Annotated in this window: 40 protein-coding genes and 2 pseudogenes (2 of these 42 cut by a window edge); 22 read left to right on the top strand and 20 right to left on the bottom strand. The window is 60.4% G+C overall.

The window, feature by feature from the left end; all coding sequences use genetic code 11:
* Together E1573_RS26105 and E1573_RS26100 are read right to left on the bottom strand one after the other, a co-directional pair.
* A protein-coding gene (locus E1573_RS26105; protein WP_133217420.1) for an FAD-binding oxidoreductase crosses the window boundary here: on the bottom strand, positions 1–838 show its 5' portion. Its footprint begins 470 nt before the window's first position; the window shows 838 of its 1,308 coding nt (coding positions 1–838); the start codon lies at positions 836–838; the stop codon falls past the left edge of the window.
* Positions 839–869: 31 nt separating this feature from the next.
* Positions 870–2,234 (bottom strand): glutamine synthetase family protein, encoded by a 1,365-nt coding sequence (locus tag E1573_RS26100; RefSeq protein ID WP_133217419.1) that lies wholly within the window; start codon positions 2,232–2,234, stop codon positions 870–872.
* Positions 2,235–3,341: 1,107 nt separating this feature from the next.
* On the opposite strand from E1573_RS26100, the gene hrpA reads away from it, so the two are divergent.
* The 6 genes from hrpA (at position 3,342) to E1573_RS26070 (ending at position 12,311) form a co-directional block, all read left to right on the top strand.
* Entirely contained in the window at positions 3,342–7,247 is a 3,906-nt protein-coding gene (gene hrpA, locus E1573_RS26095) for an ATP-dependent RNA helicase HrpA (RefSeq protein ID WP_133217418.1), read from the top strand.
* Positions 7,248–7,449: 202 nt separating this feature from the next.
* Entirely contained in the window at positions 7,450–8,571 is a 1,122-nt protein-coding gene (locus tag E1573_RS26090; protein ID WP_133217417.1) for a beta-ketoacyl-ACP synthase III, read from the top strand.
* A 61-nt stretch (positions 8,572–8,632) separates the two neighbouring features.
* Positions 8,633–9,244 carry an RNA polymerase sigma factor gene (locus tag E1573_RS26085; protein ID WP_133217416.1) on the top strand — a complete coding sequence of 204 codons (612 nt, stop codon included), beginning with the start codon at positions 8,633–8,635 and terminating at the stop codon, positions 9,242–9,244.
* Entirely contained in the window at positions 9,238–9,477 is a 240-nt protein-coding gene (locus E1573_RS26080) for an anti-sigma factor (protein WP_133217415.1), read from the top strand. Before E1573_RS26085 ends, E1573_RS26080 begins: the two co-directional genes overlap by 7 nt.
* Positions 9,478–9,675: 198 nt before the next feature.
* Positions 9,676–10,989, top strand: coding sequence for an OprO/OprP family phosphate-selective porin (locus E1573_RS26075; protein WP_133217414.1), 1,314 nt, complete (start codon positions 9,676–9,678; stop codon positions 10,987–10,989).
* A 197-nt stretch (positions 10,990–11,186) separates the two neighbouring features.
* The gene (locus E1573_RS26070; protein ID WP_133217413.1) at positions 11,187–12,311 is read left to right on the top strand and encodes a GNAT family N-acetyltransferase; all 1,125 of its coding nucleotides are present in this window, start codon (positions 11,187–11,189) and stop codon (positions 12,309–12,311) included.
* A gap of 84 nt (positions 12,312–12,395) precedes the next feature.
* On the opposite strand, the gene E1573_RS26065 is transcribed toward E1573_RS26070, so the two are convergent.
* The 4 genes from E1573_RS26065 to E1573_RS26050 all read right to left on the bottom strand — a co-directional run bounded on the left by E1573_RS26065 (position 12,396) and on the right by E1573_RS26050 (position 16,594).
* Positions 12,396–14,228 (bottom strand): ABC transporter ATP-binding protein, encoded by a 1,833-nt coding sequence (locus E1573_RS26065; protein ID WP_133217412.1) that lies wholly within the window; start codon positions 14,226–14,228, stop codon positions 12,396–12,398.
* 64 nt (positions 14,229–14,292) lie between these two features.
* Complete coding sequence (locus E1573_RS26060; RefSeq protein WP_133217411.1) at positions 14,293–14,850, bottom strand: peptidylprolyl isomerase; 558 nt, start codon at positions 14,848–14,850, stop codon at positions 14,293–14,295.
* Positions 14,844–15,656 carry an alpha/beta fold hydrolase gene (locus tag E1573_RS26055; protein WP_133217410.1) on the bottom strand — a complete coding sequence of 271 codons (813 nt, stop codon included), beginning with the start codon at positions 15,654–15,656 and terminating at the stop codon, positions 14,844–14,846. The genes E1573_RS26060 and E1573_RS26055 overlap by 7 nt, the downstream gene beginning before the upstream one ends.
* Positions 15,657–15,670: 14 nt before the next feature.
* On the bottom strand, positions 15,671–16,594 hold the full coding sequence (locus E1573_RS26050; RefSeq protein ID WP_133217409.1) for a LysR family transcriptional regulator: 924 nt from the start codon (positions 16,592–16,594) through the stop codon (positions 15,671–15,673).
* Between the two features lie 49 nt (positions 16,595–16,643).
* Between E1573_RS26050 and E1573_RS26045 the strand changes: the two genes are divergently transcribed.
* From E1573_RS26045 to E1573_RS26035, 3 genes are all read left to right on the top strand, one after another.
* Entirely contained in the window at positions 16,644–16,958 is a 315-nt protein-coding gene (locus E1573_RS26045) for a 3-phosphoglycerate kinase (RefSeq protein ID WP_133217408.1), read from the top strand.
* A 149-nt stretch (positions 16,959–17,107) separates the two neighbouring features.
* Positions 17,108–17,707 (top strand): FMN-dependent NADH-azoreductase, encoded by a 600-nt coding sequence (locus tag E1573_RS26040; RefSeq protein WP_133217407.1) that lies wholly within the window; start codon positions 17,108–17,110, stop codon positions 17,705–17,707.
* Between the two features lie 429 nt (positions 17,708–18,136).
* On the top strand, positions 18,137–19,015 hold the full coding sequence (locus E1573_RS26035) for a carboxylate/amino acid/amine transporter (protein ID WP_133217406.1): 879 nt from the start codon (positions 18,137–18,139) through the stop codon (positions 19,013–19,015).
* On the opposite strand, the gene E1573_RS26030 is transcribed toward E1573_RS26035, so the two are convergent.
* A complete protein-coding gene (locus tag E1573_RS26030; RefSeq protein WP_133217405.1) occupies positions 18,956–20,257 on the bottom strand; it encodes a mechanosensitive ion channel family protein in 1,302 nt (433 codons plus the stop codon). The two genes, E1573_RS26035 and E1573_RS26030, sit on opposite strands and share 60 nt — an antisense overlap.
* A gap of 141 nt (positions 20,258–20,398) precedes the next feature.
* On the opposite strand from E1573_RS26030, the gene E1573_RS26025 reads away from it, so the two are divergent.
* Positions 20,399–21,718, top strand: a complete 1,320-nt coding sequence (locus E1573_RS26025; RefSeq protein WP_133217404.1) for a DEAD/DEAH box helicase — start codon at positions 20,399–20,401, stop codon at positions 21,716–21,718.
* Between the two features lie 67 nt (positions 21,719–21,785).
* On the opposite strand, the gene E1573_RS26020 is transcribed toward E1573_RS26025, so the two are convergent.
* Entirely contained in the window at positions 21,786–22,055 is a 270-nt protein-coding gene (locus E1573_RS26020) for a hypothetical protein (RefSeq protein WP_133217521.1), read from the bottom strand.
* A gap of 166 nt (positions 22,056–22,221) precedes the next feature.
* Between E1573_RS26020 and E1573_RS26015 the strand changes: the two genes are divergently transcribed.
* Positions 22,222–23,148, top strand: coding sequence for a DMT family transporter (locus tag E1573_RS26015; protein ID WP_133217403.1), 927 nt, complete (start codon positions 22,222–22,224; stop codon positions 23,146–23,148).
* Here E1573_RS26015 and E1573_RS26010 read toward each other — a convergent pair.
* Positions 23,099–24,280: an MFS transporter gene (locus E1573_RS26010; RefSeq protein ID WP_133217402.1), complete on the bottom strand. Its 1,182-nt coding sequence runs from the start codon at positions 24,278–24,280 to the stop codon at positions 23,099–23,101. The two genes, E1573_RS26015 and E1573_RS26010, sit on opposite strands and share 50 nt — an antisense overlap.
* Positions 24,281–24,385: 105 nt before the next feature.
* Here E1573_RS26010 and E1573_RS26005 point away from each other — a divergent pair, with 105 nt between their 5' ends.
* Entirely contained in the window at positions 24,386–25,279 is an 894-nt protein-coding gene (locus E1573_RS26005) for a LysR family transcriptional regulator (protein WP_133217401.1), read from the top strand.
* Between the two features lie 123 nt (positions 25,280–25,402).
* Positions 25,403–25,534, top strand: coding sequence for a PA1414 family protein (locus E1573_RS27095; protein WP_256659627.1), 132 nt, complete (start codon positions 25,403–25,405; stop codon positions 25,532–25,534).
* 53 nt (positions 25,535–25,587) lie between these two features.
* Here E1573_RS27095 and E1573_RS26000 read toward each other — a convergent pair whose 3' ends face one another.
* Together E1573_RS26000 and speB are read right to left on the bottom strand one after the other, a co-directional pair.
* On the bottom strand, positions 25,588–26,967 hold the full coding sequence (locus tag E1573_RS26000; RefSeq protein ID WP_133217400.1) for a sodium:solute symporter: 1,380 nt from the start codon (positions 26,965–26,967) through the stop codon (positions 25,588–25,590).
* 144 nt (positions 26,968–27,111) lie between these two features.
* Positions 27,112–28,062: an agmatinase gene (gene speB, locus E1573_RS25995; RefSeq protein ID WP_133217399.1), complete on the bottom strand. Its 951-nt coding sequence runs from the start codon at positions 28,060–28,062 to the stop codon at positions 27,112–27,114.
* Positions 28,063–28,286: 224 nt separating this feature from the next.
* Here speB and E1573_RS25990 point away from each other — a divergent pair, with 224 nt between their 5' ends.
* The 4 genes and pseudogenes from E1573_RS25990 to E1573_RS25980 all read left to right on the top strand — a co-directional run bounded on the left by E1573_RS25990 (position 28,287) and on the right by E1573_RS25980 (position 32,165).
* Positions 28,287–29,180, top strand: coding sequence for a LysR family transcriptional regulator (locus E1573_RS25990; protein WP_038613562.1), 894 nt, complete (start codon positions 28,287–28,289; stop codon positions 29,178–29,180).
* A 96-nt stretch (positions 29,181–29,276) separates the two neighbouring features.
* A pseudogene (locus tag E1573_RS27375) lies at positions 29,277–29,597 on the top strand (PAS domain-containing protein); the annotation flags it as partial.
* Positions 29,598–29,906: 309 nt separating this feature from the next.
* Positions 29,907–30,881 (top strand): annotated as a pseudogene (locus E1573_RS27370) (methyl-accepting chemotaxis protein); the annotation flags it as partial.
* Positions 30,882–31,565: 684 nt separating this feature from the next.
* Positions 31,566–32,165 (top strand): tRNA-uridine aminocarboxypropyltransferase, encoded by a 600-nt coding sequence (locus E1573_RS25980; protein ID WP_133217397.1) that lies wholly within the window; start codon positions 31,566–31,568, stop codon positions 32,163–32,165.
* Positions 32,166–32,269: 104 nt separating this feature from the next.
* Here E1573_RS25980 and E1573_RS25975 read toward each other — a convergent pair whose 3' ends face one another.
* Genes E1573_RS25975 through E1573_RS25965 form a run of 3 tightly spaced genes read right to left on the bottom strand, consistent with a single transcriptional unit; the run spans position 32,270 to position 37,196 of the window.
* A complete protein-coding gene (locus E1573_RS25975; RefSeq protein ID WP_133217396.1) occupies positions 32,270–33,625 on the bottom strand; it encodes an HlyD family type I secretion periplasmic adaptor subunit in 1,356 nt (451 codons plus the stop codon).
* Positions 33,626–33,636: 11 nt separating this feature from the next.
* A complete protein-coding gene (locus E1573_RS25970) occupies positions 33,637–35,793 on the bottom strand; it encodes a type I secretion system permease/ATPase (RefSeq protein ID WP_133217395.1) in 2,157 nt (718 codons plus the stop codon).
* Between the two features lie 29 nt (positions 35,794–35,822).
* Positions 35,823–37,196, bottom strand: a complete 1,374-nt coding sequence (locus E1573_RS25965) for a TolC family outer membrane protein (RefSeq protein WP_133217394.1) — start codon at positions 37,194–37,196, stop codon at positions 35,823–35,825.
* Positions 37,197–37,712: 516 nt separating this feature from the next.
* On the opposite strand from E1573_RS25965, the gene E1573_RS25960 reads away from it, so the two are divergent.
* Positions 37,713–47,813, top strand: a complete 10,101-nt coding sequence (locus tag E1573_RS25960; RefSeq protein WP_133217393.1) for a retention module-containing protein — start codon at positions 37,713–37,715, stop codon at positions 47,811–47,813.
* A gap of 82 nt (positions 47,814–47,895) precedes the next feature.
* Here E1573_RS25960 and E1573_RS25955 read toward each other — a convergent pair whose 3' ends face one another.
* Both E1573_RS25955 and E1573_RS25950 read right to left on the bottom strand, forming a co-directional pair.
* Entirely contained in the window at positions 47,896–48,261 is a 366-nt protein-coding gene (locus tag E1573_RS25955; protein WP_133217392.1) for a YbaN family protein, read from the bottom strand.
* Positions 48,262–48,271: 10 nt separating this feature from the next.
* Positions 48,272–48,865: a UPF0149 family protein gene (locus E1573_RS25950; protein ID WP_133217391.1), complete on the bottom strand. Its 594-nt coding sequence runs from the start codon at positions 48,863–48,865 to the stop codon at positions 48,272–48,274.
* Positions 48,866–49,110: 245 nt separating this feature from the next.
* Here E1573_RS25950 and recQ point away from each other — a divergent pair, with 245 nt between their 5' ends.
* Together recQ and E1573_RS25940 are read left to right on the top strand one after the other, a co-directional pair.
* A complete protein-coding gene (gene recQ, locus E1573_RS25945; RefSeq protein ID WP_133217390.1) occupies positions 49,111–51,246 on the top strand; it encodes a DNA helicase RecQ in 2,136 nt (711 codons plus the stop codon).
* A 117-nt stretch (positions 51,247–51,363) separates the two neighbouring features.
* The gene (locus tag E1573_RS25940; RefSeq protein ID WP_133217389.1) at positions 51,364–51,798 is read left to right on the top strand and encodes a MarR family transcriptional regulator; all 435 of its coding nucleotides are present in this window, start codon (positions 51,364–51,366) and stop codon (positions 51,796–51,798) included.
* Positions 51,799–51,804: 6 nt separating this feature from the next.
* On the opposite strand, the gene E1573_RS25935 is transcribed toward E1573_RS25940, so the two are convergent.
* Positions 51,805–53,994: a patatin-like phospholipase family protein gene (locus E1573_RS25935; protein ID WP_133217388.1), complete on the bottom strand. Its 2,190-nt coding sequence runs from the start codon at positions 53,992–53,994 to the stop codon at positions 51,805–51,807.
* 69 nt (positions 53,995–54,063) lie between these two features.
* On the opposite strand from E1573_RS25935, the gene E1573_RS25930 reads away from it, so the two are divergent.
* The gene (locus E1573_RS25930) at positions 54,064–54,348 is read left to right on the top strand and encodes a SelT/SelW/SelH family protein (RefSeq protein ID WP_133217387.1); all 285 of its coding nucleotides are present in this window, start codon (positions 54,064–54,066) and stop codon (positions 54,346–54,348) included.
* A gap of 12 nt (positions 54,349–54,360) precedes the next feature.
* Here the strand turns inward: E1573_RS25930 and E1573_RS25925 are convergent, their stop codons facing one another.
* The 3 genes from E1573_RS25925 to E1573_RS25915 form a co-directional block, all read right to left on the bottom strand.
* Positions 54,361–55,239, bottom strand: coding sequence for a DMT family transporter (locus E1573_RS25925; RefSeq protein ID WP_133217386.1), 879 nt, complete (start codon positions 55,237–55,239; stop codon positions 54,361–54,363).
* A gap of 149 nt (positions 55,240–55,388) precedes the next feature.
* On the bottom strand, positions 55,389–56,153 hold the full coding sequence (locus E1573_RS25920) for an AraC family transcriptional regulator (protein WP_133217385.1): 765 nt from the start codon (positions 56,151–56,153) through the stop codon (positions 55,389–55,391).
* Positions 56,154–56,199: 46 nt separating this feature from the next.
* Positions 56,200–56,511: a DUF962 domain-containing protein gene (locus E1573_RS25915; RefSeq protein ID WP_133217384.1), complete on the bottom strand. Its 312-nt coding sequence runs from the start codon at positions 56,509–56,511 to the stop codon at positions 56,200–56,202.
* A gap of 160 nt (positions 56,512–56,671) precedes the next feature.
* Between E1573_RS25915 and E1573_RS25910 the strand changes: the two genes are divergently transcribed.
* Positions 56,672–57,671 carry the 5' portion of an AraC family transcriptional regulator gene (locus E1573_RS25910; protein WP_133217383.1) on the top strand. 92 nt of this gene lie beyond the right edge of the window, so the window shows 1,000 of its 1,092 coding nt (coding positions 1–1,000); the start codon lies at positions 56,672–56,674; its stop codon lies off the right edge, out of view.

The raw sequence follows: 57,671 nt of genomic DNA, 5'->3' as shown, positions 1-57,671 counted from the left end.
GCGCGGCCAGGTCACCCAACGGCGCCGTGGTGACGATACCGCCCATGGCCGGGAAGATCTTGCCCTTGAGTTGGCGCTTTTCCAGCTTGTGGTACACATCGCCGGCCAGCAGGATCTGTTTGGCTTCGACCCGCCCCTGGGCGGTGACCACGGCCGGTTGCGGGCCATGGACAATGTCCAGCACTTCAGAGTTTTCGAAAATCAGCGCGCCTAGGCTATGGGCAGCACGAGCCTCGCCCAGGCACAGGTTGAGCGGATGCAGGTGCAGGTTGCGCAGGTTTTTCAGCGCGCCCATGTACAGCGGGCTTTGCAGGTGTTCGGCTACAGCCTTACGGTCGAGCAACTGCACCTGTTCACCCATTCCGCGGCGCTGAGCTTCGGCTTCGAACGCCTGCAGCTCCTGCATGTGCGAGGCCTTCATGGCCGCATGCAAGTGCCCGCGTTTGAGGTCACAGGCAATGCCGTAGCGTTCGACGCGCTGCTCGATGATCTGGTGGCCGCGCCAGCGCAGGTGCCAGATGAAGTCATCGACATCGTCGCCAAGCTTTTCGCGCATCTGCTTGCGCATCGCCTCATCGCCAGACAGGCTGCCGGTCACCTGACCGCCGTTGCGCCCGCTGGCGCCCCAGCCGATGCGGTTGGTTTCGACAATGGCGACTTTCAGGCCGCGCTCGGCCAGCTCGACCGCGCTGGCTACGCCAGTAAATCCGCCACCGATGATGGCCACATCGACCTTCACTGTGCCTTTGAGTGTCGGGTACTCGGTGGTGTCGTTGAGGCTGGCGGTGTAGTAGGAGGCACTGCGTTGAGCAGTGCCGGTGTTCACGGCTGCGTTCATAACAAATCCTTGGCGCAAAAATAGAAAGGGATCAGGCCTGGGTCAGATACCAGCGCCAGTCCTGCTCGCCGACTTCGGCCATGAACTGCCGGTACTCAGCGCGTTTGACCGCCAGGTAAACACCGAGGAAGGCCTCACCGAACGCTTCGCGCGCCCACTCCGAAGATTCCAGCGCTTTGAGTGAGGTGAGCCAGTCGGTGGGCAGCAGTTCCTTGGCCTGGGCATAGCCATTGCCTTCGACTGGTGCGCCGGGGTCGAGCTGCTGACGGATACCGTGGTGCAAGCTGGCGAGGATCGCGGCGGCAGCCAGGTAGGGGTTGGCGTCGGCGCCACAGATGCGGTGTTCAACATGGCGGCTATTGGCTGGGCCGCCGGGCACTCGCAGGCTCACGGTGCGGTTATCGACGCCCCAGGTCGGGGCCAGCGGTGCATAGCTGTTGGCCTGGAAACGGCGATAAGAGTTGGCGTTGGGGCAGAACAGCAGCAACGAGTCGAGCAAATACTTGAGCATGCCTCCCACCGATTGGCGCAGCAGCGGCGTACCGGCTTTGTCTTCACTGGCGTAGAGGTTGTTGCCTTGGGCGTCGGCCAGGCTGACGTGCATGTGCATGCCAGTACCGGCCAGGTGATCGAAAGGCTTAGCCATAAAGCAGGCTTGCATGCCGTGCTTGTTGGCCACGCCTTTGACCAGGCGCTTGTAACGCACGGCCTGGTCCATGGCTAGCAGTGCATCGCCGTGCTCCAGGGTGATTTCGACCTGGCCGGGGGCGTACTCGGAAATCGCGGTGCGTGCCGGAATGCCCTGGGCCTTGCAGGCGCTGTAGAGGTCAGCGAGAAACGGCTCGATCTGCTCTAGCTCGCGCAGGCCATACACCTGAGTGCTTCGTGGTCGACCACCATCGCCATCGAGTGCGGCCTGAGGGCGGCCGTGACTGTCGCGTTTCTGGTCGAGCAGGTAGAACTCCAATTCGCACGCCATGACCGGATGGTAACCGTCGGCTTTGAGCGCATCGATGACCCTGACCAGCAGGTGACGCGGATCTGCGATGGTCGCCGGCATGCCTTCGGTGGGGTGCATGCTCACCTGGACTGCAGCGGTTGGGATCTGCCGCCAAGGCAGACGTACCAGGCTGTTTTCCAACGGATAGGCGCGGCAGTCGATGTCGCCGACATCCCACACCAGTCCGGAATTTTCCACGTCGTCGCCGTTGAGCGTCAGGCCAAGAATGGTGCTGGGCAACGGTCGGCCGCTTTCATACACCGCCAACAGTTCTTCGCGGTGCAACAGCTTGCCGCGCGGTACGCCATTGGCATCGAGAATGAACAGCTCGATCATGTCGATATCAGGGTTGTTGGCCAGGAACGTTCGGGCGTGCTCAATGGAGGCAAATTGCATGGTGTTCTCGCTCGCGCCATCAGGCGCACAGGACTGTGCTCGCCTGAGGGCGACAGTCATGACAAATAGGTTGGCCGGGAGGTGGCCGTACGGATCAGTCTAGTGCGAGAAAAAGTCTGGTGGGCGGGCATGGCGGCAGTGCCACAAGGCCCAGAAGGCGAGAATGATATGAACGAGAGGGTTTTCCCCGGAGCGAGCCCGTACCTTCGGGAACGAAGGGCGTGAGCGCAGGTGAAGTAAGCATCGGGGCGAAGTCATGCCCGGATACTCCCATGCCGTTGAAGGTTCATTAAATCAGCCTTTGTATACCTTTAGGTTGTTATTGGCTAAACAATGGGGCTTCGTAGATTGGCTTTGGCTTTGGCTTTGGCTTTGGCTTTGAGGGTTGTGGGCTTATCCGTTCGGTGTGGCGGCCTCGCTGGCCCCTTCCGCCCTTACGGCGGCTTACTTTCCTCTTGGGGAAAGTAAGCAAAGCCGCTGGCTCCTACATCCGGCCCTGCGCTGCGCTCCGGGTTCCCTGCGTTCCGGCACCCTCCAGGCCCGCGCGGCCTACGACTTGCTTCGCCAAGTCTACGTCTCGCGCCTTCGGCTCAGCCGAAGGGTGCTGCGCACCTGGCCCTCCAGGTACCTCCTCTCCGGCCTCCTGAAGTCGCGAAGTTACGGGCGGCGCCTGCACTGGCGTTATCTTCGATAGTGAAGGATGTGGTGATCTTGCTTGTTGCTTGTTGCTTGTTGCTTGTTGCTTGTTGCTTGTTGCTTTTTCGTGCGCGATGGATCAAGCGCTTCGGGCCATGGATGGCCAGTTAGTGCGGTCCTCGCGGGAGCAATGCCGGAGGGAAGGAATCCGGAGCGAGCGGTTTTGCTGACTTTTTCCAAGAGGAAAGTCAGCCGCCGTAAAGGCGGAAGGGGCCAGTGCAGCCACCACATCAATTGGATAAGCCCTCAGCGCTCTAAGCCAAAGCCAATCCACCCCAGAAAACATACAAAGAACCAACCAATTGCGCGTTATTGGCAGCCGTGCCGAGCGGGGGCAAATCTGCGACAATCGCAGCCCTTCCTATGCCGATCATGAAAAAGCAGGCTCACCTGCACGATTAAAAAGCCCCCATGACTGACCACGCTATCGATCAACTGCTGAAAAACCTCGATCACGCCATGATTGCCGAGCGCCATCGCCTGCGCCGCCAGTTGCATGAACTGCGCAAGCGCCCGGACGAGGCCAAGCTGGCCCAGTGGGTCGAAAAGGTCCAGGCCTCCTGCGCCCAGGCCACGGCGCGCAAGGCCAGTGTGCCGAGCATTCGTTACGATGACAGTCTGCCGATTGCGGCCAAGCGTGACGAAATCAAAAAGGTGCTGGCCGAGCATCAGGTGCTGATCATCGCTGGCGAAACCGGTTCGGGTAAAACCACCCAGTTGCCGAAGATCTGCCTGGAGTTGGGGCGCGGCCAGCATGGTCTGATTGCCCATACGCAGCCTCGGCGGATCGCCGCCCGTAGCGTTGCCACCCGGGTGGCCGAAGAGATCGGCACACCGCTGGGCGCGTTGGTTGGTTACCAGGTTCGCTTCGAAGACCAGAGCGATGCCAATACCCTGGTCAAGCTGATGACCGACGGTATTCTCCTCGCCGAAACCCAGCACGACCGTTTTCTTGAGCGCTACGACACGATCATCGTCGACGAAGCCCACGAACGCAGCCTGAATATCGATTTTTTGCTCGGCTACCTGAAAACCCTGCTGCCGCGCCGTCCCGACCTCAAGGTGATCATCACCTCGGCGACCATTGACCTGGAGCGCTTCTCCAAGCACTTCAACGATGCACCGATCATTGAAGTTTCGGGTCGCACCTACCCGGTGGAAACCTGGTACCGACCGCTTACCAGCGAGCAGGACGAGGAGGGCAATCAGGTCGAAGACGACTTGACGGTGGACCAGGCGATACTGGCAACCCTTGATGAAATTGCCGCTTTCGAACGCAGCCACGGCAAGAGCCTGGGCGATGTACTGGTGTTCCTGCCTGGTGAACGCGAGATTCGCGATGCCGCCGAGATGCTGCGCAAGGCGCAGTTGCGCCATACCGAAATCCTGCCGTTGTATGCGCGCTTGTCACCGGCAGAGCAGCAGAAGATTTTCCAGTCCCACCCCGGTCGGCGTGTGGTGCTGGCCACTAACGTGGCCGAAACTTCGTTGACGGTGCCGGGCATTCGCTACGTGATCGACAGCGGTACTGCGCGGATCAGCCGCTATAGCTACCGAGCCAAGGTGCAGCGCTTGCCGATCGAAGCGGTGTCCCAGGCCAGCGCTAATCAGCGTAAAGGCCGTTGCGGCCGGGTTGAGCCGGGTATCTGCGTGCGCCTGTACAGCGAAGAAGACTTCAACGCACGCCCTGAGTTCACCGACCCCGAGATCCTGCGGACCAACCTGGCAGCAGTGATCCTGCAGATGCTGCACCTGCGCTTGGGTGCAATCGATGCCTTCCCGTTTATTGAGCCGCCGGATGGTAAGGCCATCAGCGACGGTTTCAACCTGTTGCAGGAGCTGTCGGCGGTCAACCGTGAGAACCAGCTCACGCCGCTGGGGCGACAACTGGCGCGTCTGCCGGTTGATCCGCGCTTGGGGCGCATGCTGCTGGAAGGTGCCAAGCAGGGCAGCCTCAATGAACTGCTGATCGTCGCCAGTGCCTTGTCGGTACAAGACCCTCGTGAGCGGCCGCCGGAGCGTCAGCAGGCAGCCGACCAGGCCCATGCCCAGTGGAAAGATACCGATTCGGATTTCGCCGCCTTGGTCAATCTATGGCGCGGTTTTGAGGAACAGCGTCAGGCCTTGACCGCCAGCCCGCTGCGCAACTGGTGTCGGAAGAACTTCCTCAACTACCTGCGCCTGCGTGAATGGCGCGATGCCCACCGGCAGTTGAGCCTGATCTGCCGTGACTTGCACTTGAGCCTCAACAAAGAGCCGGCAGACTACCCAAAACTGCACAAAGCGATTCTCTCCGGCCTGCTCAGTCAGATCGGCCAGAAGACCGAAGAAGGCGATTACCTCGGTGCGCGTCAACGGCGTTTCTGGGTGCATCCGTCGTCGGGTCTGGGCAAGAAGCGCCCGCAGTGGATCATGACCGCCGAGCTGGTGGAAACCACCAAACTCTATGCGCGCATGGTGGCGAAAATCGAGCCGGACTGGATCGAACCGCTGGCGACGCACCTGATCAAAAAGAACCATTTCGAGCCGCACTGGGAGAAGAAGCGCGGCCAGGTAGTGGCCTACGAACAGGTCACCCTTTACGGCCTGATCGTGGTCGGTCGCCGCCCGGTGCACTTCGGTCCGGTCGATCCGGTGATGTCCCGCGAGCTGTTTATCCGTGAGGCGTTGGTGGGCGGTGAAATCCAGTCGAAAGCCAAGTGCCTGACGGCCAACCGCCGCCTGCTTGAACAGCTTGACGAGCTGGAGGCCAAAGCCCGCCGTCGTGACATTCTGGCCGATGACGAAACCCTGTACGGCTTCTATGAAGCACGCTTGCCGGCCGAGATTCACCAGACTGCGACGTTCGACAGCTGGTACCGGGTAAACAGCCAGAAAGACCCGCAATTGCTGATCATGCGCGAGGAAGACGTACTGGCACGTGAGGCAAGTGAAGTCACCGCCGCGCAGTATCCCGACACCTTGCGCCTGGGTGACTTGAGCCTGCCGCTGAGCTATCACTTTGAGCCCAACCACCCGCGCGACGGTGTCACCGTGCGCGTGCCGGCGCCGTTATTGCCGAGCTTGCCGGGTGAGCGCCTGGAGTGGCTGGTGCCTGGCTTGCTCGAAGCCAAGTGCATTGCCCTGGTGCGCAACCTGCCCAAGGCCTTGCGCAAGAACTTCGTCCCGGTACCAGACTTCGTCAAGGCAGCTTTGCAGCGCATGACCTTCGCCGAGGGTTCATTGCCCCAAGCGTTGGGCCGTGAATTGCTGCGCATGACCGGCGCCCGGGTCAGTGATGAAGCCTGGGCCGAAGCGGCGGAGCAGGTGGACAGCCACCTGAAGATGAACCTGGAAGTGGTCGACGGCCAGGGTAAATTCCTCGGCGAAGGTCGCGACCTGGCCGAGTTGACCGCGCGCTTCGTGGCTGCAAGCCAGGCGGCGCTGGCGGTGCCACAAACCGAGAAAAGCCAGCAGCCGGTGCAGGCCAAAGCCTTTGCCCAGGTCGCCGAGACGGCGCAGCAAAAAATCGCTGGCCTGTCGATGACGGTATACCCGGCGCTGGTTGAAGAAAACGGCACGGTCAAGGAAGGGCGTTTCTCTACCCAGGCCGAAGCCGAGTTCCAACACCGCCGTGCCTTGCAGCGTTTGCTGCTGCAGCAACTGGCGGAGCCGGCCAAATTCCTGCGCGGCAAACTGCCGGGGCTGACCGAGCTGGGCTTGCTGTACCGAGAGCTGGGGCGTGTCGAGGCGCTGGTGGAAGATATCCTGCTGGCCAGCCTCGACAGTTGCATTCTCGACGGTGAAAGCAACCTGCCGCGCGACGGTGCGGGCCTGGCCTCGCTGGCCGAGCGCAAGCGCGGCAGTTGGACCGAACATGCCGAGCGCCTAGCGCGCCTGACCCTGGAGATTCTCAAGCTTTGGCACGGTTTGCAAAAGCGCTTCAAAGGCAAGATCGACCTGGCCCAGGCGGTGGCCCTCAATGACATCAAGCAACAACTGAGCAACCTGGTGTACCCAGGCTTTGTGCGAGAAACGCCAGCGCTGTGGCTCAAGGAATTGCCGCGCTACCTCAAGGCCATCGAGTTGCGCCTGGAGAAACTGGGAAGCCAGGTGCAGAAGGACCGGGTCTGGAGTGGTGAGCTGGGCAATCTGTGGATGCAGTACAAAGCCCGTGCCGACAAGCACGCGCAGGAAGGCAAGCGCGATGAGCAACTGACACTCTACCGGTGGTGGCTTGAGGAGTATCGGGTGTCGCTGTTCGCTCAGCAGCTGGGTACAAAAGTGCCGGTTTCTGACAAAAGACTCAGCAAGCAGTGGAGTCAGGTAGAAGCCTAAACGCCTGTACTTGTGGCACACTTGGCCGATATTCGCTGCTGTCGGGCCGATAATCCCGACATCAGCGTTTACCGAATGAGGAACCCTGCAGCGTACTCGCTTCAGGGGTTATTACACACAAGAGTTGGTACGAAGGTGCCAGCTGACCGAATCGAACAGGCCGTTGCCCGCCGGGCGGCGACCCTTACACAGAGGAACGACCGTGCATAACGTCGTCATCAGCGGCACCGGCCTGTACACCCCGGCCAACAGCATCTCCAACGAAGAGCTGGTGGATTCCTTCAATGCCTATGTACAGCAGTTCAATGCTGACAACGCCGAAGCCATCGAGCGCGGTGAAGTGCAGGCCCTGGCCGAGTCCAGCGCAGCCTTCATCGAAAAGGCCTCGGGCATCAAGAGCCGCTTTGTCATGGACAAAGCCGGAATTCTCGACCCACAACGCATGACGCCACGCTTGCCGGAGCGCTCCAACGACGAGCCGTCGATCCTCTGTCAGATGGCCGTGGCTGCGGCGGAGCAGGCGTTGCAACGTGCAGGTCGTACTGCCGCTGATGTCGATGCGGTGATCGTTGCCTGCTCCAACTTGCAGCGCCCGTATCCGGCGATTGCCATCGAAGTGCAGCAAGCGCTGGGCATCAACGGTTTTGGCTTTGACATGAACGTTGCCTGTTCCTCGGCTACCTTCGGTATCCAGACCGCTTGCAACAGCGTGCAATTGGGCCAGGCCCGCGCGATTCTGGTGATCAGCCCGGAAATCTGCACCGGTCACCTGAACTTCCGCGACCGTGACAGCCATTTCATTTTTGGTGATGCCGCCACAGCCGTGCTGGTGGAACGTGCCGACCTGGCCACCTCGGCGCATCAATTCGACATCGTCAGCACCAAACTGCTGACCCAGTTCTCCAACAACATCCGCAACAACTTCGGCTTCCTCAACCGTGCGGCTGAAGAAGGCATCGGCGCTGCCGACAAGCTCTTCGTCCAGGAAGGCCGCAAGGTATTCCGCGAAGTTTGCCCGATGGTTGCCGAGCTGATCGGTCAGCACCTGGCAGAAAACAATATCAGCGTCAGCGACGTCAAACGCTTCTGGCTGCACCAGGCCAACCTGAGCATGAACCACCTGATCGTCAAGAAACTGCTCGGTCGCGATGCGCTGGAAACTGAAGCACCGGTGATTCTCGACAGCTACGCCAATACCAGCTCGGCGGGCTCGGTGATTGCCCTGCACAAGCATCAGGATGACCTGCCTAAAGGTTCCCTGGGCGTGCTCAGCTCCTTCGGTGCGGGTTATTCGATCGGCAGTGTGATTCTGCGCAAGCGCTGAGCGCGGTTGTAACAAAGCGCCTGCTTCGACGTCCGTTGAACTCGTTCAGGATGAGGTGACCATGTCGGTCGATTTCGAAGCGCGCTTGCTTGAACGCCTGTTGGTCAGCGACCAACAGGCGTTCAAGGAATTAGTCACGACTTACCAGGGCGCCATGCGCGCCGTGGCCTACGCCATTCTCGGCAGTCGTCAGGCCGACGAGGCTGTGCAGGACGCTTGGTTGGCCGTGGTGCGCGGCTTGCCGGGCTTTCAGCGGCGTTCCAGCCTCAAGACCTGGCTGCTGACCATTACCGCCAACGCCGCCAAAACCCGTTACAAGCAGAACCGCCGCGAAGTGCTGCTCGATGACCTGCCAGGCCCGCATGGCACAGTAGGGGACGAGCGCTTTGCCAGCGACGGTCATTGGTTGCTGGCGCCGTCTGCCTGGCACGAAGACTCACCAGAAGCACTGCTCAGCCAGGATGAGCTGCGTGAGTGCCTGGAGCATACCCTGCAGCGCCTGTCACACATGCAAAGTAGCGTGTTGCTGCTGCGCGAGCGTCAGGGTCTGGAGTTGGAGGAGATCTGTAATCTTCTCGATCTTTCGCTCTCCAATGTCCGCGTGCTGCTGCACCGGGCGAGGCTGAAGGTCTTTGCCACCCTTGAACATTTTGAGGAAACCGGCCAATGCTGAGTTGCAAGGAACTGGTCGCCCGCTCAAGCGATTACCTCGATGGGCAACTCACCTTGGGTGAAAAACTGCTGGCCCGCCAGCACTTGTTGTTTTGCAAAAACTGCCGCCGTTTCATCAAGCAGCTGCGTCTGACACAGGCGACGATCCAGGCGTTGCCCGAAGCACCGGTAGACGACGTTGATGAAATCGTCCAGCGCATCACTCGCGCACAACAGCCGCCCAAAACACCGTGAAAACCCGCTGTAAGGCCCTGCAACGGGGCTTTTCGGCTTATTCGCATTCGAAGTAAAAAAGTTCCCTTGTAATAAAACATTTATATAAAAGCCACTGATCTGACATAACCCCCCGCCAAGATTCCTCCCCAGCACAAGTGGCTCAAGCCGCGTGTTTTTCCAACATTATCAAGACCATAAAGTAGGGGAGCTTCTTCGATGATCCGTAAGCACTTCGCAGGTTTCGCAGCCAGCGCTTTGGCCATGGCCGTAACCGCCCAGGCTTTCGCGGGTACCGTGACCACCGACGGCGCCGATATCGTAGTCAAGACCAAAGGTGGCCTCGAGGTCGCTACCACCGACAAGGAATTCAGCTTCAAGCTGGGCGGTCGTGTTCAGGCCGACTACAGCCGTTTTGACGGTTTCTACACCAAGAACGGCAACACCGCCGACGCGGGTTACTTCCGTCGCGCTTACCTGGAATTGGGCGGCGTGATGTACACCGACTGGGCTTACGCCATCGCTTACGACTTCTCGCACAACTCCGGCGGTGACAACCGCTCCGAAGACGGTTACTTCGACGAAGCGTCTCTTGCCTACAACGGCTTCAAGCCAGTGTCGATCAAAGTCGGTCGTTTCGACCCAGAATTCGGTCTGGAAAAAGCCACCAGCTCCAAGTGGGTAACCGCGCAAGAGCGTACTGCTGCCTATGATCTGGTCGACTGGACCAACTCGCACAACGGCGGTATGGGCCTGCAAGCCTCGGGTAACGCCGGTGACTCGCTGTACGGTTCGGTTGGCGTGTTTGCCAAAGATGCCACCAACCAGGACAAGGATGGCGATAGCACCAAGCAGTTCAACCTGCGTGGCGTCTTCGCACTGATGCACGAAGCCGGCAACGTCCTGCACTTCGGTATCAACTACGCCCAGCGTGACCTCTCGGACACCGCGTTCGACGGCCGTATCCGCAGCCGCCTGGGCATGCGCGGCGTAAGCACTGATGGTGGTCAGGATGCCGGTGACAACGGTAACCGTCTGGTACTGGGCGGCGCTAACAACACCCCGGCCGGTGCCTACGACACCGACAAGGCCTGGAACCTGGAAGCGGCCTGGGCCATGGGCCCGTTCTCGGTACAGGGTGAATACATCAAGCGTGACACCCAGGCTGACGACGATGCTTTCTCCGACATCAAGTCCACCGGCTACTACGGTCAACTGGCCTATACCCTGACCGGTGAAGCGCGTGGTTACAAGCTGGGCAAGTTCGATGCGATCAAGCCGCAGAACAAGCAAATCGGTGCCTGGGAAGTGTTCTACCGCTATGACCACCTGAGCACTGATGATGACAACGGTGCATTCGCCGATGTCAGTGACATTGAAGCCAAAGTGCATAACGTGGGTGTGAACTGGTACGCCAACGAGTCGATCAAGCTCAGCGGTGTGTACGTCAAATCCAAAGTCGACAACGCCGAGAACGCTGTTGGCGACGACAGCGGCGACGGCTTCGTCATGCGCGCGCAGTACGTGTTCTAAGCAGTACCGCTCCTCATCCGTTAAATCTTCAGCCCCGCATCTGCGGGGCTTTTTTTTGCCCTCGTGGGAGCGGGCTTGCCCCGCGATGCGATGCATCAGACAGTCCGCAAGCGCGGGGCAAGCCCGCTCCCACTGGATCAGTCCAATAATCCGTGAAGCACCTTTTTTTCGCCGGCGTGACGAGGCAGACTGCGCCAATGCCTATCCTCATCCTGTCACAGCTCGCCGAATGCTCACCTGCCACCTGGGATGCCCTGGTGCCGGGCGAACAACCGTTTTTACGTCATGCCTTCCTCAGCAGCCTGGAGCACAGCGGCAGCGTCAGCCCGCGTACCGGCTGGACGCCAGCGCACCGGCTGCTGACGGATGCTGCGGGGCAGTTGCAGGCCGCACTACCAGCTTATGTAAAAACCCATTCCTTTGGTGAGTACGTGTTCGATCACGGCTGGGCCGATGCCTGTGAACGTGCGGGCATTGCCTATTACCCCAAACTGCTCGGCGCGGTACCGTTTTCGCCGGTCAGCGGCTCGCGGCTGTTGGGCAATGCGCAGGCGGCTGGCGAACTGATCGATCAGCTTAGCCAGGACCTGGCGGGCCAAGGGCTGTCGGGCGCGCATATCAATTTCACCGATGCCGAGGCCGACGCCGTAATGCGTGGCCGTGATGGCTGGATGGAGCGTCTGGGGTGTCAGTTTCACTGGCGCAACCAGGGTTACCGGGATTTCCAGGATTTTCTCGACAGCCTCAGTTCTCGCAAACGCAAGCAGATGCGCAAGGAGCGTGAGCAGGTGGCCGGGCAGGGCATCGAGTTTCGCTGGTACCGAGGGGACGAGCTGAGCGAAGCACAGTGGGATTTTGTTTTTGCCTGTTACGCCAACACCTACGCGGTGCGTCGCCGTGCGCCGTACCTGACCCGCTCATTCTTCAGCCTGCTGGCCGAACGCATGCCAACGGCCATCCGTGTGGTCATGGCCTGTCAGGGTGGGCGTGACGTCGCCATGGCCTTCAGCCTGGTCGGTGGCGACAGCCTGTACGGGCGCTATTGGGGCTGTGTAGGTGCATTCGACCGCCTGCATTTTGAGACCTGCTTCTATCAGGGCATGGACTTTGCCATTGCCGAGGGATTGCAGCGTTTTGATGCCGGTGCGCAGGGCGAGCACAAGCTGATTCGAGGTTTTGAGCCGGTGATTACCCGGTCTTGGCATTACTTGCTGCACCCGGGATTGCGTCGGGCCGTGGACGAATTTCTGCAGCAGGAGCGGGCAGGGGTGTTGGCCTACGCCGAAGAAGCACGCAGCGCCTTGCCCTATCGCCAGGCTTGACCTTCGGTGGGAGCGGGCTTGCCCCGCGAGGCGATGTGACAGAAAGATCGCGATCGCGGGGCAAGCCCGCTCCCACTGGCGGAGTCAGTCGATGCCGACGAAGCCGCCGGTCTGGTGATGCCACAAGCGCGCATACAAACCCTGCTGCGCCAGCAGCTCGGCATGGCTGCCCATCTCGGCTATGCGGCCTTTTTCCAGTACCACCAAGCGGTCCATACGGGCGATGGTCGACAGGCGGTGGGCGATGGCGATCACTGTCTTGCCGTGCATCAGCGTCTCCAGGCTTTCCTGAATGGCCGCTTCCACCTCCGAATCCAGGGCTGAAGTGGCTTCGTCCATGATCAGGATCGGCGCGTTCTTGAGCAGCACCCGGGCAATGGCAACACGTTGACGCTGGCCACCCGAGAGTTTGACCCCGCGCTCACCCACATGGGCATCGAAACCGGTGCGGCCCTGGGCATCGGAAAGCTGCGGGATGAACTCGTCGGCGCGGGCCCGGCGTACGGCTTCCCACAGTGCTTCATCACTGGCGTCAGGTCGCCCGTACAGCAGGTTGTCGCGGATCGAGCGGTGCAGCAGGGAAGTGTCCTGGGTGATCATGCCGATCTGTGCACGCAGGCTGGCCTGGGATACCTGAGCGATGTCCTGACCGTCGATCAGGATGCGCCCGCTTTCCAGGTCGTACAGGCGCAGCAGCAGGTTGACCAGGGTTGACTTGCCGGCACCCGAAGGGCCAATCAGGCCGATCTTTTCACCGGGGCGGATGTCCAGGTTGAGGTCGTCAATGATGCGGCTGCCTTTGCCGTAATGAAAACCGACGTTCTCGAACTTCACTGCACCGCGTTCGACTTTCAGGGCCGGCGCGTTGGGCAGGTCGGTCACGGTCACTGGTTGGGCGATGGTCTGCAGGCCATCCTGGACCATACCGATGTTTTCGAAGATGCCGTTGACCACCCACATGATCCACCCTGACATGTTGACGATGCGGATCACCAGGCCGGTGGCCAGGGCAATGGCGCCGACGCTGATCAGCGATTGGCTCCACAGCCACAAGGCCAGGCCTGTGGTGGTGACAATCAGCAGGCCGTTGAGGCTGGTGATGACCACGTCCATGCTGGTGACCACACGCGCTGCCAGTTGGGTCTTTTCAGTTTGTTCGCTGATGGCTTCGCGCGCGTACTGTTGCTCGAAATCGGTGTGAGCAAACAGCTTGAGGGTGGCGATATTGGTGTAGCCGTCAACGATACGCCCCATGAGTTTGGAGCGGGCATCGGACGACACTACCGCACGGGCTTTGACCCGTGGCACAAAGTAGTAGAGCGCGCCGATGTAACACAGAATCCAGCTGATCAGCGGCAGCATCAGGCGCCAGTCGGCTTCGGCGAACAGCACCAGCGAGCTGATGGCATAGATCAGAACGTGCCACAGGGCATCCACCGCCTGCACCGCCGAATCGCGCAGTGAGTTGCCGGTTTGCATGATGCGCTGGGCGATGCGCCCGGCAAAATCGCTCTGGAAGAAATTCAGGCTCTGTTTGAGCACATAGGTGTGGTTTTGCCAGCGGATCATGCTGGTCATACCGGGGCTGATGGTCTGGTGCACCAACAGGTCGTGCAGGCCAACGAACACCGGGCGCAACAGCAGCGCCACCACCAGCATCCAGATCAGTTCGCCGGCATGTTCGCTGAAGAAGTGGATGTTAGGCGTGCCCTGAGCCAGATCGATGATCCGGCTCAGGTAACTGAACAGTGCCACTTCAATGATTGCGCCAATCAGGCCGACCACCAGCAACGCCGCAAAGCTGGGCCAGACCTGTCGCAGGTAGTACAGGTAGAACGGCAACACCGTACTGGGCGGCGCCGCGCTGGGGGCTTCACGAAAGATATCGATCAGCTTTTCGAACCGGCGAAACAGCATGAAAAAGTAACTCCTGTTCAGCTAGACCCTCAGGCCCTGGCTCACGTCCTTGTGAGGCGCTGGGTCAGTCGATACGTTTGGCCGACTTGATGTACACCGGGTCAGCCGGTACGTCGCGCATGCCGCGCTTGACGGTGGTAGGGGAGTTGACGATCTGGTCGACCACGTCCATGCCTTTGACCACTTTGGCGAATACCGCATAGCCGGCATCGCGGCCCGGGTCGAGGAAGGCGTTATCAGCGACGTTGATAAAGAACTGGCTGGTGGCCGAGTTCGGGTCGGAGGTGCGCGCCATCGACAGGGTGCCACGGGTGTTATGCAGGCCGTTGCTGGCTTCGTTCTTGATCGGAGCGTTGGTGCGTTTTTGCTGCATGTCAGCGGTGAAACCACCGCCCTGGGCCATGAAGCCAGGAATCACACGATGAAAAATGGTGTTGTTGTAGAAGCCGCTGTCCACGTACTCCAGAAAGTTCTTGCTGCTGATCGGTGCCTTGACCGGGTCGAGTTCCACTTCGATCTGACCAAAGCTGGTGTCGAGCATGACGTGGGGTGCTTTGTCGGCAGCCATGACGCTGGCGGCGAAGACGACCGAGCAGGTGGCAAGCAGAAGTTTTTTCAGCATGGGCTCAATGTTCCTTGAGAGGTGGTGGACGCTGCCAGAAAGTTCAGCAGCGTCTGATTGAAAATCTGGGGTTGATCCAGCGGTGTAGCGTGCCGCGAATCTTCGATGACCGCCAGTTGAGCCTGAGGTATCAGGCGCACGTAGCGTTCTTTCAGGGCAACCGGGGTGTAGTCCTGGTCGGCGCTGATGACCAGCGTAGGACAGCGGATCTGCCCCAGGCGTTCGCTGACGCCCCAACCGACAATGGCGTCGAAGCTGGCTAGGTAAGCGCGCTTGTCGTTTTTCGCCCAGCGCTCGGCCATTTTGCGCCTCAGGTCGGCCTGCTGCGGTTTGGGGAACAAGCGCGCGGCCAAGCCCTTGCCGATGGCTTCCAGGCTCAGTACACGGGCCAGGGCCCAGCGCTTGGCCCACCAGATCCAGTCTTGGCGGGTGCGGCGTTTGACTTCCGGCGCACTGTTGATGATGCACAGGCTGCGCAGCCATTGCGGATGATCGACGGCGAACTGAAAGCCGACCATGCCGCCCATCGACAGGCCAGCCAGGTGCACCGGGCCGCACTGCAGGTGCTCAAGCAGTGCCAGCAGGTCGGCGCTGAACGTCGGGATGCTGTAGCGCTCGTGGGGCTTGTCGGAGCGGCCGTGGCCACGGATGTCCATCAGGATCACCCGATAGTGCCGGGCCAGTGTGGGCACTTGCATCTCCCAGTCCTTGCAGCTGGAGCCCAGGCCATGCAGCAGCACCAGCGGATCACCCTGGCCGTATTCCTCATAGTGCAGCGAACAACCTTCATGTTCGAAATAGGCCATGGGCGAGATTCCTGTCAGGCTTGGGCGGGGGCAGCGAAGGGCACGTCCAGCGGCGCGGTATCGAAGTTTCGTAGCAACTCGATGAGGATCTGCGTGGCCGGGCCCAGGGGTTTGTCCTTGTTGGAGTAAAGGTAGAACAGTGGATGGCGACTGCCACCCTGATCCAGCGGCAAGGGCTTGAGCAGGCCTTCACGCAGTTCCCGCTCGATCAGGTGACGGGGCAGCCAGGCAAAGCCCAGGCCACTGCAGACAAAGGTAGCGGCGGTGGCCAGGCTACCGACGGTCCAGCGCTGTTCAGCACCCAGCCAACCGACATCGCGCGGTTGGGCACGGCCTGAATCGCGGATCACCACTTGCAGCTGGCTTTCCAGGTCTTGAAAGTTCAGCTCACGGCCCAAGCGGTGCAGGCTGTGATCCGGGTGAGCAACGGCGACGAACTCCACCGAACTGAGTTCGGTACCCAGATAGCCGGAAATATTGAAGCCGCTGATGGCCAGGTCGGCGATGCCTTCATGCAGCACCTCTTCAACACCGGACAGCACTTCTTCACGCAGGCGCACGCGGCAACCGCGGCTTTGCGGCATGAAGGCGCTCAGGGCGCGGACCAGGCGGGCGTTGGGGTAAGCAGCATCGACCACCAGACGCACCTCGGCTTCCCAGCCCTGTTCCATGTGATGGGCGAGGTCTTCCAGTTGGCTTGCTTGCTTGACCAGTTGCCGGGAGCGGCGCAGCAACACATTGCCGGCGTCGGTCAGCACGGCCTTGCGCCCGTCGATGCGTAGCAGCGGCACGCCCAATTGATCTTGCATACGCGCAACGGTGTAGCTCACCGAAGATTGTGAGCGGTGCAGCGCTTCGGCCGCCTGGGCAAAACCACCGTGGTCGACCACCGCTTGCAAGGTCCGCCACTGATCCAGGGTAACGCGCGGCGCTTTCATCTTCGGCTCCTGTTGTCCTAAGCTGGCGCTCTTTCATGGAGAGCGTCGTATGAAGAAATGTTGTGCTGTATTGCTGGCCCTGCTTCCGCTCACAGCCTTGGCTTATCCCATCGATGTGGAAAAAAACCTTGAAGGCGTCAAGCTCGACTACACCGCCTACGACACCGACCGTGATATCGGTTCGATCACCCTGAACAACTACGGCGAGGTGCCGGCCCAGTGCAAGGTGTTGTTTCGCAACGGCCCGGAAGCACCGCGGGTGCGCCGAGTACAGGTGCAGCCTAAACAAAGCAAAGACGTTACGGCCAAATTCAACCGCGAAATCATCAAGCTGCGCATCAGCCTGGATTGCAAACCGCTATAAACAGCGCACGATGCTGTAGAGGCTAGCGCATCGCCACAATAAAACAAATAAACTGATAGATTGCACCCAGATTTTACGCTTTTTAATCGATCGGTCACTGTTTAATCTCACCTCCATCGACTTACCGCATTTGCCGATGGAGGCAACCCATGTCCCGTGTTCTTGTTATCGAAAGCAGCGCCCGCCAGCAGGATTCGATCTCCCGGCAACTGACCCGCGATTTTGTCAGCCATTGGCAAGCTGCCCATCCTGGCGATCAGATCACCCAGCGTGACCTGGCCGTCAACCCGGTGCCGCACCTGGATGCCAACCTGCTGGGTGGCTGGATGAAACCTGAAGAGCAGCGCAACAGCGACGAACTGCAGGCCCTGGCCCGCTCCAATGAGCTGACCGACGAAGTGTTGGCCGCTGATGTACTGGTGCTGGCGGCGCCGATGTACAACTTCACCATCCCGAGCACCCTGAAAGCCTGGCTGGACCACGTACTGCGTGCCGGTATCACCTTCAAATACACCGAAACCGGCCCACAAGGCCTGTTGACCGGCAAGAAGGCGTACATCCTCACCGCTCGCGGCGGCCTCCACGCTGGCGCCTCCAGCGACCACCAGGAACCGTACCTGCGTCAGGTGATGGCTTTCATCGGTATTCACGATGTCACCTTCATTCACGCCGAAGGCCTGAACCTGGGGGGCGACTTCCATGAAAAGGGCCTGAACCAGGCCAAGGCTAAACTGGCTGCGGTGGCCTGAGTCAGCAACTGAATTTTCCCGCCTGACACCTGTTGCTCCTTTGGGTGTACCTGCCCGGTCTATGACCGGGCTTTTTTGTGCATGAAAATCGCGTGCTGTGGGATCAGGCTGGTGGGAGCGGGCTTGCCCCGCGATTGCGGTTGAACTACCAGACTGCTTCGCGGGGCAAGCCCGCTCCTACCGGAAGAGCTAGCCATTCCTGCGCAATCTGTCGACCTCAGCAGGTTGCCCGGGTAAGCACTCAATGTAATCTTCAGTTGGTCACTGCGTGTTATGGCGACAAAGCGTGGCAGCTCCATCGCTTTAGTCCGCAATTGAACTGAGTCAGGAAATGTCTTCGCGGGGCAAGCCCGCTCCTACCGGTGGGAGCGGGCTTGCCCCGCGATCGGTGAAAAGCTAAGGTCGCCGCCTTCACAGCAAGGGGCAATCATGGGCTATTTATTGATCGTCGCACTGATCCAGGCGTTTTCGTTCAGCCTGATCGGCGAGTATCTGGCAGGACATGTAGACAGCTATTTCGCCGTGCTGGCGCGCGTTGTACTGGCCGGCCTGGTGTTTTTGCCGTTGACCCGCTGGCGTCAGGTCGAGCCGCGCTTCATGCGTTCGATGCTGCTGATCGGCGCGCTGCAGTACGGCATCACTTATGTGTGCCTGTACCTGAGTTTCCGGGTGTTGACGGTGCCTGAGGTGCTGCTGTTCACCATTCTTACTCCCCTGCACGTGACCCTGATCGAAGACGCGCTGAACCGGCGGTTCAATCCTTGGGCGTTGGTGGCAGCACTGGTGGCCGTGGCAGGTGCGGCGGTGATCCGCTTCGACAGCATCAGCCCAGACTTCTTCATGGGCTTCTTGCTGCTGCAACTGGCCAACTTCACCTATGCCGCCGGTCAAGTGTTGTACCGCCATCTGATTGCCCGTAACCCAAGCGACCTGCCGCATTACCGGCGCTTCGGCTATTTCTACCTGGGCGCCTTGCTGGTGGTGTTGCCCGCATTCCTGGCGTTCGGCAACAGCCAGCACCTGCCGAGCACCAATGTGCAGTGGCTGGTGTTGTTGTTCCTGGGGCTGTGCCCGACGGCGTTGGGTTTGTACTGGTGGAACAAAGGCGCCTGCCTGGTTTCAGGCGCGACCCTGGCGGTGATGAACAACCTGCACGTTCCAGTGGGGCTGCTGCTCAACTTGCTGATCTGGAATCAGCACGAGCCGCTGGGCAGGTTGTTCATCGGTGGGGCGGTGATTCTCGCCTCGCTATGGCTCGGTCGTCTCGGCAGTCAGCGTTCGCTGCAGGTTGGGCAGGCTCGACGGTAGCAGGCCAGCGCGCAGGTCGTTGCCGCTGGGTTGCTGGTACAGGCTCAGGCCGAACTCCGGCATCACCGCCAGCAGGTAGTCGAAGATGTCACCCTGGATCCGCTCGTAGTCACCCCAGGCGGTGGTGCGGGTAAAGCAGTAGATTTCCAGCGGCACGCCCTGGGCGGTGGTCTGCATCTGGCGGACCATGCAGGTCATGTTCGGCTGGATGTCCGGGTGGCTCTTCAGGTAAGCCAGGGCATAGGCGCGGAAGGTACCGAGGTTGGTCATGCGCCGACGGTTGGCCGACAGCTCGGCAACGTTGCCTTGCGCTTCGTTCCAGGCTTTGAGCTCACTGCGTTTACGGGTGATGTAGTCAGTCAGCAGGCGCACCTGGCTCAGGCGTTGCTCTTCCTCGGTGCTCAGAAAACGTACACCGCCAGCGTCGATGAACAGGCTGCGCTTGATCCGGCGCCCACCTGACTGCTGCATGCCACGCCAGTTCTTGAACGACTCAGACATCAGGCGCCAAGTGGGGATGGAGACGATCGTTTTATCGAAGTTCTGCACTTTGACGGTGTGCAGGGTGATGTCCACCACATCGCCATCGGCGCCGACCTGCGGCATTTCGATCCAGTCGCCGACCCGCAGCATGTCGTTGCTGGTCAATTGCACGCTGGCGACGAACGACAACAGGGTGTCTTTGTACACCAATAGAATGACCGCCGACATCGCACCCAGACCCGACAGTAGCAATAGCGGTGAGCGGTCGATCAGGGTGGCGACGATGATGATCGCGCCAAACACGTACAACACCATCTTGGCCAGTTGCACGTAGCCTTTGATCGAGCGGGTGCGGGCATGCTCAGTGCGCGCGTAGATGTCGAGCAGGGCATCGAGCAGGGCGCTGATTGCCAGCATCAGGAACAGGATGGTGAAGGCCAGTGCGACGTTGCCGAGGAAGTGCTGGCTGGGGGCGTTGAGCTCCGGCACCAGTTTCAGGCCGAATTGCACCACCAGAGACGGTGTCATCTGCGCCAGGCGATGAAACACCTTGTTTTGCAGCAGGTCGTTGACCCAGTGCAGTGCCGGCTGTCGGGCCAGCAGTTTGATAGCGTGAAGGATCAGAAAGCGTGCCACTCGGCCCAGCACCAGGGCGATTGCCAGCAGAATGCTCAGGCCAAGGCCTGCGTGCAGCACGGGATGTTGATCGAGGGTGCCCCAAAGATCGAGGGCGTTTTGCCAGAACTGTTCAATAGCCATGCGGTTTTTGACGTGTCCGTAGTGAAAATGAGCGGGTATTAGAGCCCGGAAACGACCAACAGTGCCAAAAGAAATTCGGCGTAGGCGCTGGAAAACGTTACCCTATACGGCTGAATTTCTGCACATGCCCGAGGTACACCCGTGTTTTCCCAATTCGCCCTGCACGAACGCCTGCTCAAAGCCGTTGCTGCACTGAACTTCGTAGAGCCGACTCCGGTGCAGGCGGCCGCCATTCCTCTGGCTTTGCAGGGGCGTGACCTGCGGGTAACGGCGAAAACCGGTAGCGGCAAAACCGCAGCGTTCGTGCTGCCGGTGCTCAACCGTCTGGTCGACCTCAAGCAGAAGCGCGTAGAGATCCGCGCCTTGGTGCTGCTGCCAACCCGTGAACTGGCCCAGCAGACCCTCAAGGAAATTGAGCGTTTCTCGCAGTTCACTTTCATCAAGGCCGGCATGATTACCGGCGGTGAAGACTTCAAGGAACAGGCCGCCATGCTGCGCAAGGTGCCGGATATCCTGGTCGGTACCCCGGGCCGTATGCTTGAGCAACTGAACGCTGGCAACCTGAAGCTTGAGCATGTGCAAGTTGTGGTGCTCGACGAAGCCGACCGCATGCTCGACATGGGTTTTGCCGAAGACGTCGAACGCCTGTGCGGCGAGTGCCCGAACCGCGAGCAGACCCTGCTGTTCTCCGCCACCACCGGCGGCGCCGGCCTGCGCGACATGATCGCCAAGGTCCTGAACGAGCCTGAGCACCTGATGCTCAATACCGTCAGCCAGATGAACGAAGGCACCCGCCAGCAGATCATCACCGCCGATCACAACCAGCACAAAGAGCAGATTGTCCAGTGGCTGCTGGCCAACGAGACGTACCAGAAGGCGATCATCTTCACCAACACCCGGGTCATGGCCGACCGCATCTATGGTCACCTGGTGGCCAAAGACTTCAAAGCGTTCGTACTGCACGGCGACAAAGACCAGAAAGACCGCAAACTGGCCATCGAGCGCTTGAAGCAAGGTGGTGCCAAGGTGCTGGTTGCTACCGACGTCGCTGCGCGCGGCCTGGACGTTGACGGCCTGGATCTGGTGATCAACTTCGACATGCCACGCAGTGGTGACGAGTATGTGCACCGTATCGGCCGTACTGGCCGCGCCGGTAACGAAGGCCTGGCGGTTTCGCTGATCTGCCATGGCGACTGGAACCTGATGTCGAGCATTGAGCGCTACCTGAAGCAAAGCTTCGAACGCCGCACCATCAAGGAAGTCAAAGGCACTTACACCGGGCCGAAGAAGGTCAAGGCGTCGGGCAAGGCCGCTGGCGTCAAGAAGAAAAAGACCGACAAGAAAGGCGACAAGAAAGTCGTGGCCAAGCGCAAGCCGACGGCCAAGCCAAAACCTAACGCGCCGTTGGCCAGTGCTGATGGTTTGGCGCCGCTCAAGCGTCGTAAGCCGGCTGCTGAGTAATAGTTGAGTCGCGGGGCAAGCCCGCTCCCACAGGGCCTTGTGGGAGCGGGCTTGCCCCGCGATACGATCACACCTGCTTCTGCGCTTCTCTCAATTCCTGCAGCCGCTTGTTGATCAGCTGGCACTTGTCCGGCAGGTCTTTGCTGGCGCTTTCCAGCTTCATGCCTTTCAGTTCGTCATTGATCTCTTTGGCTTTCTGCGGATTCTGTTCCGTCAGGCGTGAGACTTCCTTGGCCAGCTCTTCGCGTTTTTCCGTCGCTTCTTCAAGGGTGCACGCCCAACTGGGCAGGGCCAGCAACAGGCTGGCGGCGGCAGCAATCTTCACTAAGGTTTTCATCGGCGGTGCTCCGCTAACGGTGTGTTGCGGTTGATGCCCGGGCGGCAGGCAAAGTTCAGCTCGGTTCACAAAGACTGGCAATCCAGCGCTGCCGCCCCCGATAATTGGCGCTGGATCCAAACTGTCGAGATTTTTCCATGCTGTTAGCCATTCGCGGGTGCTGGCAATGAGCACTACCCGCCGCAATACCGATGCCTTTGCCCTGCAAGTGATGGTGGTGCTGTGCCTGATCTGGGGCATTCAGCAGGTGATGATCAAGCTCGCTGCGCCGGATATCGCACCGGTGATGCAGCAGGCCTTGCGCTCCGGCATGGCGGCAGTGCTGGTGGGCTTACTGATCTGCTTTCGCGGCGGCTGGGAGCAGGTTGCCCACACCTGGCGCGGCGGCCTGTTGGCCGGTGCGTTGTTCGGCCTGGAGTTTCTGTTCATCGCTGAAGGCTTGAAGCTGACTTCCGCGGCGCACATGTCGGTATTCCTTTACACCGCCCCGGTATTCACCGCCTTGGGCCTGCACTTGCTGTTGCCCAGCGAACGCCTGCGGCCGTTGCAGTGGCTGGGCATTGTCCTGGCTTTTGCAGGTATCGCCTACGCTTTCGCCGGTGGTGTGTCATGGTCCGACATGGACGGCCGTATGTTGCTGGGTGATGCCTTTGGGGTACTGGCTGGCTTGGCGTGGGGCGCAACTACCGTGGTAGTGCGCGGTTCGCGGCTGTCGGAAGCACCGGCAACCCTGACGCTGTTCTATCAACTGGCAGTGGGCTTTGTCGGGCTGTTGCTGATTGCCGCGCTCAGTGGCCAGGTCACTCAGGTGCACTTCACGACGCTGTCGATTGGCAGCCTGTTGTTCCAGGGCCTGATTGTGTCGTTCTTCAGCTACCTGACCTGGTTCTGGCTGTTGCGCCGCTACCTGGCGTCGAACCTGGCGGTGTTCTCCTTCATCACCCCGTTGTTCGGGGTGACGTTTGGCGTATTGCTGCTGGACGAGCCGCTGAGCCTGAACTTTGTGCTTGGCGCGGTAATGGTCTTGCTCGGGGTTACCCTGGTCAGTGCTGAACAGTGGGTGCGCCGACACTTGCGCAAGCTGCTCGGCTAGGTTGTGCGCGCCACAGCAGTGCACCGGCCAAGAGCTGGCCGCTGCCGGCGATGATCAACGCTGGTTGCAGGCTTGCGGCGAATTGGTTGCTCAACGCGGCCAGCAACGGGCCACTGAGCTGGCCCAAGGCAAAGCAGGCGGTCAGCAACCCGGTGTTGCGCTGATGGACGTGGGGCGCCAGTTCACGTGAACGCTGCATCACCAGTTGCATGCAGGCCAGAAACGGCGTTCCGCACAACAGCACACCCAAGGCCAAGCCCGGGCCATTGCCGAGCAGGCAGGCGAACACCCCAGCAGCCTGCAACCACAATGTCGCCATCAACCAGCGTGAGGTAGTGCCCCAGCGTGCGCGGCGCACACTGACGACGACCACACCCACTGCCGCGGCCAGCCCGAACGCGGGCCAGAACAGGTCGGCCAGCCACTGACCCTGAAAGCGTGCGTTGGCCATTTGTGACATGAAGGTGGCCGGGATGATGTAGCCGATGCCGTACAACGCATAGACCAGCCCCAGGCGTGCGATCCCCGGAGTCGGCCCGTGCGCGATAGCAGGGCTGGCCCCAGGTGTTGTGGCCTGTACACGTGGCAGAAAGGGCAGTACTACCAGCAGCATGAGCAGGGCCGTAGCGGCATAAATCAACCACAGTGGCGCAGAGCCCAGGCCGTGCAGGTTAGAGAACAGTGCCAGCAGGCCGGTGAGCATGATCCCCAGTCCGGGACCTGCGAACACCATCGCGCCGAGCCGTGTGCGGTTGTGCGTCGCGGCCACTTGCTGACTGAGGCTGGTGAGCATCACCAGCACCCAGGCGCTGGCGATCCCGGTACCGAAGCGCAAGGCCAGGTGGCTGTAGAAACCGTTGGCCCAGCACGAGGCCAGCGTCAGCAGCACGCACAGCCACAAGCCCCCGTACAGGCGCGCGCGGACCTGACCGGGGCGGCGCGCGAGCATGGCGTCCAGGGCGCCGAGGAAGTAACCCAAGTAGTTCGCGGCAGCGATCAGGCCGGCGGCAGTCAGAGTGACCTGACCTTCGCTGATCAGCTGTGGCAGTTGTGGGGTGAGGGCGAAACGCCCGATCCCCATGGCCATCATCAGGGCGATGGCGCTGGCGAGCAATTGTATGAGCGGGGACATGACACTGTTCCTGAGGCGAGGGCGATGAGCGTCAGGCTAAGAGGGTTTGACTTTCAGTAAAATTGAATAATCATGATCAACTTGTTCTGTTCTGGAGAATATCCCGTGGAGCTCAGCCAACTGCGTATTTTTCAGGCGGTCGCCGAGGAGGGCTCGATCACCCGTGCCGCCGAGCGCTTGCACCGGGTACCCTCGAACCTGTCTACGCGCCTGCGCCAGCTCGAAGAGCAGCTGGGTGTGGAGTTGTTTCGCCGCGAGCGGCAACGCTTGCAGCTGTCGCCAGCGGGCAAGGTGTTGCTCGATTACGCCGGGCGCATGCTGGCGCTGCGTGATGAAGCCTTCGCCGCTGTGCAGGGCGGGCAACCGGCGGGAGATTTCGCACTCGGCACCATGTACAGCACGGCTGCCATTCATCTGCCGGCGCTGCTGGCGCGTTATCACCAGGCGTATCCGGCGGTGAACCTGCAGGTTCAGGCGGCACCCAGCGGTGAACTGCTTGAAGGCCTGCTCAGTGGTCGCCTGGATGCTGCACTGGTGGATGGCCCGTTGGCCCTGGCCGGGCTGGATGGCGTGCCGCTATGCGATGAAACCCTGGTGCTGATTACCGAGCCCGGGCACAAGCCGGTACGCAGCGCCCTGGATGTGGCCGGGCGTGCGGTATTTACTTTTCGCCAGGGCTGCTCGTACCGCATGCGCCTGGAAGCCTGGTATGCCCATGATCATGCGGTGATGGGGCGAGTCATGGAAATCGAGTCTTACCCCAGCATGCTGGCCTGTGTCATTGCCGGATCGGGGGTGGCGCTGATGGCGCAGTCGATGCTCGACAGCTTGCCGGGACGTGAGCGTGTAGCGGCGCATCGTTTGCAAAAGCCTTTTGATTTGGCCACCACCTGGTTGATGTGGCGCAAAGGCATGTGCGGGGCGAATTTGAGTGCCTGGATCGACTTGCAACAAGGGGAAACAGTTGCAGCGTCGGCTGAACTGGCGGTCAACGCTTGATTAAGGTCAACTTCATCCCAACTTGTAGTCCTAGAGCATGCGTAACGTACGACATAGGACTATGATCTGTATGAAGCATCGCAGGACTGAAATGCCGTGCAGGCTGACCCGTGAGGGGGATTTATGAGAAATAATCTGTTCAACTGGCTTCATGACCTGGCTGCGGCTCTGGGCTTGATTCCACCGCCACTGCAGCCGGTGCCGATCCCTACAGATGAGGAGCAGCGCAAGCGCCAGCCACGTCCACGTCGCTAGGCGCCAGGCTTGGGCCGCCGCATCAGATTGATGCGACGGCCACCGTTGGCCAGTCAGGCCAGGTTTACCGCACCCGCCGGACGGCGAGACATCACACTCACTACCACGAAGCTGACCAGCGCGATCGCCAGGCTGTAGTAGATCGGGGTGTTGGCATCCATACCATCTTTGATCATGAACGCCAGGGCGGTGATAAAGCCCAGCGCCATGCTGGTGATTGCCGCAGCGGTGGTCGCCCGTTTCCAGAAGATCGCACCGATCAGTGGTACCAGCATGCCGCCAACCAACAGGTTGTAGGCCAGGGTCAAGGCGCTGATCACGTCTTCAACTACCAGAGCAATACCCAGCACGGTGATACCGGTGAGCAGAGTGAACAGGCGGTTGATCGCCAGGCTCGATTGCTTGCCGCCGCGCAGTTTAGGCAGCAGGTCTTCGGTCAGCACCGTGGACGCGGCCAGCAAGCCGGCACTGGCGGTGGACATCATCGCAGCCAGCGCAGCGGCGATTACCAGGCCACGGATACCATCCGGCAGGGCGGATTTAACAATCGCAGCAAAGGCGTTGTTGGCGTTGGCAAGGTCTGGCAGCAGCACGTGGGCGGTCATACCGATCAGCGCACACACCAGGCCATAGACCACGCAGTAGACACCCGCAACGGTACCGGCACGCTTGGCGACTTTCTCGTCACGCGCGGTGAACACGCGCTGCCAGATATCCTGGCCGATCAGGATGCCGAAGAAGTAGATCAGGAAGTAGGTGATGATGGTGTCCCAGCCGATGGTGGTCAGGCTGAAGCTTGCGCTTGGCAGCTTGGCGACCAGTTCGTCCCAACCACCTACGCGGTACAGGCAGATTGGCAGCAGCACGAACATCAGGCCGACAGTCTTGATCACGAACTGCACGATGTCGGTCAGGGTCAGCGACCACATACCGCCGATGGTCGAGTACACCACGACCACGCCACCGCCGAGCAGGATGGCGGCCCAGAACTGCATGTCGAACAGCACTTGCAGTACGGTACCGATCGCCAGGGTCGAGGTCACGGCAATCATCAGCGCATAGGCCAACATGATCACCGCACTGGCCTGACGAGCCATCGGGTTGTAACGCTGTTCCAGCACTTGGGTTACGGTGAAGATTTTCAGGCGCAGCAGAGGTTTGGCCAGGAACAGGTTCAGGGCAATGATGCCCAGGCCCAGGGCCGCGCACAGCCAGAAACCGGAAATACCGTGTACGTAACCCAGTTTTACCGTACCAACAGTCGAGGCACCGCCGAGGACGGTCGCGGCCATGGTGCCCATGTACAGGCTAGGGCCGAGGTTACGTCCGGCTACCAGGTAGTCTTCGTGGGTTTTTGCTTTACGCATGCCGTACCAGCCCAGCCCGAGCATGCCGGCCGCGTAGATCAAGACAACGAATAAGTCTAAGGCCATGGGTGTCTCCGATTATCTTTATTATGGTGAGAGCGATCCTGGCGCCAGGCAAGCCGGGCGCCGGTCATTCGTCTACTTCGCCGGCTGCGTGGACGCACCGGCGATCATGGCTCCTGCCTCGTTGTAGCTCCTGGTGCTTGTCGGTCAGCGGTGAGCCACACCCGGCAAGACACAGAGCATTTCGTAGAGCAGGTTGGCACCGAGCAACGAGGTGTTGCCGGTGGTGTCGTAAGGTGGCGAGACTTCCACCAGATCGCAGCCGATCAGGTCCAGCCCTTGGCAGCCACGGATGATTTCCATGCCCTGGATGGTGGTCAGGCCACCGATTTCCGGGGTGCCGGTGCCTGGGGCCCAGGCCGGGTCGATGCCGTCGATGTCGAAACTCAGGTAAACCGGGCCGCCACCGACTTTCTCGCGCACTTCAGCCATCAGCGGCTCCAGCGACTTGTGCCAGCATTCTTCGGCCTGAACCACGCGGAAGCCCTGCTTGCGGCTCCAGTTGAAGTCTTCAGCGGTGTAGCCCTGGGCGCGCAGGCCGATCTGTACCACGCGGTCGCAGTCCAGCAGGCCTTCTTCCACGGCGCGGCGGAAGGTGGTGCCGTGGGCGATTTTCTCGCCGAACATGTGATCGTTGACGTCGGCATGGGCATCAATGTGCACCAGACCGATCTTGCCGTGCTTTTTGTGCAGCGCGCGCAGAATCGGCAGGGTGATGGTGTGGTCGCCGCCCATGGTCATGGGGATGACGTTGTGCTCAAGGATTTCGTCGTAGGCTTCTTCGATGATGCGCACTGCTTCAAGCAGGTTGAAGGTGTTGATCGCAACATCACCGATATCGGCTACCGACAGCGAATCGAACGGCGCAGCACCAGTGGCCATGTTGTATGGGCGGATCATCACCGACTCGGCGCGGATCTGCCGTGGCCCGAAACGGGTGCCGGAGCGCAGCGAAGTACCGATATCCAGAGGAATGCCGATGAAGGCAGCATCCAGGCCTTCGGCGCTTGGCAGGTGAGGGAGACGGAGCATGGTGGCGATGCCGCCGAAGCGCGGCATTTCGTTGCCGCCCAGTGGTTGGTGAAGAATCTTGTCCACGGTCGGGCCTCATCGATTCGATTGTTCTAGTTGTTGGAACCTGTCTTGCGGGGGCTGAAACAACCCCTGAATGCTGGCAAGCAGGTGCATTGCGGCAGAGTCTGCAAAAGGTAGTGGGTAAAAAGAATCGCTACAGGCAAATACTTAGTTCAGATTTTTCTAAACTAATGCGTGGGATCTGGTTAGACTTTGCCCACCTGCCGCCTTTCCGGACCCCGTAAACCATGGCCTCCGCACTGCCTGACCTGAAACTTCTGCGCATCTTTGTCAGCGTCGTGCGCCATCAAGGTTTCGCCAACGCTCAGCGTGAACTCAATCTGTCCACGTCGGCCATCAGTACCTACATGAGCCAGTTGGAAGCGGCGCTGGGCATCGTCCTGTGTCATCGCGGGCGCGGCGGTTTCAGCCTCACCAGCAAGGGTGAGCTGTTCCATCAGGAAACTTTGCGTTTGCTGGCCGAAATGGATGGCTTCGAGCAGTACGCGGCGGCGCTCAAGGGGGAATTGCGCGGCACCCTGAACTTGGGGGTAATCGACTCGACGGTAGGCGACCGCGCCTTGCCACTGGCCGAAGCGATTGGTGCCTACAGTCAGGAGCACCCGGCAGTCCACTTGCACTTGTCGGTCTCCAGCCCCTACGAGTTGCAACTGGGCGTGCAAGACAACCGCCTGGACCTGGCCATCGGCGCGTTCTCGACGCGCATGAGCGGGCTGGTCTATCAGCCGCTATACCGTGAGCAACACTGGTTGTACTGCAGTAATCGCCACCCGTTGTTTCACGAGCGGCGCATTCCCGAGCAGGTGATTACCCAGCAGCGCATGGTCGGGCGGGGCTACTGGAGCCAGGCTGAGCTGGCCCGGCACGGCTTCAAGCACAGCGCGGCGACGGTGGAGAGTATGGAAGCGCAGCTGATTCTGGTGTTGTCCGGGGCTTATATCGGTTACCTGCCTGAACACTATGCCCAGGCCTGGGCCGACAAGGGCGACTTGCGCGTGTTATCGCCTGCCACGTTCGGTTATCAGGCGCCGTTTTCCATGATCATTCGCCGCGGCCGCAGCCGTGAACCTCTGATTCAGACCTTCCGCGATTTGCTCAAGGCGCAGCTGACACCGGCTTGACCGAAATGACACCTGAAAAATGCTGTTACAACCGGAGATTTCTTCGGTAAACGGGCTACTTTCCCGCAATTGCTCTGCTAAACCTGTACTGCGTTGATGTCATTTCCCCATCATCCTTCGGCAGGTATCGCACCTATGCGAATGAATTTACCCGTCACTGAACACGAAAGAACCTTCCCCAGCGAACAACGGTTGATTTCCACCACGGACCTCAACAGCCGCATAACCTATTGCAACGATGCTTTTGTCGCCATCAGTGGCTTCACTTACGAAGAGTTGCTCGGCCAGCCGCATAACCTGGTGCGTCACCCGGACATGCCCCCGGAAGTGTTCGGGCATATGTGGGAAACCATCAAGCAGGGTAAACCCTGGATGGGCGTGGTGAAGAACCGGGCCAAGAACGGTGATTACTATTGGGTCAGCGCCTATGTGACCGCAATCTACGAAAACGGGCGTGTCAGTGGTTACGAGTCGGTGCGTTCAGTGCCGACCCGCGATCAGATTCGTCGCGCAACGGCGCTGTATGCACGCTTGCGCAAGGGGCGGTCGGCGGTGCCTATGGCGGCGCGGGTAGGGGAGGTCATCGAGCATGGCTGGCCGTTGCTCGGCGCGGGTCTGCTGTCGACGGCCAGTTACTTGTGGTTGCCGCAGTACGCCGCCCTGGGGGTGCTGATGACCAGCCTGTTCAGCGCCTGGTACCTGATCGAGTCACGCCAGAACCGCGTTATCAAACGCACACTGGCCGAGCATCCAAAAGCGTTCACCAGCCCAATTGTGGCCCTGACCTACAGTGACAACCGTGGCCTGCAAGGGCAGCTCGACCTGGCCATTCTCAGTGAGGAGGCGCGCTTGCAAACCGCCCTTACGCGGTTGGTGGACGCTGGCGTCGGGGTCAAGTCGCGAGCTGCACAGTCTTCGGATTTGTCAGGTGCCCAGGCGCAGATGCTTGACCGTCAGCGCAGTGAAACCGACCAATCGGCCACCGCCATCGCGCAGATGGCGGCGACGATTCAGGAAGTGACACACAACGTACAGAACACCGCCACCGCAGCTGCCGATGCTGACCAGTTGGCCCAGCAGGGCAGTGACCTGGCGCAGCAGAGTTTGCGGGCCATGGGCAGTATGAGCGACGCGGTCAATGACATCGGCCAGGCGGTCAACGCCCTGGCTGAGCAGACCCAATCGATCGGCAGCGTGGTTGATGTGATCACCTCGATTGCCGAGCAGACCAATCTGCTGGCCCTCAATGCGGCGATTGAAGCAGCGCGGGCCGGTGAACAGGGGCGTGGTTTTGCGGTAGTGGCTGACGAAGTGCGCTCGCTGGCCCAGCGCACCCGCAGCTCCACCGAGGAAATCCATCAGATCATTGCCTCATTGCGCGATGGCGCGCAGCGGGCGGTGTCGACAGCCAGTAAAGGTGAGCAGATTTCCCGGGAAAGTGTGCAACGGGTCGAGGCGGTGCAGTCGGCCTTGGTGGGGATCACTCAAGCGGTCAGCCGCATCACCGGCATGAGTCAGCAAATGGCCACGGCGTCTGAGCAACAAAGTCATGTGGCTGAAGATATCAATCAGCAGATCACCCGCATTGCCCAGTTGTGCGATCACAGTGCCGGGCAGGCCAAGCAGGGCGCTGAGATCAGTCAGGACCTGGAGCGCATGGCCGACTACCTGTACAGCCTGGCTGAACGTTTCAACCGCTGAAGTCTTTCGTTTCCCCCACAGGGAAGTGGGCTTTTTTCGGTGCTTCACGTCGGTGGCGTTGGGCGCTGTGGGCTTATCCGTTCGGTGTGGCGGCCTTACGGGCCCCTTCCGCCCTTACGGCGGCTTACTTTCCTCTTGGGGAAAGTAAGCAAAGCCGCTGGCTCCTACATCCGGCCCTGCGCTGCGCTCCGGGTTCCCTGCGTTCCGGCACCCTCCAGGCCCGCGCGGCCTACGACTTGCTTCGCCAAGTCTACGTCTCGCGCCTTCGGCTCAGCCGAAGGGTGCTGCGCACCTGGCCCTCCAGGTACCTCCTCTCCGGCCTCCTGAAGTCGCGAAGTTACGGGCGGGGCTTGCACTGGCGTTATCTTCGATAGTGAAGGATGTGGTGATCTTGCTTGTTGCTTGTTGCTTGTTGCTTTTTCGTGCGCGATGGATCAAGCGCTTCGGGCCATGGATGGCCAGTTAGCGGGTCCTCGCGGGAGCAATGCCGGAGGGAAGGAACCCGGAGCGAGCGGTTTTGCTGACTTTTTCCAAGAGGAAAGTCAGCCGCCGTAAGGGCGGAAGGGGCCAGCAAGGCCAGCACATCCAATGGATAAGCCCACAGCACCCAATGCCCCCCGCAAATCCGTGATGAACCTTTTTTCGGGTTTGCTGTGGCACACTTCGCCTGCCCAGGAGAACCCGATGTCCAGAATCCAGTGCGAGCGCTGCCTGCGCCCACAATCCCATTGCCTTTGTTCCTTGATCCCGTCGCTCGACAGCCGCACCCGCGTGCTGGTGTTGCAGCACCCCAGTGAAGTTCGCCATGCCCTTAACACCGCAAAGCTGGCGGCGTTGGGTTTGCGCAATTGCGAGCTACGGGTCGGTGAAGTGTTCGAGGATCTGGCCGCGCTGATCGAGGTGCCGGGGTATCGCAGCGCTTTGCTGTTTCCGGGGGAGGGCGCGCAGCCGTTGACGGGCTACAGCAGCGCTGCCGATGAGCGTCCGTGGTTGCTGGTGGTGCCAGATGGTACGTGGCGCAAAGCGAGTAAGTTGCTACATGTAAACCCGTTGCTGGCCAGCTTGCCACGGGTGACCCTGGCCGAAGTGCTGCCTTCGCGCTATCGCTTGCGCAAAGCACCGGCTGATGGGGCGCTATCGACCCTGGAGGCGGTGGTGCAGGCGCTGAATGTGCTGGAGGCGCCGGTGTGTTTCGATGCGCTGCTCAAGCCGTTCGAGGCCTTGATCGAGGGGCAGATTGCGGCCATGGGGAGTGAGACTTTCGAGCGTAATCACCAGCGCTGACGGCTGGTGGGAGCGGGCTTGCTGTGGGAGCGGGCTTGCCCCGCGATGGCGATTTATCAACCAACATCGCATCGCGGGGCAAGCCCGCTCCTACAGGCGATAGATCACCGCTCCCGCATCGCTTCAGTCCGCGCTTTGAGCACTGGTTTGAGCAGGTAATCCAGCACGCTCTTGTGCCCGGTGATGATGTCCACGGTGGCAGTCATGCCGGGGATGATCAGCAGGGGTTTGTTGTCTCCGCCAAGGTGGTTTTTGTCAGTGCGCACCTGGATCAAATAAAACGAGTTGCCCTTGTCGTCGGTCACGGTGTCGGCGCTGATCAACTCCAGCTTGGCTTTCAGTCCGCCGTAGATGGTGTAGTCGTAGGCGCTGAATTTAACCATTGCCGCCTGCCCCGGATGCAGGAACGCCACGTCTTGTGGGCGCACCTTGGCTTCGATCAGCAGGTTGTCTTCCAGCGGTACGATCTCCAGCAGGTCGCTGCCCGGCTGAACCACGCCACCAATAGTGTTGACCTTCATCAGCTTGATGATGCCATGCACTGGCGAGACCACTGTCGTACGCGAAACACGGTCGTCGATGGCAATGCTGGAGGCGGTGATTTTCGACAGGTCGGTACGTTTCTCGTTGAGCTCTTTGGCCGCTTCCGAGCGGAACCCCGCGTCTGTCTCTTCAATCTTGCTTTTGATTTCTGCAATCGCCGCTTCGGCACGGGGAATGGCCAGGGTGGTGGCGTTGAGCGAGCCGCGGGCCTCGACGGTGCTGCGCTTGAGGCGCAAGATCTCCACGGGTGAAATCGCCCCAGTGCCTACAAGCGGGGTCGACATGTTCAGCTCTTCTTGCAGCAGGCCCAAGGCCGAGCGGTACTGTTCGGCCTTGGAGCGGAACTCGGCCAGCTCCTGGGTTTTCTGCCGCAGTTGTTCATTGAGCGTCTGCTTTTCGCTGGTCAGGCGCCGCTGCCGGGATTGATACAGCGACAGCTCGTCTTCAGCCACTTGCGGGGCTTTGCTGCGAACTTCTTCGGACACCTCGAAGGGCCGACCATCTGCCTCGGCTGACAGACGCTCGACCTGAGCCGTGAGCGCATAGCGATCCGCCTCGCTCTCGCCTTTGTTGGATTGAAAGCGGGTGTCGTCCAGGCGCAGCAAGGTATCGCCTTTGTTCACGACTTGCCCTTCGCGAACAAAAATTTCGGTGACGATGCCGCCTTCCAGGTTCTGGATCACCTGCACCTTGCTGGAAGGGATGGCCTTGCCTTCGCCCATGGTCACTTCGTCGAGCACGGCAAACCAGGCCCACGCCAGCGCGACCAGCAACAAGGCCGCCGCCAGCCACACAGTAACGCGAGACAGGCGGGGCGAATCCTGCAGCGTGGCGCCGGCCAGATCCGGCATGTAATCGTGTTCAGCGGTTTTGCCGAAACTCTGGAAGTAACTGCGCAGGCCTTGGCTGATGGACATGACTTGACCCCTTAAATGGCTGACCCGACCCGACCTTTGCGCAGTGCATCGATAACCGCTTCCTTCGGCCCGTCGGCCACCACCTTGCCGTTGTCCAGCACCAGCAGGCGATCGACCAGGCTGAGCATCGATGTACGGTGCGTTACCAGCAGCAGCGTCTTGCCTTGCACCCAGCCATGCAGGCGTTGGCGCAATTGGTCTTCGCTGGCGTTATCCATGTGGCTGGTGGGTTCGTCGAGGATCATGATTGGCGGCTCCAGCAGCATCGCCCGGGCCAGCAGTACGGCTTGGCGCTGGCCGCCGGAGAGCAACTGACCGCGTTCGCCTACCGGGCGGTCGAAACCTTGTGGGTGCTGGCGTGCCAGCTCACTGACGCCGGTCAGCTCTGCCACTTCCAGCATGCGTGCATCGCTGACATAGCGGGCGCCAAGGGTGAGGTTGTCGCGCAGGCTGCCGGCCAACAACGGCAAGTCGTGGGCGACATAGCCAATCTGATTGCGCAGGTCGGCAATGTCGAGTTGGCGCAGGTCGAGGTTGTCGAGGAGGATCTGCCCTTCATCCGGTTCGTAAAAGCCCATCAATAGGCGTGACAGGGTGCTTTTACCCGAACCGCTACGGCCGATGATGCCGATGCGTTCACCGGGTTTGACGCTGAAGCTCACGGCATTGAGCGCCGCGGCATTCTGCCCGGCATAGCGGAAGGTGACATGGCTGACTTCCAGGGCGCCGTGCAGTTGCGTGCGTTCCAGCGGTTGCTGGCCGGCCTGACGCTCTTGCGGCAAGGCCATCAGCGCGTCCGTGCTGCGCATGGTCAGCTGTGCCTGCTGGTAGCGGGTGATCAACCCGGCAATCTGCCCCAGCGGTGCCAGCACCCGGCTGCCGAGCATGTAGCTGGCGACCAGCGCACCGACGCTGAGGTTGCCGGCGATGATGCTGTAAACCCCGGCGACAATGGTGGCCATGCCGCAGAATTGCTGGATGAACAACGTGCCGTTGGTGGCCAGCGCCGACAGGTTGCGGGCATGGGCGTCAAGGCGGGTCATGGCGCCGTGGGTACTTTCCCACTGATACTGGCGTTCGCTCTCGGCACTGCAGGCTTTCAGGGTTTCCAGGCCGCCGAGGGTTTCGATCAACAGCGCCTGACGCACTGCGCCCAGGGCCAGGCTTTTTTGCACGGTATCGCGTAGGCGCACCTGGATCATCAAGGCAAAGATGATGGTGACTGGGAAGGCAATCAGCGGAATGACCACCAGCCAACCGCCGAGCAGGCCAATCACCAGCAGCATCAGGACGACGAACGGCAGGTCGATGACGCTGGTCAGGGTCACGGCGGTCAGAAACTCGCGCAAGCCCTGAAAGTCATGGATGCTTTGCGCGAAGCCGCCGACGGTGGCCGGGCGGGCTTTCATCGACATGCCGGTGATGCGTTCGAACAACGTCGCAGAGAGGATCAGGTCGGTTTTCTTCCCGGCCTGATCCAGCAAATGGGCGCGGACCACGCGCAAAATCAACTCGAACAAGGTGCCGATCAACAGGCCGACTACCAAAACCCATAGGGTTGAGATGGCCTGGTTGGGCACCACCCGGTCGTAGGTTTGCATGACAAACAGCGGCACCATGAGGCCGAGCAGGTTGATCAGCAAGCTGGCCAGTACCGCATCGCTATACAGCCAGCGGGACAGCTTCAGGGTGTCGCGAAACCAGGCGTTGACCCGTGGCATCAACGGCGAGCGCAGGTCTTCGAGTTCATGCCGGGGGCGGGCGAACAACGCCTCACCGCTGTAGGCCTCGGCCAACTCTTCCCGGCTGACCCATTGCTCGCCGCCTTCGGCCTCGCTCGGCAGGATCAACGCTCTGCCGTCTTCGCCCCAACGGCGTAATACGGCGCATTTACCTTCCTTGAGCAGCAGCAGTACCGGCAAGTTCAACGCTGAAATCGCGCCTAATTCCCGGCGCAATACCCGCGCCTGTAAACCGGCGCGGGCTGCGGCCCGGGGCAGCAGGTCGAGGCTCAGGCGCTGATGGGCCAGGGGAAGCCCGGCGCTCAGGCCTGTGCGGCTGACCGTGCAACCGTGCAGCTTGCAGAGAATCAGCAATCCATCGAGTAACGGGTCATCGAAACTCAGGCGCGGATCCGCCGCCGAGCTCGCAGGTTGCATGCTGGTCATAATGGCCTACTCCTGCAGCGAGTCGGGGGTTAGCGCATGTCGGGCAAACGTGCCTCGCTTTTCACTTCGCTCTGGGCAATCGCCTCGGGCGGCAGTGAAATCCGTTGCTTGTTAAGCAACTCACCCATGTTGGCCAATACCCGATACATCGAGAATTCCTCGGTGTAGCGCACCTCGGTGTAGCGGCGGTTGGCGTTGTACAACTCGTTCTCACTGTCGAGCAGGTCGAGCAGGGTGCGTTGGCCGAGGCCGAACTGATCCTGATAGGCCGCACGTACACGGGTGCTGGTGTCGGCGTATTCGCGGGCGGTCGGCGTTTGCTTGCGGGCGTTGGTCATGGCGTTCCACGACAGCGCCAGGTCTTCGTTGAGGGTGCGCAAGGCGTTGTTGCGGATGTCCATGGCCTGGTTGATTTTGTGCGCATCCGACTGCAGGCGGGCCTTGTCGCTGCCGCCGCGGAACAGGTTGTAGCTGAGCTCGACACCGGCTTGCCAGTCGTTATTGTCGTGGCCGACCTGGCCGGCCGTGTTGTTATTGGCACCGGTGGCCAACACCGCATCCAGGCGCGGGTAGAACGGCGACTTGGCCACCTCGTACTGCTGCTCGGCGGCGTTAACGTCAGCCTGGGCCGACTTCAGGTAGGGGTTGTGCTCAAGCATGTCCTGACGGGCATCAAGCAGGCTGGCAGGCATTTCCCCTTTGATGGTGACTGGGGTTTCCAGTTCGTCGGGGTAACGCCCGATGACACTGAAGAAATTCGCTTCGGCATCGGCCAGGTCGACTTCGGCGGTGTACAGGTTGTTTTCCGCCAGTGCACGACGCGCAGTGGACTGGTCAAGGTCAGCGTTGCTGCCGACACCGCGCTCGCTGCGCAAGCCGATCTGGTCGTTGACACGTAGGTGAGCCTGCAGGTTGTTGGTCGCCAGGGTGACTAGCTCGCGACGTTTGAGCACATCCAGGTAAACCTCGATAGCGCGCAGGGCGACGCTCTGTGCGGTTGCCTGGGTGTAATAGGCGCGGGAGTTGACCACCGCTTCGGTACGGCTGACCTCGTTGGAGGTGTTGAAACCGTCGAACAGCATCTGCCGCAGGCGCAGGTCAGACTGGGTGTAGTTCAGGGTTTCCTTGTTGTGATTGCTGGTGCCATCGGGATTGGTGAAGCGAGTGTTGGTGTTGTCTGATTTCTGCCGACCGTAACCGGCCACCAGGTCGACACGAGGGTACCAGCCGCCTTTGGCAAACTTGACGTCCTCGTCTGCAGACAAGCGGCTGTTTCGGCTGGCGTTGATTTCCGGATGTTGGTCCACGGCGCTTTGAACAGCTTCCGTAAGTGACATCGCCTGAGCATTGGCACATGCCATGGCCAATAGGATTGCGCCGGTGATGGGGGTCAAAACGCGCATGGGGTACTACTCCCTGATTTCTAGTTTTGGTGTTGCTGGCGTCATAAAATTGACGAAATTCTTAGTGCAAACCGTTTCAGGCTTGTAACACCAAAGCTAAGAACATTTATAAGGCGAGCTAAGAAGAATTTTTCATAAGGCTTATGCGAAAAAAAACTTATGCGGTCTAAGGAATCCAAGACATTGTTCATATCAGGCGCCCAGCAATTCTGCGCGAGGGTGCGTTTTTTCAGGCGTCAATCAAAAATCAGAAAATTTTGCGGTAAAGGGCACGGATGTAGCGGAGGGGATGGAGGAAGGTCAGTCGTTGGCGACAAAATTTTGGCAGATGCCAAATAGCCAGATTGATTTCCACGTTCAGTGAGCGACTGTTTGGCGAAGGTGTTGATTTCATTGACATCCACCTCGCCTGCAGCGCTTTCCGGGTGTTGGCCCCGTGCAGGTGCAGTGGGCTGACCACGCGAGATTCAACGCGCTTTTCTGCGAAAAACCGTCCCGCAGCGGAGGAGAGCGCTCATGGCCAAGTTAATCGGTGTTGTCAGCAAAGTAGTCGGTGAGGTCTTTGCGGTTGCCAATGACGGAACGCGTCGGCAACTGAGCGAAGGTGACCGGCTGTTTGCCGGCGAGCAGCTGGAGACGGGCGCGGCCGGAGCCGTTGCCGTCCATCTGCAAAATGGCGCCGAATTGACCTTGGGCCGGGACAGCAGCCTGGAACTTTCGCCACAGCTGTTGGCCAATCAAGCGCCGCAGGTGGACACACCTGAAGCCCAGACGCCCAGTCAGGCTCAACTGACCGATGTGGAAAAACTCCAGCAAGCCATTGCTGCCGGTGCTGACCCGAGTCAGGAGGCCGACCCGACGGCTGCCGGTCCTGGTAGCGGCGGATCATCGGGAGCGTTGGGCGGCGGTCACTCTTTTGTGATGCTCAGTGAAGTGGCCGGCCGGGTCGATCCGACCATCGGCTTCCCGACGGCAGGCTTTAACGGTTTTGCCGAATTGGCGGATCGGGAGTTCGGTCTGGTTACCGATAACGACGACATTCCGCCGGTGGTTCCCGACGTGGACAATCCCGTCACCCTCGATGGCCTGGAGGTCGCGGGCGGTGGCTTGACCTTCAACGAAGCCAACCTGGCCCAAGGTTCGGCCAGTGACGCTACGGCGTTGACCCAGACGGGTAGCTTTACCGTGGTGGCGCCGGATGGGGTGTTCAATCTCAATATCGGTGGCATCAACGTGGTCACCGCCGGTGCGGTGACCGGGGTGGGGCAGTCCATTGTCACCGGGCTGGGTAACGTACTGACCATCACAGGTTACAACCCGGCCACCGGCGTGGTCAGCTACAGCTACACCCTGACCGGTGCTGAGACGCATCCGGGCGGCAACGGTAGCCTGGGCGAGAGCATTAGTGTTTCGGTCAGTGATACCGATGGCGATGTGGCCAGTGGTTCGTTGAATATAACCGTGATCGACGATGCACCGCGGGCTGTGGATGACAGCAACCCGGTGAGCGCTACTGAAAACCAGCTGACCCTCACTGGCAACGTGTTGAGCAACGATGTGCAAGGCGCTGACCGGATCGCGAGCGGGCCAATTACCCCGCAAACCATCCAGGGCACTTACGGCACCCTGGTATTAGCTGCCGACGGCTCATACACCTACACGCTCAATACCAACGATCCGGACTTCATCAACCTGCACGGTGGTGGCAGTGGCGTTGAATCCTTCACCTACACCCTCAAGGACGCCGATGGTGATACCAGCACCGCGACCTTGAAGCTCAACGTCAGCAACCTCAACGACCCGGTTACCCTCAACGGTCTGAACCTTGAAGGCGGTGCTCTGACCGTCTTCGAGAAAAATCTCAGCGACGGCAGCAACCCGGATAACGCTGCCTTGACACAGAGCGGTAGCTTCACCGTGACCGCCCCGGATGGCCTGCAAACCCTGACCATCGGCGGCATCACCGTGGTGTCGAGCGGCAGCACGGTTGGCTTCCCGCAGTCGGCTGTTACGCCACAAGGCAACACCCTGACCATTACCGGCTACAACGCCAGCACCGGGGTGGTGACCTACACCTACACACTGCTGGTCACTGAAGCGCATGCCGCAGGCAATGGCATCAGCAATTCAAGTGAGAGCTTCACCGTGGTGGCCACCGACACCGATGGCAGCAGTGCCAGTGGTTCGATCAATGTAAACATCGTTGACGATAAGCCTACAGCGGTTAACGACAGCAACCTTGTGACCGCTACAGAGAACCAACTGACCCTCACTGGCAACGTGCTGAGCAATGATGTGCAAGGCGCCGACCGCATCACCAGCGGGCCAATTACCCCGCAAACCATCCAGGGCACCTACGGCACCTTGGTATTGGCTGCCGACGGTTCCTACACCTACACCCTGAACAGCAACGATCCGGACTTCATCAACCTGCATGGTGGCGGCAACGGCGTCGAAACCTTCACCTACACCCTCAAGGACGCCGATGGCGATACCAGCACCGCGACCTTGCAGCTCAACGTCAGCAACCTCAACGACCCGGTCACCCTCAACGGCCTGAATGTCGAGGGTGGTGAGGTAACGGTTTTCGAGAAAAATCTCAGCGACGGCAGCAGCCCGAACAACGGCGCCCTGACCCAGGGCGGCAGCTTCACCGTGACCGCCCCGGATGGCCTGCAAACCCTGACCGTTGGTGGCATCACCGTGGTGTCGAACGGCAGTGCAGTGGGCTTCCCGCAGTCGACCGTTACACCACAAGGCAATACCCTGACCATCACCGGCTACAACGCCAGCACTGGCGTGGTGACTTACACCTACACCTTGCTGGATAACGAAGCCCATGCCTCGGGCAATGGCGCCAATAACCTGAGTGAAAGTTTCACCGTAGTGGCCACTGATACCGATGGCAGCAGCGCCAGCGGCTCGATTGACGTGAACATCGTCGACGATATGCCGGCGGCGCTGGACGACACCAATGCCAGCACTGCAACTGAGGCGCAACTGACCCTGACCGGTAATGTGCTGACCAATGACGTGCAAGGCGCCGACCGCATCACCAGCGGGCCGATCACGCCACAAACCATCCAGGGCACCTACGGCACCTTGGTATTGGCTGCCGACGGTACCTACACCTACACCCTGAACAGCAACGATCCGGACTTCATCAACCTGCACGGTGGCGGTAACGGCGTCGAAACCTTCACCTACACCCTCAAGGACGCCGATGGCGATACCAGCACCGCGACCTTGCAGCTCAACGTCAGCAACCTCAACGACCCGGTCACCCTCAACGGCCTGAATGTCGAGGGTGGTGAGGTAACGGTTTTCGAGAAAAATCTCAGCGACGGCAGCAGCCCGAATAACGGCGCCCTGACCCAGGGCGGCAGCTTCACCGTGACCGCCCCGGATGGCCTGCAAACCCTGACCGTTGGTGGCATCACCGTGGTGTCGAACGGCAGTGCAGTGGGCTTCCCGCAGTCAACCGTTACACCACAAGGCAATACCCTGACCATCACCGGCTACAACGCCAGCACTGGCGTGGTGACTTACACCTACACCTTGCTGGATAACGAAGCCCATGCCTCGGGCAATGGCGCCAATAACCTGAGTGAAAGCTTCACCGTAGTGGCGACTGATACCGATGGCAGCAGCGCCAGCGGCTCGATTGACGTGAACATCGTCGACGATACGCCGGCGGCGCTGGACGACACCAATGCCAGCACTGCAACTGAGGCGCAACTGACCCTGACCGGTAATGTGCTGACCAATGACGTGCAAGGCGCCGACCGCATCACCAGCGGGCCGATCACGCCACAAACCATCCAGGGCACCTACGGCACTTTGGTATTGGCTGCCGACGGTTCCTACACCTACACCCTGAACAGCAACGATCCGGACTTCATCAACCTGCACGGTGGCGGTAACGGCGTCGAAACCTTCACCTACACCCTCAAGGACGCCGATGGCGATACCAGCACCGCGACCTTGCAGCTCAACGTCAGCAACCTCAACGACCCGGTCACCCTCAACGGCCTGAATGTCGAGGGTGGTGAGGTAACGGTTTTCGAGAAAAATCTCAGTGACGGCAGCAGCCCGAACAACGGCGCCCTGACCCAAGGCGGCAGCTTCACCGTGACTGCGCCGGATGGCCTGCAAACCCTGACCGTTGGTGGCATCACTGTGGTGTCGAACGGCAGTGCAGTGGGCTTCCCGCAGTCGACCGTTACACCACAAGGCAATACCCTGACCATCACCGGCTACAACGCCAGCACTGGCGTGGTGACTTACACCTACACCTTGCTGGATAACGAAGCCCATGCCTCGGGCAATGGCGCCAATAACCTGAGTGAAAGCTTCACCGTAGTGGCCACTGATACCGATGGCAGCAGCGCCAGCGGTTCGATTGATGTGAACATCGTCGATGACATGCCCAAGGCCATCGATGACGTCAACCCTGTGACGGCCACCGAGAACCAGACAGTCTTGACCGGTAACGTGCTGACCAACGACATCCAGGGCGCCGACCGCATCACCAGCGGCCCGATCACCCCGCAAACCATCCAGGGCACCTATGGCACCCTAGTGCTGGCCGCTGACGGTACCTACACCTACACCCTGAACAGCAACGATCCCGACTTCATCAACTTGCACGGTGGCGGCAACGGCATCGAGGTGTTCACCTACACCCTCAAAGACGCCGATGGCGACACTAGCACCGCGAATTTGAAGCTCAACATTAGCAACCTCAACGACCCCGTAGTGATCAACGGACTGGACATCTGCGGTGGCGAGCTGACGTTCTACGAGAAGAACCTCAGCGACGGCAGCAGCCCGGACCAGTGGGCGCTGACCAAAGGCGGTACCTTCACCGTGGTGGCCCCGGATGGCCTGCAATCTCTGACCATCGGCGGCGTGACCATTGTCAGCGGTGGTGTGGCCGTAGGCCTGCCGCTCGACGCAACAACCCCATTGGGCAATACCTTTACCATCCACAGCTACGACCCCGTCACCGGCCTGGTGACCGGTACCTACACCCTGACCGACAACGAAACCCACCCGAACGCCAACGGCACCAACACCCTGGTTGAAAGCTTTGAGGTCGTAGCCGTTGATAAAGACGGTAGTTCGGCCACGGGTTCAATCGACATCAACATCGTCGATGACGTGCCCAAGGCCATCGATGACGTCAACCCTGTGACGGCCACCGAGAACCAGACGGTCCTGACCGGCAACGTGCTGACCAACGACATCCAGGGCGCTGACCGGATTACCAGCGGGCCGATCACCCCGCAAACCATCCAGGGCACCTACGGCACCCTGGTGTTGGCCGCTGACGGTACCTACACCTATACCCTGAACAGCAACGACCCGGACTTCATCAACCTGCACGGTGGCGGCAACGGCATCGAGGTGTTTACCTACACCCTCAAAGACGCCGATGGCGACACCAGCACCGCGAATTTGAAGCTCAACATCAGCAACCTCAACGACCCCGTGGTGATCAACGGGCTGGACATCTGCGGTGGCGAGCTGACGTTCTACGAGAAAAACCTCAGCGACGGCAGCAGCCCGGACCAGTGGGCGCTGACCAAAGGCGGTACCTTCACCGTGGTGGCCCCGGATGGCCTGCAATCCCTGACCATCGGCGGCGTGACCATTGTCAGCGGTGGTGTTGCTGTTGGCCTACCGCTCGACGCGACAACGCCGCTGGGCAACACCTTCACGATCCACAGCTACGACCCCGTCACCGGCCTGGTGACCGGTACATACACCCTGACCGACAACGAAACCCACCCGAACGCCAACGGCACCAACACCCTGGTTGAAAGCTTTGAGGTGGTTGCAGTCGATAAAGACGGCAGTTCGGCCACCGGTTCAATCGACATCAACATCGTCGATGACGTGCCCAAGGCGGTCGATGACGTCAACCCTGTGACGGCCACCGAGAATCAGCTGACCCTGACCGGCAACGTGCTGACCAATGACATCCAGGGCGCTGACCGCATCACCAGCGGCCCGATCACCCCGCAAACCATCCAGGGCACCTACGGCACCTTGGTGCTGGCGGCTGACGGCACGTACACCTACACCCTGAACAGCAACGATCCCGACTTCATTAACCTGCACGGTGGCGGCAACGGCATCGAGGTGTTCACCTACACCCTCAAAGACGCCGATGGCGACACCAGCACCGCGAATTTGAAGCTCAACATCAGCAACCTCAACGACCCCGTGGTGATCAACGGGCTGGACATCTGCGGTGGCGAGCTGACGTTCTACGAGAAAAACCTCAGCGACGGCAGCAGCCCGGACCAGTGGGCGCTGACCAAAGGCGGTACCTTCACCGTGGTGGCCCCGGATGGCCTGCAAACCTTGACCATCGCCGGCGTGACCATCGTCAGCGGTGGTGTGGCCGTGGGCCTGCCGCTCGACGCGACAACGCCGCTGGGCAACACCTTCACGATCCACAGCTACGACCCCGTCACCGGCCTGGTGACCGGCACCTACACCCTGACCGACAACGAAACCCACCCGAACGCCAACGGCACCAACACCCTGGTTGAAAGCTTTGAGGTGGTTGCAGTCGATAAAGATGGCAACTCGGACACCGCCTCGATCGACATCAACATCGTCGATGACGTGCCCAAGGCGGTCGATGACGTCAACCCTGTGACGGCCACCGAGAACCAGACGGTCCTGACCGGCAACGTGCTGACCAACGACATCCAGGGCGCTGACCGGATTACCAGCGGGCCGATCACCCCGCAAACCATCCAGGGCACCTATGGCACCCTGGTGCTGGCCGCTGACGGTACCTACACCTACACCCTGAACAGCAACGATCCCGACTTCATCAACCTGCACGGTGGCGGCAACGGCATCGAGGTGTTTACCTACACCCTCAAAGACGCCGATGGCGACACCAGCACCGCAAATTTGAAGCTCAACATCAGCAACCTCAACGACCCCGTGGTGATCAACGGGCTGGACATCTGCGGTGGCGAGCTGACGTTCTACGAGAAAAACCTCAGCGACGGCAGCAGCCCGGACCAGTGGGCGCTGACCAAAGGCGGTACCTTCACCGTGGTGGCCCCGGATGGCCTGCAATCCCTGACCATCGCTGGCGTGACCATCGTTAGCGGTGGTGTGGCCGTGGGCCTGCCGCTCGACGCGACAACGCCGCTGGGCAACACCTTCACCATCCACAGCTACGACCCCGTCACCGGCCTAGTGACCGGCACCTACACCCTGACCGACAACGAAACCCACCCGAACGCCAACGGTACCAACACCCTGGTTGAAAGCTTTGAGGTGGTTGCAGTCGATAAAGATGGCAACTCGGACACCGCCTCGATCGACATCAACATCGTCGATGATGTGCCCAAGGCCACGGATGACACCAACCCTGTGGCTGCCAGCGAGCATCAACTGACGCTGACTGGCAACGTCCTGACCAATGATATCCAGGGCGCCGACCGCATCAGTACTGGCCCCGGTACTGGCCCGATCACCCCACAAACCATCCAGGGCACCTACGGCACGCTGGTGCTTGCGGCTGACGGTACCTACACCTACACCTTGAACACCAGCGATCCAGACTTTATCAACTTGCACGGAGGCGGCAGCGGGGTCGAAACCTTCACCTACACCCTTAAGGACGCTGACGGTGACACCAGCAAGGCGACCCTGACGCTGAACGTCAGCAATTCGGATCACCCGGTGACGATTGACGGCCTGAACATCAATGGCGGTGAGCTGACGGTTTACGAGAAGAACCTCAGTGACGGAACCAGCCCCGATGAGTCGGCGTTGACGCGCTCTGGCAGTTTCACCGTGACGGCGCCTGATGGCCTGCAAACCTTGACCGTCGGCAGTATCACCTTGGTCAGTGGTGGTGTGGTCAGCGGCATTCCGCAGACGGGGGTTACGCCGTTGGGCAACGCGTTGACCATCACTGGCTACAACCCGAGCACCGGAGTGGTCAGCTACACCTACACCCTGAAGGACAGTGAAGGCCATGCGAATGGCAATGGCATCAACAGCCTTAATGAAGCCATCACGGTGAAGGCGACCGATACCGATGGCAGCACCAAGACGGCCACCATCGATGTGAACATTGTCGATGATGTGCCTTCGGCGGTGGGTGCTGAGCGTTCGGTGACCCCGGGGCAGGTTGATTCGAACCTGCTGCTGACTATCGACGTCTCCGGCAGCATGAACGATGGCTCCGGTGTGTCCGGGTTGAGCCGGTTGCAGCTCGCCAAGCAAGCGATCAGCGTATTGCTCGATAAGTATGACGAGATGGGCGATGTCAAAGTGCAGATCGTCACGTTCAGCTCCGGCTCATCAGTCAAAGCCAGTAGTTGGGTCTCGGTTGCTGACGCCAAGGCAATTGTCGCAGGCCTGAGTGCAGGCGGTGGTACCAACTACGATGAGGCCGTTTCGGGGGCGAAGTCAGCCTTCAATACCGCTGGCAAGCTCACGGGTGCGCAGAATATCGGCTACTTCTTCTCGGACGGTGAGCCTTCCACCTCCTCTCAAGGCATTGACGCAACGGATGAGGCGTCCTGGAAGTCATTCCTCGATAGCAACGGGATCAAGTCGTACGCCATTGGTCTGGGTAACGGGGTGAATGCCGGTAACCTTAACCCACTGGCCTATGACGGCAGCACCCATACCAATACCAACGCCAATGTCGTCACCGACCTCAACCAGCTCAACGAAGTTCTCTCGGGTACTGTGCAGGGCGCGCCGGTTACGGGCAGCCTGATGAGCGGCGGTGAGTTCGGTGCCGATGGTGGTTTCATCAAGTCGCTGCTGATTGACGGTACTACCTATACCTTCGATCCGAAGGGCAATAGCGGTGCTGGCTCTTACGCCACGAGTGGCGCAGCCGACCGTGGCACTTTCGATTCGGGTACCAACAGCATCACCGTGAAAACCGCGCTGGGTGGCAGCATCGTGGTAGACATGGACACCGGTGACTTCACCTACACCCCGCCTAAAGATGTTGGCAGCACCAAGGTCGAGCAGATCGGCTTTGTGGTCAGTGACAATGACGGCGACACCAGCAGCGCTACGCTGGTGGTCAACGTTCACACCAACACCGGCCCGGTGGCAGGTGCCGACCATGTCATCACCAATATTCTGTCGAACAGCATCAGCCTGCCAGGCGAGGCCTTGCTGGCCAACGACAGCGATGCCAACAACGATCCGCTGAGCGCTGCGCAGACCACCTTCAATACCGGTTGGGTGGCGCGAGGCGGTGATTTCACCGTCGGCAGTACGACGCCGACCGTGCTTTTCAACGGCACAAGTAGCAACAATGCCAACAATCAGTTGCTTAACGTCGCACGCGGTTCGTTCACTGGGCCAGCGGCGTCGATGACTGCGGCGGTGGTTGTCAGTGGCTTCCTGGGATCGGTCAGTAACGGTAATGCCAATGATGAGGACCTGATCACGGTCACCCTTAAACAGGGTGAGAAGCTCACCCTCAATCACGACCGCCTGGCCAATGACAACCTGTTGATGGAATGGAAGGAGGCCGGTGGTACCTATCAGGCGATAGGCTCCGGCGACGGCTTTACTGCCAGCCATGACGGGGTTTACACCATTCATCTAGCCAACCGCACCAACCTCAGTGGAGGTAGCGCCAACACGTCTGAGTACTACAAGTTGACCATGAGCATCAATTACGCAGATGCCCAGGACAGTACCCCGACGCACAATGGTAGCTACACCGTGAGCGATGGCCATGGCGGTACCAGCACGGGTGCTGTAGACATCAACTACCAGGCGGGCGATACGCTCAACGGTACCGGTAATGATGATGTGCTGGTGGCCGGTAATACGGCCACCACGCTCAACGGCGGTGACGGTAATGACGTGTTGGTTGGCGGCAGTGGCAATGACACCCTGCATGGCGGTAATGGTAATGACCTGTTGATTGGCGGCCTGGGCAACGACTTGCTTGACGGTGGTGCTGGCATCGACACGGCCAGCTATGCCAGTGCGTCGAGTGCCGTGACGGTCAATCTGAACCTGGCCGGTGGGCAAAACACCCTGGGCGCCGGGACTGATACGCTGGCTTCGATCGAGAACCTTATTGGGTCGGACTATAACGACAGCCTGACGGGTAACAGCGGTGCCAACCTGCTGATTGGTGGCAAAGGCAACGACACCCTGTTAGGTGGTGGCGGTGATGACGTGTTGATCGGTGGTCCGGGCAACAACACCCTGACGGGAGGTTCAGGTGCCGATACCTTCCTCTGGCAACAGGGCAACACTGGGCATGATGTGGTAACCGACTTTACCCCGGGCACTGATCGACTGGACCTGTCGCAATTGTTGCAGGGCGAGAACCCGACCTCGGCGTCGCTGGATGATTACCTGCACTTCAAAGTTACGGGCAGTGGTTCGGGCGTGGTCTCGACCATCGAAGTGAGCGTGGTGGCGGGAGCTGCACCAACCCAGACCATCGATCTGGCCGGGGTCAACCTGGCTCAGCACTATGGTGTGACAGCCGGAGCAGGGGGCGTGGTGGCGGCGGGGCAGGATACCGCGACCATCATCAATGGCATGCTCAATGACCATTCCTTGAAGGTGGATACGGTGTAACGGGCTTGCTATGTGAGTGGGAGCGGGCTTGCCCCGCGATGCGATGTGACTGACACACCGCCATCGCGGGGCAGGCCCGCTCCTACAGATCGCGTCGCAGGGTTTTCTGTCGCAGAATGTAAATGCTGACCAGCACCGCACTGGTCAGCATGAACCCGCGTGCCCAAGGCAGAGGTACCAGGTAACACGACAGGCCAATGCTCAACCACATCAGGCCAATTGCATAGACCTTGCCCTTGAGCGGAATGCCTTGGCCACTGAGGTAATCACGAATCCACGGCCCAAGCTGTGGGTGATTGATCAGCCAATGGTGAAAGCGCGGAGAGCTGCGGGCAAAGCAGGCCGCAGCCAGCAGCAGAAACGGAGTGGTCGGCAATACCGGCAGGAAAATGCCGATCACTCCCAACGCAACACTGAGCCAGCCGACGGCCAGCAGCAGGTAGCGCATTGACGCCAACTCAGTGGTGGCGTGGTTTGAGCAGCGCAGGTGCAGGTTTTTCGTCAGGCGCATGCTGCAGCAGGTACAGCGCAGTCAAGGCCTCAGGGATCTGCACGATCATGTCGTCCATCAGGTTGGCATCGCTGGCGATGTCGGCGAATTCAGGCTGCTCGTCGAACAGACCGGAACCGACCATGATCGGCAGCAGCATTTCGCTGACTTCTTCTTCGGCGGTTTCAAACCAGGCTTCTTCGCGCATGAACACGCCTTCCATGAAGCCGATGCACCAGCCGCGCAGTTCGGAATCGTCCGGATCGTCACCCAGGTCCAGGTCGCATGGCAGCTCGAACTCATCGTCACTGGCCAACTGGCGGGCGATGTGCGCTTTGAGCTGGATCAGCGTGGCTTCGATTTCTTCACGCTGCGCTTCATCTTTGTAGCGCGGCTCTTCGGCAAACAGGGCGTCGATCCATTCGCGCTCCGGAACGGCCTCGGTCCCAATCGACAAAGCGGTCAGGTAGCCGTGGGCGGCAACGTAGTCCAGCGCTTCTTCGTGCAGCTCATCGGCGTCGAGGAAGGCTTGCAGGCGGGTCAATTGCTCGGCGAAGGACATTACAGGGCTACCTTGGGAATAAACGATGATCGAATTCTAGCATCTTGCAGCCCCTGCAAGGCAAAGGATGACGCCTATCGCAGAGGCCCCTGTGCAGGGTGACGCTCGGGTATACTGCCCGCCTTTTGAACCTGGACTGCGCGAAAGGGCATTCTGGTAAAAGCCGCTTACGCATTTTTAGCGGCAGCGGTGAAGGTTTTCATCCAGCCTGTGGCCAGGATGGTTTTGCGATTTATGGAGTGTTTATGCTCGAACAGGCTCAGCGCGTCCTCAAGGACATCTTCGGCTACGACAGCTTTCGAGGGCGCCAGGGGGCGATCATCGAATGCGTAGCCAAAGGCGGCGATGCGCTGGTGTTGATGCCCACCGGGGGCGGCAAGTCCCTGTGTTTCCAGGTGCCGGCACTGTTACGCCCGGGCCTGGCGGTGGTGGTTTCACCCCTGATCGCGCTGATGGAAGACCAGGTGGCTACCCTCGATGAGTTGGGTGTGGCCGCCGCGTCGCTGAACTCGACCCTGAGTCCGGAGCAGCAGCGTGACCTGGCCGGGCGGATTCGCCGTGGCGAGGTGAAAATGCTCTACCTGGCACCGGAACGCCTGGTGCAGCCGCGCATGCTCGATTTTCTGCGCAACCTGGACATCGCCTTGTTTGCCATCGACGAGGCGCACTGCGTCTCGCAATGGGGCCACGACTTCCGCCCCGAGTACTTGCAGTTGGGGCAACTGGCCGAGCTGTTCCCTCATGTGCCACGCATCGCCCTGACGGCCACCGCAGACATGCGGACCCGCGAAGAAATCGTCAACCGCCTGCATTTGCAGAACGCCGAACGCTTTCTGTCGAGCTTCGATCGCCCGAACATCTTTTACCGTATCGTGCCCAAGGAGCAGCCACGCAAGCAGTTACTGGCATTCCTTGGCGATCGGCGCGGTAACGCCGGCATCGTTTACTGCCTGTCGCGCAAGAAGGTCGACGATGTTGCTGCCTACCTGTGCGAGCAGGGCTTTCCAGCGCTGCCGTATCACGCCGGCTTGCCAGCTGAGACCCGAGCAGCGAACCAGCGCCGCTTCCTCAACGAGGAAGGCCTGATCATGGTCGCCACCATTGCCTTCGGCATGGGTATCGATAAACCCAACGTGCGCTTCGTCGCCCACCTGGACCTGCCCAAGTCGCTGGAAGCCTACTATCAGGAAACCGGCCGGGCCGGGCGCGATGGCCTGCCGGCCGATGCCTGGATGGCCTACGGGCTGCAAGACATGGTGATGCTCAAGCAAATGCTGCAGAACTCTGAAGGTGACGAGCGTCATAAGCGCATCGAACAGCACAAGCTCGACGCTATGCTCGCCCTGTGCGAAGAAACCCGTTGCCGCCGTCAGACCTTGCTGAACTACTTCGACGAAGAACTGCCGCAGCCGTGCGGGCACTGTGACAACTGCATCGATGGCGTGCAGACCTGGAACGCCACCGAGCCCGCCCGTCAGGCCTTGTCGGCGGTGTATCGCACCGGGCAGCGTTACGGTGTTGGTCACCTCGTGGATGTGTTGCTGGGGCGCGACAACGAAAAAATCCGCAATTTTGGCCATGAAAAACTGGCGGTGTATGGCGTTGGCAAAGACCGCTCCGAGGGCGAATGGCGCTCCTTGTTCCGCCAGTTGGTGGCACGCGGCTTGGCAGATATCGACCTGGAAGGGTACGGCGGCCTGCGTCTGTCCGACAGCTGCCGGCCTTTGTTGCGTGGCGAGGTGAGTCTGGAATTGCGCCGCGATCTCAAACCGCAGACCACCAGCAAGGGCAGCAGCAGTGGTGCCAGCCCGGCCAGCCAGTTGGTGCGCGCAGACGAGCGCGAGCAGTGGGAAGCCCTGCGTGCGCTACGGCGCAAGCTGGCAGAAGAGCATGGCGTGCCTCCGTACGTGATTTTCCCCGACTCGACCCTGCTGGAAATGCTGCGCAGCCAGCCTGCCAGCCTCAGCGAAATGGCCCGGGTCAGTGGCGTGGGGGCGCGCAAGCTGGAGCGCTACGGCGAGGCGTTTCTTGAAGTGCTGGGTGGTGCGGCCGAGGCGCCGCCGCAGGTGGCCGACCTGCGTCACGAGCTGACCAGCCTGGCCCGTGCCGGTATGACCCCGGCGCAAATTGCCGGGCAACTGAACTGCAGCGAGAAGAATGTCTACAGCATGCTGGCCGAAGCCATTGGCCGTCAGCAGCTGTCGCTGGAGCAAGCGCTGGATCTGCCGCAAGATCTGCTGGAAGAAGTCCAGGATGCTTTTCTGGACGGTGAAGGTGAGTTGCCACCCGTTTCGGCGATTGCCGAACAGTTCGGTGCCCGTGTTCCGGAAGGGGTTCTGTATTGCGTAAGGGCGGCGTTAGCGGCTGAATTTGAGATGTAAGCGGCGTTTTGTCATCTTTTAAAACGATTGTCAGACAGATACAACTGAGCTGAGCCTTGCCTGTTACGCAGGAGCATGGTTAGCTGACTAACAATTAGTTCTGATGATGAGTTCTCTATGCCGTTGACTGATCAACATCGCTTCGGAATGCAGCTAGCCCAGATGTCACGAGGCTGGCGCGCCGAACTGGACCGCCGCCTGGCCGGGCTCAATCTGTCCCAAGCCCGCTGGCTGGTGCTGCTGCATCTGGCCCGATTTGACGAAGCACCCACCCAGCGTGAGCTGGCCCAGAGTGTGGGCGTCGAGGGGCCGACCCTGGCGCGCTTGCTCGATAGTCTGGAGTCCCAGGGCCTGGTACGGCGTCAGGCGGTGCTGGAAGACCGGCGGGCGAAAAAGATTCACCTGTGCCCACCGGCCAAACCGCTGATCGACCAGATCGAAACCATTGCCAACGCATTGCGCGCCGAGTTGTTCAGCGGTGTCGACGAAGAAGACATGCGCGTGTGCATGAAGGTGCACGCGCGCATCCTGGCGAACCTGGAAAAATCCTGACCGGCCTCAGAAGGTGTGACCCAGGTTCAGGTACAACGCCTTCTGATTTTCGCTGTTCGCCCCGTAGCTGAAGTTCAACGGGCCCAGCGGCGTTTCGAAACCAACGAAAACACTGGCAGCATTGATATAGCCACTGTCGAAATCGTTGTCATTGTTCCAGACCCTGCCACGTTCCAGCGACCCGCCCAGATACAGCGGGAAGTCCAGTGGCAGGTAGGCCCGAGGCGTCAGCCGACGGTAATAGACCATACGCATCAGGCTCATGTTCTGCCCGGACACCGAATCCTGGCGGAAGCCTGACAGTTGCCGGGCACCTCCCAATACAAAGCTTGAAGTCACCACTTCGGCGTCATCGATGGTTCGCCCGTACTGGCCGCCCAGCACCCAGGTATTCGGGCCACTGCTCAGGGCTTTGTCCAGTTTGAAGTTCCACTGCCGGTAACGTTGGTCAGAACCAAGGTCAGGATCGAACTGGCGCAGGGTCAGGCTGATGTCTTCACCGCTGTGCGGGAAGTAAACGTTGTCGAGGGTGTCGAACGAATATTTCAGCTCGTAGAAGCCTTCGTTGAAGCTGAAGTGCGGCAGGTCTTGATCGCCAATCCGTACATCGGCATTGCCCCAGGCCTGGCCGACACCGAAGCGCACTTCGCCGCTGTTGCCGATCTGGCGCCCCAGGTTCAGGCCAAATCCGTAGCGCTCCAGGCGGTATTCAGCAATCGGGTCTTCGTCCAGGGTGGCTTCGATGTTTTGCGAGCCGAGGTCAATGTAGGGGGCGATGAAGTAGCGCGAACCGGCATCCAGCGGTTGATAGAACTCGCTGTACAGCTCTTGCTGGTCGCCGATCTGCGCCCGGGTCAGCCACTCGGCGCCGAGGCGGTTGATACCATTGACCCGGTAACTGGCACCTATGTTGAAAGCGCTGTCGCCGCGCAGGTCATCCGACAAGGCAAGGCCCAGGCGCAGGTAATCGGTGCCGCCGCGGCGACCGCGGGCATTGATCACCAGGGTGTTGTCGCTGCCCTTGTGCACCACCCGGTACTGAACCCGGTCGAAGTAGTCCAGGCCGTAGAGGGTGCCCATGTCAGTCTGCAGACGGCCCAGCTCCAGGGGTTCGCCAATCGGTTGGCGAATGTAGAAGCGGATCACATCGTCGCTGACTTTCGAGTCGTTCTCGATCCTGATCGCGGTGATCACCGGCGTGCGTTGACTCGGTGAGCGCGCAGCGTTCAGTTCGGTATCGTTGCTTTCGGTGTGTTTGAGGCTTGCCAGGCGCGCGTCCAAGGCTCGGGCCGCGCGGTAGCCGGCGTCGATCATCTCCTGGGCACGGCCAAAGTCGGTGACGCCGAAGCTGGCCATTGGCGGCTGGATGAGGATGTCGTCACGATGCAGCTGCGCCAGTTGTTCCTCAGAGTTGCGCCGGGTCATCAGGGTGATCGACTGGTTGAGTACATCGACCACGGTGCTCAGTTGCTTGCGATCACGCAGCGGCGAGCCGATATCGACGACTATCGCCAGGTCTACCCCCATCTCGCGGGCAACATCCAGAGGGATGTTATCGACCATGCCGCCGTCTACCAGCAGCCGGCCATCGATATCGACCGGGGCGAACACTGCCGGTATCGACATGCTGGCGCGAATCACTTGCGGCAGGTGCCCGCGCTTGAACACCACTTTCTCACCACTGGCGATATCGGTGGCCACGGCACGGAACGGAATCGGCAGCTTGTCGAAGTCGCGGGTATCACTGGTGTTGGCCAGCAGGCTTTCCAGCAGCAGCGCCAGGTTCTGCCCCTGGATCACCCCCAGTGGCAGGCCGAGGCTGCCATCGTCGCGGAAACTGAGCTTCTGTTTGACCAGGAAGTCGCGGTCATCCTGTTTACGCCGGAAGGGCACGTCCTTGCGCGGTGGTGCATCGGAAAGGGCCTGCTGCCAGTCAATACTCAAGGCGAGCTTCTCCAGCTCTTCGATGCTGTAGCCCGAGGCATACAGGCCGCCGACCACCGCACCCATACTGGTACCGGCAATGGCATCGACTTTGATGCCTTGTTCCTCCAGCGCTTTGAGCACGCCGATATGGGCGAGACCACGGGCCGCTCCGCCCGACAGCACCAGGCCGATTTTCGGCTTTGGCGGTTCAGCGGCCAGGAGCGGGAAGGAAACGACCAACAGCAGCAGGCTCAACAGCAAGCGGTGCATCACGACTCTCGGAGCAAAGGCTAAAGACCGCTAGTATAAGCATCCCCGCCTGTCAGGAGTCTGATTGCTGTGAATGTCCATAAAGCCGAAGTCGTCATTACTTATTGCACTCAATGCCAGTGGTTGCTGCGTGCCGCGTGGTTGGCGCAGGAACTGCTCAGCACCTTCAGTGACGACCTTGCCCGGGTTACCCTGGAACCCGCCACCGGCGGCGTTTTCCGCATCACCTGCGACGGTGTGCAGATCTGGGAGCGCAAGGCCGATGGTGGCTTCCCGGAAGCCAAGGTGCTCAAGCAACGGGTTCGCGACCAGATCGACCCGCAACGTGACCTGGGCCACAACGACCGTTCTTGATTCACGGCGACCTTACGCCGCAGCGGCCTTGGCTGTTTGATTGCCCGCCGCCAGGCGGCTGGATATGACGATGGCCAGGATGATCAGTACGCCGCCGACAAGCATGCGCAGGGTCGGCGCCTCCGCGAAAATCAGCCAGGCCAGGGCAATGCCGTACACCGGTTCCAGTGCAAACACCACCGCTGCCGTGCGTGCCTTGATGACCGCCAGGCTTGCAACGAACAGACTGTGAGCAACGCCGGTACAAAACACACCGAGCAAGGCGATCCACAGCCAGTCCATGGCTGGCACGGTGGTCAGTGCCGGGGCCGCAGCGGGCAGCAGACAGAGTGCAACCACTGCGTTCTGGCACAAGGCTGCCTGTACCGCGGGTACGCGTCCGTTGGAGGCTCGGTTGGTCAGCGACAACAACGAGAACAGCAAGCCGGAAAGTACAGACCACAGCAGGCCACCAGTGGCCTGGCTGGCGAGGTCGAAGTCGGGTGTTACCAGGATCAGGCCGATACTGACCAGCGCCACCAGCATGATTTCGTTGCTGCGGACCCGTTCGCGAAACAGCAGGCTTTCAAGAATGACGGTGAAGGCCGGGAAACTGGCAAAGCCCAAGGTGGCAATCGCCACACCTGCGACTTTTACGGCAATAAAGAAGCTGACCCAGTGCCCAGCCAGTAACACGCCCCCTAGTGCCAGGCGGCGCCAATCTTGACCTTGAAGCGGTTGCCAGCCCTTTCGCGCAACACGGGCAAAGATGCCCAGCGCCAGCACCGCAAAGGCAGCGCGGCCAAACACAATGACCGACGGCGCCGCCTGGGCCAATTTGCCGAAGACGCCAGTCAGGCCGAAGAACAGCGCGCCGATATGCAGGGCGCCGAGGGCGGTGCGGTGGTTCATGATTATCCTTGCAGTCTTGTAGGAGCGGGCTTGCCCCGCGATTGCGATACAACTGACACACCGCAATCGCGGGGCAAGCCCGCTCCTACCGGAAATGTGTCAGGCAGTTTAAAGGTGCAGTGGCGCAGGTGTCTGTCGCGCGCCTCGCGTCAGTTGTCGCCAGGCTCTTGTCGCAGGGCCCGAGGCGAGCAGCCGAAGGCGCGCAGCACGGCAGCGGAGAAAGCGCTTTGCGAGGTGTAGCCCACTTGCTCGGCAATCTCGCCAATCGGTAACACTGTTTCCTGGAGCAAACGGCGAGCTTTCAGCAGGCGGCGCTGGCGGATGTAGTCCATCGGCGTGATCGACGCTTCGGCAATGAAGCGGGCATGCAGACGAGCACTGGAGAGCCCGGCCAGGCGGGCCAGGTCGGCGACCTGCAAGGGGTAAGCGGCGTTTTGCTCAATGTGGGCATCGAACGCGGAAAAGGGCAACTGCTTCGCGATGACGCTTGGTTCTGAAGCAGTGTTGAGGCTGGCCAGCAACAACACAGCACCTTGTTGGGCAATCAATGGGTCGGCCACCGGGCCAGCCGCCAACCAGTCGACCAGCTGCTGTTGGTGGTTGTTCAGCAACAGCGCGCCACGGTGCTCCAGCAACCGCTGGCTGGCCGAGGCCTGGTCGCCCAGACTGTTTTTGACCCAGATATCGCCAGGTACATCGAGCACCAGGCACTGGCTGCCGTTGGCGCTGGCGCAGGTGTGATGGGTACCGCCCGGTACCACGATCAGCCCCTGACGATCAATGCGCGCACCAGAACCGTCAAGTTCGAAATCCAGTTGCCCACGCACGCCGAACACCAGCTGCGGGTGGTCATGGCTGTGGGTAATCAGGGCGTCACTGTAATGGCGTACAGAGAGTATCGAACTGCTGCTCATGGCGGTGTTCTCCAGACAGTGGCAGCAGTGTATCGCGGTGCCCTTATCAGAAGGATACTTTTCCGCGCAGCATGTCGCGGTACATGGCGAAATCGCCAATCAAACTGTATAGCGGGTAAGTGAACGTGGCCGGGCGGTTCTTCTCGAAGAAGAAATGGCCGATCCAGGCGAATCCGTAGCCGGCGAACGGCAACACCAGCAGCAACAGCCATTTGCCGCTGGCCAGGGTAAAGGCGAGCAAGGCGATGACCAGCGTGGTACCGACGAAGTGCAAGCGCCGGCAAGCCGGGTTGCTATGTTCTTGTAAATAATACGGATAGAACTCGGCAAAACTGCGAAATTGCTGAGGACTGCTCATGGCACGGCTCCCAAGGCTCACGATATGGATGAAGATGCACGGCGTGGAGCCTGATCTGAGTCTAGAGTGAGTAAAACCGTTGGACAGTGACAATCGGCGCCAATTAAGTATCCTTTGCGTTCGCCGCAGGAGCGGACAGCCCGAACATAAGAAGCCAGCCATGAGCGAGAGAACCACGTCAGCAAGCTGGGCATCAGGGATCGTCAAGGCACTCGAGCTGGAAGGGCTGGATTGCCGCGCCATGTTCAACCAGCTCGGCCTGGACTTCGCCGCGCTGGATGACCCCGACGCTCGTTTTACCCAAGACTCCATGACCCGTTTGTGGCAACTGGCAGTCGAACTTTCCGGCAACCAGGCTATTGGCCTGAACATGGCCAGGGTGGTACGACCGGCTTCATTCCATGTTGTCGGCTATGCCTTGATGTCCAGCCGAACCCTGGCCGAAGGGTTCGAGCGTCTGGTGCGCTATCAGCGCATTATTGCCGAAAGCTCCGATCTGAGCTTCACCCTGCAGCCGGAAGGCTATGTATTGGTCCTGACCGTGCATGGCGATCATCTCCCGCCCACTCGCCACAGTGCCGAAGCCTCATTGGCCTGTGCGCTGTCGCTGTGCAGTTGGCTCAGTGGCCGGGTGATACAACTGCGGCGCGTGCTGATCCAGGGGCCGCAACCGCTGGACGTAACGCCCTACAAAACGGCCTTTCATGCGCCGCTGGTGTTTGGTGCGGAGCACGACGCGCTGGTGTTCGAGCGCGCTGACATGGAAGCACCGCTGCCGACCGCCAACGAAGCCATGGCCATACTGCATGATCGTTTTGCTGGTGAGTACCTGGCGCGTTTTTCCGAAAGTCGCGTCACTCATCGGGCCCGCCAGGTGTTGTGCCGGGTGTTGCCACAAGGTGAACCCAAGCGCGAGATGGTCGCCCAGGCCTTGCACTTGTCGCAGCGCACCTTGCAGCGGCGGTTGCAGGAGGAGGGCACCAGTTTTCAGACCTTGCTCGACGATACCCGCCGCGAGCTGGCTGAGCAGTACCTGGCACAGCCCAGCATGACCTTGCTGGAAACCGCCTACCTGCTGGGCTTTGCCGATCCGAGCAATTTCTTCCGGGCGTTTCGCCGCTGGTTCGACGTGACGCCGGGCGAGTATCGTGCGCGGATGG

It is taken from the genome of Pseudomonas sp. H9, from assembly GCF_004353925.1.
Taxonomy (GTDB): Bacteria; Pseudomonadota; Gammaproteobacteria; order Pseudomonadales; family Pseudomonadaceae; genus Aquipseudomonas.
The sequence above is the reverse complement of the archived record's forward strand: the minus strand, read 5'-3'. Positions and strand labels throughout refer to the sequence as shown.

Excerpts from the sequence above, each read along its gene's own strand:
- E1573_RS26100 (WP_133217419.1), bottom strand. The coding sequence starts at position 2,234 with ATGCAATTTGCCTCCATTGAGCACGCCCGAACGTTCCTGGCCAACAAC.
- hrpA (WP_133217418.1), top strand. The coding sequence starts at position 3,342 with ATGACTGACCACGCTATCGATCAACTGCTGAAAAACCTCGATCACGCC.
- E1573_RS26085 (WP_133217416.1), top strand. The coding sequence starts at position 8,633 with ATGTCGGTCGATTTCGAAGCGCGCTTGCTTGAACGCCTGTTGGTCAGC.
- E1573_RS26080 (WP_133217415.1), top strand. The coding sequence starts at position 9,238 with ATGCTGAGTTGCAAGGAACTGGTCGCCCGCTCAAGCGATTACCTCGAT.
- E1573_RS26075 (WP_133217414.1), top strand. The coding sequence starts at position 9,676 with ATGATCCGTAAGCACTTCGCAGGTTTCGCAGCCAGCGCTTTGGCCATG.
- E1573_RS26070 (WP_133217413.1), top strand. The coding sequence starts at position 11,187 with ATGCCTATCCTCATCCTGTCACAGCTCGCCGAATGCTCACCTGCCACC.
- E1573_RS26065 (WP_133217412.1), bottom strand. The coding sequence starts at position 14,228 with ATGCTGTTTCGCCGGTTCGAAAAGCTGATCGATATCTTTCGTGAAGCC.
- E1573_RS26060 (WP_133217411.1), bottom strand. The coding sequence starts at position 14,850 with ATGCTGAAAAAACTTCTGCTTGCCACCTGCTCGGTCGTCTTCGCCGCC.
- E1573_RS26055 (WP_133217410.1), bottom strand. The coding sequence starts at position 15,656 with ATGGCCTATTTCGAACATGAAGGTTGTTCGCTGCACTATGAGGAATAC.
- E1573_RS26050 (WP_133217409.1), bottom strand. The coding sequence starts at position 16,594 with ATGAAAGCGCCGCGCGTTACCCTGGATCAGTGGCGGACCTTGCAAGCG.
- E1573_RS26045 (WP_133217408.1), top strand. The coding sequence starts at position 16,644 with ATGAAGAAATGTTGTGCTGTATTGCTGGCCCTGCTTCCGCTCACAGCC.
- E1573_RS26040 (WP_133217407.1), top strand. The coding sequence starts at position 17,108 with ATGTCCCGTGTTCTTGTTATCGAAAGCAGCGCCCGCCAGCAGGATTCG.
- E1573_RS26035 (WP_133217406.1), top strand. The coding sequence starts at position 18,137 with ATGGGCTATTTATTGATCGTCGCACTGATCCAGGCGTTTTCGTTCAGC.
- E1573_RS26030 (WP_133217405.1), bottom strand. The coding sequence starts at position 20,257 with ATGGCTATTGAACAGTTCTGGCAAAACGCCCTCGATCTTTGGGGCACC.
- E1573_RS26020 (WP_133217521.1), bottom strand. The coding sequence starts at position 22,055 with ATGAAAACCTTAGTGAAGATTGCTGCCGCCGCCAGCCTGTTGCTGGCC.
- E1573_RS26015 (WP_133217403.1), top strand. The coding sequence starts at position 22,222 with ATGAGCACTACCCGCCGCAATACCGATGCCTTTGCCCTGCAAGTGATG.
- E1573_RS26010 (WP_133217402.1), bottom strand. The coding sequence starts at position 24,280 with ATGTCCCCGCTCATACAATTGCTCGCCAGCGCCATCGCCCTGATGATG.
- E1573_RS27095 (WP_256659627.1), top strand. The coding sequence starts at position 25,403 with ATGAGAAATAATCTGTTCAACTGGCTTCATGACCTGGCTGCGGCTCTG.
- E1573_RS26000 (WP_133217400.1), bottom strand. The coding sequence starts at position 26,967 with ATGGCCTTAGACTTATTCGTTGTCTTGATCTACGCGGCCGGCATGCTC.
- E1573_RS25990 (WP_038613562.1), top strand. The coding sequence starts at position 28,287 with ATGGCCTCCGCACTGCCTGACCTGAAACTTCTGCGCATCTTTGTCAGC.
- E1573_RS25980 (WP_133217397.1), top strand. The coding sequence starts at position 31,566 with ATGTCCAGAATCCAGTGCGAGCGCTGCCTGCGCCCACAATCCCATTGC.
- E1573_RS25975 (WP_133217396.1), bottom strand. The coding sequence starts at position 33,625 with ATGTCCATCAGCCAAGGCCTGCGCAGTTACTTCCAGAGTTTCGGCAAA.
- E1573_RS25970 (WP_133217395.1), bottom strand. The coding sequence starts at position 35,793 with ATGACCAGCATGCAACCTGCGAGCTCGGCGGCGGATCCGCGCCTGAGT.
- E1573_RS25965 (WP_133217394.1), bottom strand. The coding sequence starts at position 37,196 with ATGCGCGTTTTGACCCCCATCACCGGCGCAATCCTATTGGCCATGGCA.
- E1573_RS25960 (WP_133217393.1), top strand. The coding sequence starts at position 37,713 with ATGGCCAAGTTAATCGGTGTTGTCAGCAAAGTAGTCGGTGAGGTCTTT.
- E1573_RS25955 (WP_133217392.1), bottom strand. The coding sequence starts at position 48,261 with ATGCGCTACCTGCTGCTGGCCGTCGGCTGGCTCAGTGTTGCGTTGGGA.
- E1573_RS25950 (WP_133217391.1), bottom strand. The coding sequence starts at position 48,865 with ATGTCCTTCGCCGAGCAATTGACCCGCCTGCAAGCCTTCCTCGACGCC.
- recQ (WP_133217390.1), top strand. The coding sequence starts at position 49,111 with ATGCTCGAACAGGCTCAGCGCGTCCTCAAGGACATCTTCGGCTACGAC.
- E1573_RS25940 (WP_133217389.1), top strand. The coding sequence starts at position 51,364 with ATGCCGTTGACTGATCAACATCGCTTCGGAATGCAGCTAGCCCAGATG.
- E1573_RS25935 (WP_133217388.1), bottom strand. The coding sequence starts at position 53,994 with ATGCACCGCTTGCTGTTGAGCCTGCTGCTGTTGGTCGTTTCCTTCCCG.
- E1573_RS25925 (WP_133217386.1), bottom strand. The coding sequence starts at position 55,239 with ATGAACCACCGCACCGCCCTCGGCGCCCTGCATATCGGCGCGCTGTTC.
- E1573_RS25920 (WP_133217385.1), bottom strand. The coding sequence starts at position 56,153 with ATGAGCAGCAGTTCGATACTCTCTGTACGCCATTACAGTGACGCCCTG.
- E1573_RS25915 (WP_133217384.1), bottom strand. The coding sequence starts at position 56,511 with ATGAGCAGTCCTCAGCAATTTCGCAGTTTTGCCGAGTTCTATCCGTAT.